This is a genomic window from Allobosea sp. CS1GBMeth4 (assembly GCF_900185715.1).
Lineage (GTDB): Bacteria > Pseudomonadota > Alphaproteobacteria > Rhizobiales > Beijerinckiaceae > Allobosea.
Map to the genome: position 1 here is coordinate 1 of NZ_FYAS01000013.1, position 55267 is coordinate 55267.

52 protein-coding genes (1 of these 52 cut by a window edge) are annotated in these 55267 nt (G+C 69.3%); 23 read left to right on the forward strand and 29 right to left on the reverse strand.

What is annotated here, in order from left to right:
* Positions 1-474, forward strand: a 474-nt coding sequence (locus tag CS1GBM4_RS06460) for a DUF2076 family protein (RefSeq protein ID WP_186417883.1), incomplete at its 5' end; no start/stop codon positions are given.
* A gap of 80 nt (positions 475-554) precedes the next feature.
* Here CS1GBM4_RS06460 and CS1GBM4_RS06465 read toward each other — a convergent pair.
* The gene (locus CS1GBM4_RS06465) at positions 555-1271 is read right to left on the reverse strand and encodes a L,D-transpeptidase (RefSeq protein WP_186418044.1); all 717 of its coding nucleotides are present in this window, start codon (positions 1269-1271) and stop codon (positions 555-557) included.
* Between the two features lie 273 nt (positions 1272-1544).
* On the reverse strand, positions 1545-2972 hold the full coding sequence (locus CS1GBM4_RS06470) for a lipopolysaccharide biosynthesis protein (protein ID WP_186417884.1): 1428 nt from the start codon (positions 2970-2972) through the stop codon (positions 1545-1547).
* 137 nt (positions 2973-3109) lie between these two features.
* On the opposite strand from CS1GBM4_RS06470, the gene CS1GBM4_RS06475 reads away from it, so the two are divergent.
* From CS1GBM4_RS06475 to CS1GBM4_RS06490, 4 genes are all read left to right on the forward strand, one after another.
* On the forward strand, positions 3110-3874 hold the full coding sequence (locus CS1GBM4_RS06475; protein ID WP_186417885.1) for a sulfite exporter TauE/SafE family protein: 765 nt from the start codon (positions 3110-3112) through the stop codon (positions 3872-3874).
* 65 nt (positions 3875-3939) lie between these two features.
* Positions 3940-4440 (forward strand): GNAT family N-acetyltransferase, encoded by a 501-nt coding sequence (locus CS1GBM4_RS06480; protein ID WP_186417886.1) that lies wholly within the window; start codon positions 3940-3942, stop codon positions 4438-4440.
* Complete coding sequence (locus CS1GBM4_RS06485; protein ID WP_186417887.1) at positions 4437-5279, forward strand: DMT family transporter; 843 nt, start codon at positions 4437-4439, stop codon at positions 5277-5279. Before CS1GBM4_RS06480 ends, CS1GBM4_RS06485 begins: the two co-directional genes overlap by 4 nt.
* A gap of 424 nt (positions 5280-5703) precedes the next feature.
* Positions 5704-6084 (forward strand): DUF930 domain-containing protein, encoded by a 381-nt coding sequence (locus CS1GBM4_RS06490; protein ID WP_186417888.1) that lies wholly within the window; start codon positions 5704-5706, stop codon positions 6082-6084.
* A 16-nt stretch (positions 6085-6100) separates the two neighbouring features.
* Here the strand turns inward: CS1GBM4_RS06490 and CS1GBM4_RS06495 are convergent, their stop codons facing one another.
* A complete protein-coding gene (locus tag CS1GBM4_RS06495) occupies positions 6101-6478 on the reverse strand; it encodes a VOC family protein (RefSeq protein WP_186417889.1) in 378 nt (125 codons plus the stop codon).
* 18 nt (positions 6479-6496) lie between these two features.
* Entirely contained in the window at positions 6497-6997 is a 501-nt protein-coding gene (locus tag CS1GBM4_RS06500; RefSeq protein WP_186417890.1) for a hypothetical protein, read from the reverse strand.
* An 86-nt stretch (positions 6998-7083) separates the two neighbouring features.
* On the opposite strand from CS1GBM4_RS06500, the gene CS1GBM4_RS06505 reads away from it, so the two are divergent.
* Entirely contained in the window at positions 7084-7893 is an 810-nt protein-coding gene (locus tag CS1GBM4_RS06505; protein WP_186417891.1) for an AraC family transcriptional regulator, read from the forward strand.
* Between the two features lie 7 nt (positions 7894-7900).
* On the opposite strand, the gene CS1GBM4_RS06510 is transcribed toward CS1GBM4_RS06505, so the two are convergent.
* Both CS1GBM4_RS06510 and CS1GBM4_RS06515 read right to left on the reverse strand, forming a co-directional pair.
* Complete coding sequence (locus tag CS1GBM4_RS06510; RefSeq protein ID WP_244607090.1) at positions 7901-8374, reverse strand: PaaI family thioesterase; 474 nt, start codon at positions 8372-8374, stop codon at positions 7901-7903.
* A gap of 168 nt (positions 8375-8542) precedes the next feature.
* Positions 8543-8998, reverse strand: a complete 456-nt coding sequence (locus tag CS1GBM4_RS06515) for a MarR family winged helix-turn-helix transcriptional regulator (protein ID WP_186417893.1) — start codon at positions 8996-8998, stop codon at positions 8543-8545.
* A gap of 217 nt (positions 8999-9215) precedes the next feature.
* Here CS1GBM4_RS06515 and groES point away from each other — a divergent pair, with 217 nt between their 5' ends.
* The 5 genes from groES to CS1GBM4_RS06540 all read left to right on the forward strand — a co-directional run bounded on the left by groES (position 9216) and on the right by CS1GBM4_RS06540 (position 15078).
* A complete protein-coding gene (groES, locus tag CS1GBM4_RS06520; RefSeq protein WP_186417894.1) occupies positions 9216-9503 on the forward strand; it encodes a co-chaperone GroES in 288 nt (95 codons plus the stop codon).
* Positions 9504-9550: 47 nt separating this feature from the next.
* Complete coding sequence (gene groL, locus CS1GBM4_RS06525) at positions 9551-11188, forward strand: chaperonin GroEL (RefSeq protein WP_186417895.1); 1638 nt, start codon at positions 9551-9553, stop codon at positions 11186-11188.
* Between the two features lie 183 nt (positions 11189-11371).
* Positions 11372-12286 carry a phosphate/phosphite/phosphonate ABC transporter substrate-binding protein gene (gene phnD, locus CS1GBM4_RS06530; RefSeq protein WP_186417896.1) on the forward strand — a complete coding sequence of 305 codons (915 nt, stop codon included), beginning with the start codon at positions 11372-11374 and terminating at the stop codon, positions 12284-12286.
* A gap of 130 nt (positions 12287-12416) precedes the next feature.
* A complete protein-coding gene (locus CS1GBM4_RS06535) occupies positions 12417-12800 on the forward strand; it encodes a DoxX family protein (RefSeq protein WP_186417897.1) in 384 nt (127 codons plus the stop codon).
* A gap of 178 nt (positions 12801-12978) precedes the next feature.
* Positions 12979-15078: an ABC transporter ATP-binding protein/permease gene (locus CS1GBM4_RS06540; protein WP_186417898.1), complete on the forward strand. Its 2100-nt coding sequence runs from the start codon at positions 12979-12981 to the stop codon at positions 15076-15078.
* 213 nt (positions 15079-15291) lie between these two features.
* On the opposite strand, the gene CS1GBM4_RS06545 is transcribed toward CS1GBM4_RS06540, so the two are convergent.
* From CS1GBM4_RS06545 to CS1GBM4_RS06585, 9 genes are all read right to left on the reverse strand, one after another.
* Positions 15292-15771: an META domain-containing protein gene (locus CS1GBM4_RS06545; RefSeq protein WP_244607091.1), complete on the reverse strand. Its 480-nt coding sequence runs from the start codon at positions 15769-15771 to the stop codon at positions 15292-15294.
* Between the two features lie 175 nt (positions 15772-15946).
* Positions 15947-16921 (reverse strand): ATP phosphoribosyltransferase, encoded by a 975-nt coding sequence (hisG, locus tag CS1GBM4_RS06550; RefSeq protein ID WP_186418046.1) that lies wholly within the window; start codon positions 16919-16921, stop codon positions 15947-15949.
* Between the two features lie 49 nt (positions 16922-16970).
* A complete protein-coding gene (locus CS1GBM4_RS06555) occupies positions 16971-18074 on the reverse strand; it encodes an ATP phosphoribosyltransferase regulatory subunit (protein WP_186417899.1) in 1104 nt (367 codons plus the stop codon).
* A gap of 134 nt (positions 18075-18208) precedes the next feature.
* Positions 18209-19825, reverse strand: a complete 1617-nt coding sequence (gene hisS, locus CS1GBM4_RS06560; protein WP_186417900.1) for a histidine--tRNA ligase — start codon at positions 19823-19825, stop codon at positions 18209-18211.
* 200 nt (positions 19826-20025) lie between these two features.
* Complete coding sequence (glcF, locus tag CS1GBM4_RS06565) at positions 20026-21393, reverse strand: glycolate oxidase subunit GlcF (protein ID WP_186417901.1); 1368 nt, start codon at positions 21391-21393, stop codon at positions 20026-20028.
* Positions 21394-21396: 3 nt separating this feature from the next.
* On the reverse strand, positions 21397-22029 hold the full coding sequence (locus CS1GBM4_RS06570; RefSeq protein WP_186418047.1) for a DUF2585 domain-containing protein: 633 nt from the start codon (positions 22027-22029) through the stop codon (positions 21397-21399).
* Entirely contained in the window at positions 22029-23216 is a 1188-nt protein-coding gene (locus tag CS1GBM4_RS06575; protein WP_186417902.1) for an FAD-binding protein, read from the reverse strand. Before CS1GBM4_RS06575 ends, CS1GBM4_RS06570 begins: the two co-directional genes overlap by 1 nt.
* A 166-nt stretch (positions 23217-23382) precedes the next feature.
* Positions 23383-23670, reverse strand: coding sequence for a GIY-YIG nuclease family protein (locus CS1GBM4_RS06580; protein WP_186418048.1), 288 nt, complete (start codon positions 23668-23670; stop codon positions 23383-23385).
* A 171-nt stretch (positions 23671-23841) separates the two neighbouring features.
* Complete coding sequence (locus tag CS1GBM4_RS06585) at positions 23842-25278, reverse strand: FAD-linked oxidase C-terminal domain-containing protein (RefSeq protein ID WP_186417903.1); 1437 nt, start codon at positions 25276-25278, stop codon at positions 23842-23844.
* A gap of 159 nt (positions 25279-25437) precedes the next feature.
* On the opposite strand from CS1GBM4_RS06585, the gene CS1GBM4_RS06590 reads away from it, so the two are divergent.
* Both CS1GBM4_RS06590 and CS1GBM4_RS06595 read left to right on the forward strand, forming a co-directional pair.
* On the forward strand, positions 25438-26343 hold the full coding sequence (locus CS1GBM4_RS06590) for a LysR family transcriptional regulator (RefSeq protein WP_186417904.1): 906 nt from the start codon (positions 25438-25440) through the stop codon (positions 26341-26343).
* A 172-nt stretch (positions 26344-26515) separates the two neighbouring features.
* On the forward strand, positions 26516-27445 hold the full coding sequence (locus CS1GBM4_RS06595) for an SMP-30/gluconolactonase/LRE family protein (RefSeq protein ID WP_186417905.1): 930 nt from the start codon (positions 26516-26518) through the stop codon (positions 27443-27445).
* A gap of 3 nt (positions 27446-27448) precedes the next feature.
* Here the strand turns inward: CS1GBM4_RS06595 and CS1GBM4_RS06600 are convergent, their stop codons facing one another.
* From CS1GBM4_RS06600 to mscL, 3 genes are all read right to left on the reverse strand, one after another.
* Entirely contained in the window at positions 27449-28519 is a 1071-nt protein-coding gene (locus CS1GBM4_RS06600; protein ID WP_186417906.1) for an AbrB family transcriptional regulator, read from the reverse strand.
* A 117-nt stretch (positions 28520-28636) separates the two neighbouring features.
* Positions 28637-29827 (reverse strand): pyridoxal phosphate-dependent aminotransferase, encoded by a 1191-nt coding sequence (locus CS1GBM4_RS06605; RefSeq protein ID WP_186417907.1) that lies wholly within the window; start codon positions 29825-29827, stop codon positions 28637-28639.
* 208 nt (positions 29828-30035) lie between these two features.
* A complete protein-coding gene (gene mscL / locus CS1GBM4_RS06610; protein WP_186417908.1) occupies positions 30036-30452 on the reverse strand; it encodes a large conductance mechanosensitive channel protein MscL in 417 nt (138 codons plus the stop codon).
* A gap of 259 nt (positions 30453-30711) precedes the next feature.
* On the opposite strand from mscL, the gene CS1GBM4_RS06615 reads away from it, so the two are divergent.
* A complete protein-coding gene (locus tag CS1GBM4_RS06615) occupies positions 30712-34287 on the forward strand; it encodes a PAS domain-containing hybrid sensor histidine kinase/response regulator (RefSeq protein WP_186417909.1) in 3576 nt (1191 codons plus the stop codon).
* 16 nt (positions 34288-34303) lie between these two features.
* Here CS1GBM4_RS06615 and CS1GBM4_RS06620 read toward each other — a convergent pair whose 3' ends face one another.
* Positions 34304-34891, reverse strand: coding sequence for a thioesterase family protein (locus CS1GBM4_RS06620; RefSeq protein ID WP_186417910.1), 588 nt, complete (start codon positions 34889-34891; stop codon positions 34304-34306).
* A gap of 383 nt (positions 34892-35274) precedes the next feature.
* On the opposite strand from CS1GBM4_RS06620, the gene CS1GBM4_RS06625 reads away from it, so the two are divergent.
* Both CS1GBM4_RS06625 and CS1GBM4_RS06630 read left to right on the forward strand, forming a co-directional pair.
* Positions 35275-35739: an Lrp/AsnC family transcriptional regulator gene (locus CS1GBM4_RS06625; RefSeq protein ID WP_186417911.1), complete on the forward strand. Its 465-nt coding sequence runs from the start codon at positions 35275-35277 to the stop codon at positions 35737-35739.
* A 233-nt stretch (positions 35740-35972) separates the two neighbouring features.
* Entirely contained in the window at positions 35973-36230 is a 258-nt protein-coding gene (locus CS1GBM4_RS06630; protein ID WP_186417912.1) for an exodeoxyribonuclease VII small subunit, read from the forward strand.
* A 15-nt stretch (positions 36231-36245) separates the two neighbouring features.
* Here the strand turns inward: CS1GBM4_RS06630 and CS1GBM4_RS06635 are convergent, their stop codons facing one another.
* Entirely contained in the window at positions 36246-37169 is a 924-nt protein-coding gene (locus CS1GBM4_RS06635; protein ID WP_186417913.1) for a LysR family transcriptional regulator, read from the reverse strand.
* Positions 37170-37254: 85 nt separating this feature from the next.
* On the opposite strand from CS1GBM4_RS06635, the gene CS1GBM4_RS06640 reads away from it, so the two are divergent.
* Positions 37255-37803: an NAD(P)H-dependent oxidoreductase gene (locus CS1GBM4_RS06640; protein WP_186417914.1), complete on the forward strand. Its 549-nt coding sequence runs from the start codon at positions 37255-37257 to the stop codon at positions 37801-37803.
* A 46-nt stretch (positions 37804-37849) separates the two neighbouring features.
* Here the strand turns inward: CS1GBM4_RS06640 and CS1GBM4_RS06645 are convergent, their stop codons facing one another.
* Together CS1GBM4_RS06645 and CS1GBM4_RS06650 are read right to left on the reverse strand one after the other, a co-directional pair.
* The gene (locus CS1GBM4_RS06645) at positions 37850-38440 is read right to left on the reverse strand and encodes a biotin transporter BioY (RefSeq protein WP_186417915.1); all 591 of its coding nucleotides are present in this window, start codon (positions 38438-38440) and stop codon (positions 37850-37852) included.
* 159 nt (positions 38441-38599) lie between these two features.
* Entirely contained in the window at positions 38600-39268 is a 669-nt protein-coding gene (locus tag CS1GBM4_RS06650) for a GntR family transcriptional regulator (RefSeq protein ID WP_186417916.1), read from the reverse strand.
* A 110-nt stretch (positions 39269-39378) separates the two neighbouring features.
* Between CS1GBM4_RS06650 and CS1GBM4_RS06655 the strand changes: the two genes are divergently transcribed.
* Positions 39379-40299, forward strand: a complete 921-nt coding sequence (locus CS1GBM4_RS06655) for a pirin family protein (RefSeq protein WP_186417917.1) — start codon at positions 39379-39381, stop codon at positions 40297-40299.
* Here the strand turns inward: CS1GBM4_RS06655 and CS1GBM4_RS06660 are convergent.
* Positions 40277-41500, reverse strand: coding sequence for an MFS transporter (locus tag CS1GBM4_RS06660; RefSeq protein WP_186417918.1), 1224 nt, complete (start codon positions 41498-41500; stop codon positions 40277-40279). The genes CS1GBM4_RS06655 and CS1GBM4_RS06660 overlap by 23 nt on opposite strands.
* 152 nt (positions 41501-41652) lie before the next feature.
* Between CS1GBM4_RS06660 and dxs the strand changes: the two genes are divergently transcribed.
* Together dxs and CS1GBM4_RS06670 are read left to right on the forward strand one after the other, a co-directional pair.
* Positions 41653-43563: a 1-deoxy-D-xylulose-5-phosphate synthase gene (gene dxs / locus CS1GBM4_RS06665; protein ID WP_186417919.1), complete on the forward strand. Its 1911-nt coding sequence runs from the start codon at positions 41653-41655 to the stop codon at positions 43561-43563.
* Positions 43564-43568: 5 nt separating this feature from the next.
* On the forward strand, positions 43569-44345 hold the full coding sequence (locus CS1GBM4_RS06670) for a TlyA family RNA methyltransferase (RefSeq protein WP_186417920.1): 777 nt from the start codon (positions 43569-43571) through the stop codon (positions 44343-44345).
* Here CS1GBM4_RS06670 and CS1GBM4_RS06675 read toward each other — a convergent pair.
* Positions 44312-44797 (reverse strand): hypothetical protein, encoded by a 486-nt coding sequence (locus CS1GBM4_RS06675; RefSeq protein WP_186417921.1) that lies wholly within the window; start codon positions 44795-44797, stop codon positions 44312-44314. The two genes, CS1GBM4_RS06670 and CS1GBM4_RS06675, sit on opposite strands and share 34 nt — an antisense overlap.
* A gap of 88 nt (positions 44798-44885) precedes the next feature.
* On the opposite strand from CS1GBM4_RS06675, the gene CS1GBM4_RS06680 reads away from it, so the two are divergent.
* Positions 44886-45644: an SOS response-associated peptidase gene (locus CS1GBM4_RS06680; RefSeq protein ID WP_186417922.1), complete on the forward strand. Its 759-nt coding sequence runs from the start codon at positions 44886-44888 to the stop codon at positions 45642-45644.
* 61 nt (positions 45645-45705) lie between these two features.
* Positions 45706-47313, forward strand: coding sequence for a gamma-glutamyltransferase (locus CS1GBM4_RS06685; protein WP_186417923.1), 1608 nt, complete (start codon positions 45706-45708; stop codon positions 47311-47313).
* Positions 47314-47343: 30 nt separating this feature from the next.
* On the opposite strand, the gene CS1GBM4_RS24725 is transcribed toward CS1GBM4_RS06685, so the two are convergent.
* The 3 genes from CS1GBM4_RS24725 to CS1GBM4_RS06700 all read right to left on the reverse strand — a co-directional run bounded on the left by CS1GBM4_RS24725 (position 47344) and on the right by CS1GBM4_RS06700 (position 51664).
* Positions 47344-48885 carry a methyl-accepting chemotaxis protein gene (locus CS1GBM4_RS24725; RefSeq protein WP_186417924.1) on the reverse strand — a complete coding sequence of 514 codons (1542 nt, stop codon included), beginning with the start codon at positions 48883-48885 and terminating at the stop codon, positions 47344-47346.
* Positions 48886-48996: 111 nt separating this feature from the next.
* Positions 48997-50403 (reverse strand): FAD-binding oxidoreductase, encoded by a 1407-nt coding sequence (locus tag CS1GBM4_RS06695; protein ID WP_186417925.1) that lies wholly within the window; start codon positions 50401-50403, stop codon positions 48997-48999.
* Positions 50404-50422: 19 nt separating this feature from the next.
* Positions 50423-51664, reverse strand: a complete 1242-nt coding sequence (locus CS1GBM4_RS06700; protein ID WP_244607092.1) for a methyltransferase — start codon at positions 51662-51664, stop codon at positions 50423-50425.
* A gap of 94 nt (positions 51665-51758) precedes the next feature.
* On the opposite strand from CS1GBM4_RS06700, the gene CS1GBM4_RS06705 reads away from it, so the two are divergent.
* Positions 51759-52802, forward strand: a complete 1044-nt coding sequence (locus tag CS1GBM4_RS06705; protein ID WP_186417926.1) for a cysteine synthase A — start codon at positions 51759-51761, stop codon at positions 52800-52802.
* 49 nt (positions 52803-52851) lie between these two features.
* Here the strand turns inward: CS1GBM4_RS06705 and CS1GBM4_RS06710 are convergent, their stop codons facing one another.
* Together CS1GBM4_RS06710 and CS1GBM4_RS06715 are read right to left on the reverse strand one after the other, a co-directional pair.
* Entirely contained in the window at positions 52852-54630 is a 1779-nt protein-coding gene (locus CS1GBM4_RS06710) for an SLC13 family permease (protein ID WP_186417927.1), read from the reverse strand.
* A 37-nt stretch (positions 54631-54667) separates the two neighbouring features.
* Positions 54668-55267, reverse strand: the 3' portion of a protein-coding gene (locus CS1GBM4_RS06715) for a magnesium transporter CorA family protein (RefSeq protein ID WP_186417928.1). 390 nt of this gene lie beyond the right edge of the window; the window shows 600 of its 990 coding nt (coding positions 391-990); its start codon lies off the right edge, out of view; the stop codon is at positions 54668-54670.

Here is a 55267-nt window from a genome sequence, read left to right on the forward strand (position 1 = left end):
ACCCAGCCGCCCCGCCCGGGCTCGGTGCCGTCCTTCCCGCAGCGCGCCGCGCCGCAGCCGGCCTCCCCGCCCTGGGGCAGCCAGGCAGCCGCGCCGCAGCAGGGCATGGCCCCCGCGCCCGGCCCCTGGCAGAACCAGGCGGCGCAGGCACCGGCACGCGGCGGCGGCTTCCTGGCGAGCGCGCTGACCACGGCGGCCGGCGTCGCCGGCGGCATGGTCGCCGGCAACATGCTGATGAACGCGCTCGGCGGCGGCAAGAGCGCAACCGGCGAAGCCAAGGCGGCCGAAGCGCATACGGCGGAGAACAAGGACGCCTCGCAGGCCAGCGATGCGGCGAAGGACACGCAGACGGCGGCCGACCAGCAGCCCGCCGTCGAGCCGCAGCAGGACTATCAGGAGCCGAGCTATCAGGACGCCAGCTACGACGATGCCGGCTACGATGATGGCCTGGGCGGCGACGACGACTGGGTCTGAGCGCCGCACGGCTCGCTGAAAAGGACGAGGCCCGCCTGGCGACAGGCGGGCCTTTTCCGTCCGGTGGCGCGTCGCCGGTCTCAGATCACGACGACCTTCGCCCCGACGCGCACCCGCTCGTAGAGGTCGATCACATCCTCGTTGTTCATGCGGATGCAGCCGGAGGAGACCGCCTGGCCGATCGTGTTCGGCTCGTTGGTGCCGTGGATGCGGTAGAGCGAGGAGCCGAGATAGAGGGCGCGCGCGCCGAGCGGGTTCTCCGGGCCGCCGGCCATGAAGCGCGGCAGGTCGGGCCGGCGCTTGAGCATCTCGGCCGGCGGGGTCCAGCTCGGCCATTCGGCCTTGCGGGTGATGCTCTTCATCCCGGCCCATTCGAAGCCGGGACGGCCGACGCCGATGCCGTAGCGCAGGGCCCGGCCGCCGGGCTGGACCAGGAAGAGGAAGCGCCGCGGCGTGTCGATGATGATGGTGCCCGGCCTGTGCGGCCCGTCATAGGCGACCTCCTGCTTCTGGAAGCGCGGATCGAGCGTGCGCGCGATCGGCCGCTCGGCCGGCAGCGGCTCGCCGAGCGCCGCCGAGCGACGCTCGCGGCGCGGCTCCATCGGATCGCCCTGGACCGGAACCGGCGGCTCGTAGTCGGAGAGGCGACGCATCGCCGGCTGCTGGCCGTAGGCTCCGCGCGGCGGGCGGTTGTACACCGCCCCGCCCCGGCCATAATCGGTCGGGTCCCGCCCGGTCATCAGCATCTCGATGAAGCCGCCGCCATATTGGCCACGCGCCGTGGCGCTCGTGACCATCGGATCGGCCGGGCGCCAATAGGTCTGGGCGCTGGCCTGGACTGAGAGCTGGAGGGCGCCGCCGAGCACGGCGAGAGGAACGAGATAGAGCGGACGCATGACGCAACTCTCTGGACGCAACGTGCCGAAAGCGTGCGGCGAGGCATTGAAATGAATGGTGAATCGTTGACTCTGGCGGGCCGGGAATGGCCCGGATCGTGCGAATTCCGGCGGTTAACCTTAGCGATCGGCGAGCAAACGCGGTAAACGCGCGGTTTCCCGTGATCGCTCGGCCTATCGCGTCCGGCTCCTGCGCATGGCGAGCCAGAGCCGCAGCAGCGTCCGGCACCGCGCCACGTCGAAAGCCAGCATCAGCCCGCCATAGACGGTGGCGCCGAGCGCGGCCTGAAGCAGCAGCTCGACCGGGGGCTGAAAACGACCGGAGAGCGGCCAGACGGCCGCCGTCATCAGCGCCACCGCAGCGATGACGAGGCCGACATCGCGCAGCCTCGGCAGGGTCGGCAGGGCTCGCAACGCGAGCCAGCCGGTGACGAGGAGAACCACGAGGAAGCTCACGGTCTGGCCGATGGCGAAGCGCTGCGGCCCAGCCGCCGCAAATCCGAAGACGAGCGCGAGATTGGCGGCGAGGCCGACGCAGGCGGCCAGCGTCACCGTTCCCGTGCGCTTGCCGAGCAGGAAGACGGGATAGAGCCCGGCGACGAACACCGTGAGCGCGACGAAGCCGGGCAGCAGCAGCCGCAGATAGGGCGCGAAGCGCCCCCGAAACTCCGCCGGCACCAGCAGCGCTTCGAAGGCCGGCAACACCAGGAAAAGGCCGGCCGCCACCGGCAGTGCCACCATCAGCACGACCACCAGATTGTCGGCGATGCGCGCCTCCGCCGCGCGCCGGCCCCGGGTCTCGTCGAGCCGGAGGACCGCGCGCAGCATGACGATCTCGAGCGTCGCGGCGAGCGTGCCGAACAGGCGCAGGCCCATATCGGCCGCGAGCGAGAAATAGCCCGCCTCGGCAAAGCCATAGGCATCGGCGAGCAGCGACCGGTTGAGCAGCGGGATCAGCGAGTAGATCGCGTTGGCTCCGACGAGCGGCAGCGCATAGCGGGCGAAGTCGAGCGCCAAGTCGCGCCGTGCCGCCGACCAGGACAGCGGCGCGTCGGCGAGCGAGCGGCGCACCGTCAGGAGGGCCGCCATCACGCTGAGCACGCCGCCGAACATCACGACCGTCGCGTCGCGCGTCCACCAGGCGCCGCCAACCATCAGCAGCAGCGCCAGCACGTTCTTGACGATGATCAGCCGGGCATAGGCCGCGTCGAGGAAACGGGCGCGGGCGATGGCGCCGTGATAATCGAAAAGGCCGGCGCAGATGCCGCCGAGCACCGAGGCCACGACCAGCATCGCCGGCAGGCCGAAATCGACCCCGGCGGCGACGGCTGCGACCAGGAGACCGGTGAGCGCAATGGTGATGCCGGCGCTCAGAACGTCGAGCGTCGCCCTGATCTGCGGCTGTTCCTCCCGGCTCTTCTGCGAGTAGAAGCGGATGGCCGACAGCTTGATCCAGTCGAGCAGCGCCGTGTTGACGAGGACGATGATCGCGGCGCCGATGGCATAGCGGCCGAACTCGGCCGGGCCGAGGAAAAAGGCGATGAGCAGCCCGAGGGCGAAATTCAGCCCGGCATTGATCACGAAGGGCAGGAGAACGGTCATGACGCCATCGCGAAAGGGCCCGCCGGCGCGACGCCGGTCCCGCATGACTGCGCTGATTCCGCCCAACCGCCAAACCGTCCATGTCCCGGCCCGCGCCGCCCGGGCCCGGCGCCATGCCGTCGCGGCGGATTGAAGCGATGCCGGGCGACCCGCTGTTCTATCTCGTGGGCTGGGCGACGACATTGCTCGTCGGCATCGGCAAGGGCGCCTTCGGCGGCGGGCTCGCCATCCTCGGCGTGCCGCTGCTGGCGCTCGTCGTCGATCCCTTGCAGGCTGCGATCATGGTGGCGCTGCTGGTCGCGGCGATGGACATCGTCGCCATCGGCAGCTTCGGCGCCTCGACCTGGTCGAAGCCCGACCTCGCCTGGCTGATCCCCGGCCTGATCGCCGGCATCGCCATCGGCTATGCGATATTTCTCGTCGTCGACGCCCGCATCGTGACGCTGATCATCGGGCTCGTCACCCTCGCCTTCACGGCGCACTGGTTCCTGCGCGGCCGGGCGGCGCCCGCGGGCCACCTGCCGGTGTCGCCGCCGCTGGCGCTGCTCGCCGGCACTGCCTCGGGTTTCACCACCTTCGTCGCCCATGCCGGCGGCCCGCCCGTGGCGATGTACCTGCTGGCGCGCGGGCTGACCAAGAGCAGATTCGTCGGCACGACCATCGCCTTCTTCATGCTCGGCAACCTGCTGAAGCTGCCGCCCTATGTCGCGCTGGGCCTGAAGCAGCCGCAGGCGCTCTGGGCCGCGCTCGCGCTGCTGCCGGCCGCGCCAGTCGGCGTTTGGCTGGGGCGCTGGCTGCATGAGCGGCTCGACCAGAAGCGGCTGTTCTTCGCCTGCTACCTGCTGCTCGCCGCGGCCGCGCTGAAGCTGACGGCCGACGCCGCGCTGGCATTGCTGCGATAACGGCATGGCAGGAGCGCGGGCCGCCCATCTTTGCAGCGCGGCGCATTGGCCCTAAGCGATCCGTCATGACCGCTCTGCCTCCCCTTCGCGACGCGACCGACGCCGATTCGGAGCCGCTCGCCGCCCTGATCGCCGCGACCTTCGCCGAGTATCCGAACTGCCTGTTCGACTGGTCCGAGTTCCCGGAACTGCGCCGCCCCGCCAGCCATTATGCCGAAAGGGGCGGCAGGCTCTGGGTCGCGGACGGGACGGAGGGCCGCATCGTCGGCTCGATCGCCGTGGTGCCGGTGCCCGACCAGAACGCGGTCGAGCTGTTCAAGGTCTATGCCGATCCGAGCCAGCGCGGCGGCGGTCTGGCGCAGGCGCTGTTCGCGCGCACGCTCGCCTTCGCGGAAGCGGGCGGCTATGGCGAGATGATGCTGTGGTCGGACAGCCGCTTCGCGCGCGGCCACCGCTTCTACGAGAAGCTCGGCTTCGTGCGCTGGCCGGGCGAGCGCTATCTCGCCGACATCTCGTCCAGCTGGGAATACCATTTCCGCAAGCCGCTCGCCCCGGCGACGCCATGACCCTCGGCACGGCGCTGCGAGCGGTCCTCGGCATCGCGCTGCTCACCGCGATGGACGCGGTGATCAAGGCGCAGATGCTGCAGCATCCGTTCCTGCTGGCGCTGTTCATGCGCTTCGCCATGGGCGCGGTCTGCGCACTCGCCGTCGTCGCGGTCCTGCGCCCGCCGGCGCCGACGCGGGCGAGCGTGATCGGCAACAGCGCCCGTATCCCGATCGTCATCCTGACCGCCGGCAGCTTCTTCTATTCGGTCTCGGTGCTGCCGCTCGCCGAGGCGCTGACGCTGTCCTTCCTGGCGCCGGTCTTCGTCGCCCTGCTCGGGGCGCTGATCCTGAAGGAGCGGCTCGACGGGCGCATTCTGCATGCGCTCGGCTTCGGCCTCGCCGGCATGCTGGTGATGGTCTGGCCGCGCCTGCACGGCGGCGTCACCGGCGCCGAGCTCGGCGTCGCCGCCGCGCTGTTCTCGGCGCTCTCCTATGCCTTCAACCTGATCCTGCTGCGCAGGATCGCGGTGAAGGAGCACCCGGCGATCATCGTCCTGTTCCAGAATGCCGGGCCGGCGCTGTGCCTCGCCTGGCCGGCCTCCCGCGCCCTCCAGCCGATGAGCGGCGGCGACCTGCTCGCCTATCTCGGAGCCGGCGCGCTCGGCGTCGCCGGGCATTTCGCGCTGACCTCGGCCTTCGCCCGCGCCCCCGCCTCGCGGCTGGCGCCGATCGAATACACGGCGCTGGTCTGGGCGAGCCTGCTCGGCTGGTTCGTCTTCGGCGAGGCGCCGCTCTGGACCACCTATGCCGGTGCGCTGCTGATCATCGCCGGCGCCTTCGCCGTCAGCCGGCGCTGAGGACCGCCGCAAAATCGCCGGTTTGCTCGGCGTTGTGCACGGGGCGATGCGAGGGGAGAAACCGGCCGCCATGTTTGCCTTCCGCTCCAACCGCGATTGACCCGGCATGCGGCGCGCCGGCATCGCTGCTCGCGTCCTGCGCGAGCCCGGCCTTCCCGCCGCGCTCTGCTTCCACCTCCTGCTCGGCATCCTGGTCGCGATCCGAACGATCGACAGCTTCGTGCCGGCACAGGAAACCAGCGTCGAGGTCGAGTTGGTCTCCCCAGAGACCTTGACGCCACCGGCACCGCCTCCCGTCCCCGCGCAGGCGCCCACTCCCCCACCGGCGGCCGAGATCACGCAGTCTCCACCATCAGCGCCGCCTCCCGTGCGGCCGGACAAATCCACCGCCCCGCCTGTCCCTCCGCCCGCCGAACCATCGGCAATGATCACGGCCCGGACGCTGCATTCCGAGAGCGTGCTGGCCAATCCGCGCAGCCGCGGGACGCGGGAGGCGCTGAAGACGCTCGACGCGGCCGAGCGCATCGAGCAGCTCTGCAATCTCGAGGCGATGAGCCAGATCCATGCCTGGAAGGCGGAGTTCGAGCCGGATCGCGTCGTCGCCTACGCCATGGCCGGCACCAAGCTGTCAAAGACCATCCTGGAAGCCGAGGGCGCCGCCTTCCGCAGCCGTAAGCAATGGTACGGCTTGCGCTTCCGCTGCGAGATGGCGGCGGACGGCAAGGTCACCGGCTTCCAGTTCCGCGTCGGCGAGGCGATTCCGCGCAGCGAATGGGCGGCGCATGACCTGCCGCCCGAACATTGACGTGGCCGCAGCCGCCTCAGGCCGGCTTGCCGCAATAGGCCTCCAGCCGGTAGCCGTCGGGATCGACGACGAAGGCGGCGTAATAGTCTGGGCCATAGGCTTCACGCAGGCCGGGCCGGCCGTTGTCGGTGCCACCGGCGGCCAGCGCCGCCGCATGGAAGGCGTCGACGCTCGCGCGCGTCGGAGCGACGAAGCAGAAATGCAGGTTGGAGTCGCGATCCGGCGGCACCGGCGCCGAAACGGCCCCGATCCAGAGCCCGACACTGCCCTTGCCATAGCCGAGCGAGCTCTCCTCGGCGCTCAGGCAGTCATAGCCGAGCGCGCCGAGCGCCGCGTCGTAGAAGCGCTTCGCGCGGGCGATCTCGCGAACGCCGATCGAGACGTGATCGAACATGATGGTCCTCCCGGATGCTCAGGGTGCGACGCGCCTGGCGCGGAAATCCGCCTGGATCTGCCAGCTCGCGCCGTCGTCGCGCGATCGGTCGCCGATCCAGTGGAACGAATCCGGCGTGATCTCGGTGAAGCGCCAGCGGATCGCGGTGCCGTCCTCGAGCCGGCCGTGCTGGACGATGTCCCTGCCCTCGGCGCGGCCGATCTGATGCGTGTAGTACTGCTTGACCGGGTCGTTCCAGCGGATGTGCCAGGCGTCCCGGCCGGGGTCGTAGACGCGCAGCGTCGTGCCGTGGAAGAAGCCGGGCAAGGTCCAGACATCCTGCACGGCGCGCCCGCCCAGCACCCAACCGAAATGGATCTCGCCCCTGGCCTCGTGACGCTGGCCGTCATCGGTGTGCATCACCGCATCCATGGTCCAGGCGCCGACGAACTGGCCGTAGAGGGCGAGCTTGTGCGCGTATTCGGGCGCCGGCCCGGCGGCGACGAGGGCATCGGCCAGCACCGATGGCGCTGCTGTCATGATCGGGCTCCGTTCCTGTTCAGATGGCGCCCACCTAGACCCGGAGCCTCGGGCCCCGCTTGGGAAAAACTGCTAAACTTTCACTCATGACCACCACAGCGCATCGTCTGGCGTCGGGCCCCGGCTGGCGGGTCAGCGACATCGTCTGCACCGCCGGTCCGGACGACAGGCCTTTCGAGGAAGAGCATCCGCATCACTGCATCGCCATCGTCCGCAGCGGCACGTTCCGCTATCGATCGGCGCAAGGCAGCGCCGTCCTGGCGCCAGGTTCGCTGCTGCTCGGCAACCGCGGCGCCTGCTTCGAATGCGGCCATGAGCACGCGGCCGGCGACCGCTGCCTCGCCTTCCAGTTCGAACCGGCCTATCTCGAGGGCATCGTCGCATCGGTGCCGGGCGCCCGGAGGATCGGCTTCGCGCAGGCGCAGCTGCCGCCCCTGCCCCGGCTCGCCGGCCTGACGGCAGCGGCGGAGCTCGCCGCCGACGATCGCGACGGGCTCGAAGAGATCGCGCTGCGCCTCGCCGGCGCAGTGACCGGCCTGCTCTCCGACGCCGGGCCCGGGGCCAGGACGCCGAGCGCACGCGATCAGCGCCGGATCACGCGGGCGCTGCGCCATATCGAGGCACATTGCGAGGAGGCGCTGTCGCTCGGCGCGCTGGCGCGACAGGCGGCGATGAGCCCCTATCACTTCCTGCGGACATTCCGCGCCATAGTCGGGATGACGCCGCATCAATACGTGCTGCGCAGCCGCCTGCATCGTGCGGCATTGCTGCTGCGGCGCACGGAGCGGCCGGTCGCCGGCATCGCCTTCGACTGCGGCTTCGGCGATCTCTCGACCTTCAACCGGCGCTTCAAGCGGGTGATGGGCAAGAGCCCGAACGCGTATCGCGGCGCCTGAGCGGCACTCAGCGCCTCGCGCCGAAGATCATGCAGGTCTCCGTCCCGTGCGCCAGCAGCTTGCCCAGGGCGTCGACCAGCCTGCCCTCGCTGGTCGCGACCGAGCCGCCGCGGTGGATCAGCCTGCCTTCGCAACGCACCGGGCCGTTTGCCGGCATGACGGGGCGGACATAGTTCAGCTTCATCTCCAGCGTGGTATAGCCCTCGCCGGCCCGCAGCGCTGAATGCACGGCGCAGGCCATGGCGGAATCGAGGATGGTCGCGGTCCAGCCGCCATGGATCGTCCCGAGCGGATTGAAGAAGCGCGGCGAAGGCCTGCCGACGAAGACCGCCCTGCCTTCCTCGGCCTCGGCCAGGTCGAAATCCATCGCGTCGGCGAAGGGCGGGCCGGGATGGCGCCCCTCGATCATGCCGCGCAGGAAGGCCGCGCCGTCCTCCGCAAGCAGGACATCACGGCTGACGACACCGATCTGGCGGGACATGCGGAAGCTCCATCTCAATAGTGTAGATACACGATAGAGATGGAGCTCAGCTCGGGTCAAGCGCTCGCACCGTCATTGCGAGCGGAGCAAAGCAATCCAGGACGACTTGCCATTGCGCCCGCCCCACCCCTGGATTGCTTCGTCGCTTTGCTCCTCGCAATGACGGTACTAGCCGACGGCCCGAGCCGCCCGCCGGATCGCTCTGAGGCTGTCGCGCGTCTCGCTCCAGCGTTCCTGGCCGAGCCCGCTCTCAATCCTGTCCTGCGCCGCGCGCCAATAGGGGATCGCCGCCTCGATCGCGGCGCGGCCCTTGTCGGTCACCGCATAGGTGAGCGCCCTGCCCTTGCAGTCGACGGGCTCGATCAGCTTCTCGGCGGCGAGCAGTTGCAGGTTGCGCGTCAGCGACGTCCGCTCCAGCGCGAAACGGTCGGCGAGTTCGGTGACCGAGCGCCAGGCGCCGGTCGAGAGCGCCGAGAGCAGCACGAACTGGGTGATCTTCAGCCCGCTCGGCCGCATCGCCTCGTCATAGGCACGTGTCACCGCGCGCGCCGTCATGCGCACATGCAGCACCACGCAGGAACGGGCGATGTCGTCGAGGCGAGGGTCGATGGCTGGCGTCGTCATCTCGCCACGATAGCGGGTTTAACGTGCGCCCGCAGCAGGGCTGATCGGCCACCGGAGGGGGCGTTCACCTTTTGCGTGGCGGATTCCTTGACTCGCGCAGGCCTCGGGCCTATCTCCGCGACGTCGGTTAGCACTCACTTGGTGAGACTGCTAACAGATCCCTTTCGCGGGCCGATCTCGCGCCCGTCCAGAATGCCACCGAGAGGAAGACAGAACCATGAAGTTCCGTCCGCTGCATGACCGCGTTGTGGTCCGTCGCCTTGATAGCGAGGAGAAGACCAAGGGCGGGATCATCATCCCCGACACCGCCAAGGAAAAGCCCCAGGAGGGCGAGGTCGTCGCCGTCGGCCCCGGCGCCCGCGACGAGGCCGGCAAGCTGGTCGCACTCGACGTCAAGAAGGGCGATCGCGTCCTCTTCGGCAAGTGGAGCGGCACCGAGGTCAAGATCGACGGCCAGGATCTCCTGATCATGAAGGAATCCGACATCATGGGCGTCGTCGGCTGAGCAGCCTGTCGATAGCCCTTCCGTAGAGTTCAATCAGGAGTAGTCTCATGGCTGCCAAAGAAGTTCGCTTCTCCACCGATGCCCGCGACAAGATGCTGCGCGGTGTCGAAATCCTGAACAACGCCGTCAAGGTCACGCTGGGTCCGAAGGGCCGCAACGTCGTGATCGAGAAGTCGTTCGGCGCGCCGCGCATCACCAAGGACGGCGTCACCGTCGCCAAGGAGATCGAGCTCGGCGACAAGTTCGAGAACATGGGCGCCCAGATGGTGCGCGAAGTGGCCTCGAAGCAGAACGACGCCGCCGGTGACGGCACCACCACCGCGACCGTGCTCGCCGCCGCCATCATGCGCGAAGGCCTGAAGTCGGTTGCCGCCGGCATGAACCCGATGGACCTGAAGCGCGGCATCGACCTCGCCGTCGAGGCCATCGTCGCCGATCTCAAGAAGAACTCGAAGAAGGTAACCTCGAACGCGGAAGTCGCGCAGGTCGGCACCATCTCGGCGAACGGCGACGAGTCGGTCGGCAAGATGATCTCGACCGCGATGCAGAAGGTCGGCAACGAGGGCGTCATCACCGTCGAGGAGGCCAAGACCGCCGAGACCGAGCTCGACGTCGTCGAGGGCATGCAGTTCGACCGCGGCTACCTCTCGCCCTATTTCATCACCAACGCCGAGAAGATGGTGGCCGAGCTCGAGGACCCCTACATCCTCGTCTTCGAGAAGAAGCTGTCGTCGCTCCAGGCGATGCTGCCGATCCTCGAGGCGGTGGTGCAGACCGGCAAGCCGCTGCTGATCATCGCCGAGGACGTGGAGGGTGAGGCGCTCGCCACCCTCGTCGTCAACAAGCTCCGTGGCGGCCTCAAGGTCGCGGCCGTCAAGGCTCCGGGCTTCGGCGACCGCCGCAAGGCCATGCTCGAGGACATCTCGATCCTGACCGCCGGCCAGATGATCTCGGAAGACCTCGGCATCAAGCTCGAGACCGTGACGCTCAACATGCTCGGCCGCGCCAAGAAGGTGCGGATCGAGAAGGAGAACACCACGATCATCGACGGCGCCGGCAAGAAGAAGGACATCGAGGGCCGCGTTTCGCAGATCAAGGCGCAGATCGAGGAGACCACCTCGGACTACGACCGCGAGAAGCTCCAGGAGCGACTGGCCAAGCTCGCCGGCGGCGTCGCGGTCATCCGCGTCGGCGGCGCGACCGAGGTCGAGGTCAAGGAGAAGAAGGACCGCGTCGACGATGCCCTGAACGCCACCCGCGCCGCGGTGGAAGAAGGCATCCTGCCGGGTGGCGGCGTCGCCCTGCTGCGCGCCCTGTCGACCGTCAAGTCGATCAAGACCCAGAACGACGACCAGAAGACCGGCGTCGAGATCGTGCGCCGCGCGATCATGGCCCCGGCCAAGCAGATCGTCGACAATGCCGGCGACGACGGCGCGGTCGTGGTCGGCAAGCTGCTGGAATCGAAGGAGTACGCCTACGGCTACAACGCCCAGACCGGCGAGTATGGCGATCTGGTCAAGGCCGGCATCATCGACCCGACCAAGGTCGTGCGCACGGCGATCCAGGACGCGGCTTCGGTCGCCGGCCTGCTGATCACCACCGAGGCGATGATCGCCGAGCTGCCGAAGAAGGAGGCCCCGATGCCTCCGATGGGCGGCGGCGGCATGGGCGGCATGGACTTCTGAGGACGTCCACACACCCAAGACCTCAGCGCCGAAACCGGGCAGGCCCGGTTTCGGTGGCGGTATGGAGGCCCGGCTCGCGCCGGGCCTTCTTTCGTTTTGCCGGCGTGTCGCGCAAACGACATCGCTTCGTAACGGCACTGACGCCGGCGGATGGTCAGATCGGGCGTCTTCGGAGCCCCAGCCATGATCGACCGCCGCCTGCTGCTCGCCGGCTCAGCCTCGAGCCTCGTATTGCCCGCCTTCGCCCAGCAGGACTGGCGCGCGACGGTCACGGAGATCCGCTTCGGCGTCTCCTCAGCGGAGAACGAGGCGGCCGCCATCGCGCGCAACCAGCCCGTAGTCGACCATCTCGCGAAAAAACTGGGCGTGCCGGTGAAGCTCTACCGGGTCAGCGACTATGCCGGGCTGGTCGAGGCGATGCGTGCCGACCAGCTCGAATTCGCCCGCTTCGGACCGGCGGTCTACTCGCTCGGCCGGCGCGTGCTCGGCGACAAGCTGCAGCCGCTGTTCCGCGACGTCGATAACAACGGCCAGGAAGGCTATTACTCGGTCGTGGTGGTACGCGCCGACAGCCCCTACAAGTCGGTCGCCGACCTCAAGGGCAGGAGCTTCGCCTTCGCCGATCCGAACTCGACCTCCGGCTTCGCCTTTCCCGCCTATTTCCTGCGCAAGCAGGGCTTCGATCCGCAGGCGCATTTCGGCGGGACGGTGTTCTCCGGCGGGCACGACAATTCGGTCCTGGCGCTGGTCCGGGGCCAGTTCGACGGCGTCGCGACCTATCAGGTCAACGAGAACTCCGGCGTGGTGCAGCGGCTGACGCTGCGCGGCATGATTCCCGCCGGAGCGACGCGCGTGATCTGGACCTCGCCGCTCATTCCGGCGAGTCCGTTCTCGACGCGGGCGAACCTGCCGCAGGCACTCAAGGACGAATTCGTCGCGGCGATGCTGGCGATGAAGGACGAGGCTCCGGAGGTGTTCAGGACCTTCACCGACGGGCAGGTGTCACGCTATGCGCCGGCGAAGCACGAGGACTACCTCGACGTCATCGCCGTGACGGAGGAGCTGGAAGCGCGCCGCAAGCAGAAGCCCGGCGGCTGAGCGCCATGCTGCTGGAGGCACACAGCTTTTCACAGGCTCGAGCGGTCACCCGCTTGCATCGACTTTCGTTGTAAGCCCTAAATCGCGCAGGTGCGGCATCCTGCCGCGCTCCGCTCCCGGGGGCCCCTCCATGAACAATCCTGCCCTGGCCGACGCCGCCAAGCTCGTCGGCCGGATTCTGCTCGCCCTGATGTTCGTGCTCGCAGGCTGGTCGAAGATCACCGGCTATGCCGGCACGCAGCAATATATGGGTTCGGCCGGCGTGCCCGGTATCCTGCTGCCGCTCGTCATCATCGTCGAACTGCTCGGCGGCCTGATGATCATCGTCGGCTTCAAGACCCGGCTCGTCGCGCTCGTGCTCTGCGCCTTCACCATCGCGGCCTCGTTGCTGTTCCATCTCAACTGGGCACAGCCGATGCAGCAATTGCTGTTCCTGAAGAACCTCGCCGTCGCCGGCGGCTTCCTCCTGCTCTTCGCCGCCGGGCCCGGCACCTATTCGGTCGACAAGGGATGAGCACGAGGCAGGCCGCATCCGTCGGCGTTCGGCCGGCGGGCGAAGGAACCTCCATCACAAAACCCTGAAAAAGCGCGGCCCGGCCTTGAGTCGGGCCTTTTTTGTGCGCAGGGCTGCTCTACAACGCTCTCTTCCGGCAGCGCGGCTCCCGCGCTGATTCCCCGACAAGGACGATGCCATGCGCCTGTTGAGTTTCGCCGTCGCTGCGCTCGCCGTGATCGCGCTCGTGGTCGGCCAGCAGAGCGGCAGCGCCGGCCTGCTCGGCCTCGGCGCCGTCGGCCTGCTGCTGGCATTCGCGACCTTCCGCGCCGCCGCGATCAGCACCTTCCTCAGGATCTTCTCGACCATCTTCGCGGTGGAATACGCCGTCACCGGCGCCGGCGTGGTCCTGACGCAGACCGGCCTCTGGCCGTCCGGCTGGGAGGCGATCGCGCCGCCGGCGAGCCTGCCGACGACGATCGCGGTCTTCGGCATTCTCGTCTACGCGATCTCGTTCATCCCGGCGATCCAGCGCATCGCACGGCTGGCCTCGCCCTATTTCGAGGCGCCCGAACCGACCACCGCGCAGCTCTGGCCGGTGAAGCGCTTCCGGATCGGTACCGGCCGCCTCGGGGTCGTGCTGCTGACCTTTCTCGTGGTGCTCAACCAGATCCAGGTCGGCATCTCGCTGCGCCTGTCCTTCTTCAACCGCGACTTCTACAATGCGATCCAGGAAAAGGACGCGGCGGGCTTCTGGTATCAGCTGATCTACGTCTTCAGCGTCTGGGCGGCGATCTCGGTCGTCTCGAACCTGATCGAGCTGTTCGCCAACTATACCCTGCTGATCCGCTGGCGCCGCTGGATGGCGGAGAAATTCAGCTCCGCCTGGCTGCGCAATGCCAATCACTACCGGGTTTCGCTCGCCGGCACCGCCGACAACCCCGACCAGCGCATCGCCGAAGACACGCGCGCCTTCGTCAACCAGACTTATAATTTTGCCTTACCGCTGCTGACGCAGATTTCCACCCTTGTTTCGTTCTCGATTATCCTCTGGTCGATACCTGTCGCAAGTGTAGTTCCCGGCACCGATATCAGCATTCCTGGCTTCATGTTCTGGATGGCGCTGATCTATTCAATCGCCGCAACCTGGATCGCCCATATGATTGGTCGGTCGATGATTTCTCTTGAATTCGAACAAGAGCGGCGCGAGGCAAATTTCCGCTTTGCCATGGCGCGGCTGCGTGAATACTCCGAACAGATCGCGCTGATGCGCGGCGAAGGCGCGGAGCAGCGCCATATCAGCGAGCGCTTCGGCGATATCGTCTGGAACTTCTATCGGCTGGTCTGGGCGCGTCTCCGGCTGAGGACCTTTACGCTCTCCTTCGCCCAGGCCAATGTCGTCGTGCCCTACATCCTGCTCGCGCCGCACTATTTCTCCAGCAAGATCACTTTGGGCATCATGACCCAGGTCGCGTCCGCCTTCGACCGGGTGCAGACGGCCATGTCGTTCTTCATCGACAGCTACCAGACGATCGCCGCCTACGTCGCCTCGATCAACCGCCTGACCACCTTCGAGGCCGCGATCGCCCAGGCGGAGGCGCAGGGGGCGGGGGGCGCCGGCGCTGCGATCGACCTCGCCGAGAAGCCCGGCAGGGACACGACGATCGAGACGCTGTCGCTCGCCCTGCCGACCGGCAAGCCGATCGTCCAGGTGTCCGGGCTGACATTGTCGGCAGGTCGGTCGACCCTGGTCATCGGCCCGTCCGGCTCGGGCAAGTCGACCCTGTTCCGGGCGCTCGCCGGCATCTGGCCCTTCGGCGAAGGCAAGATCGCGACGCCGGCCGGCCAGCGCATGCTGCTCCTGCCGCAACGGCCCTACCTGCCGCAAGGCAGCCTCAGGACCGCCCTCGCCTATCCGGCCGGGCCCGACACGTTCAGCGACGTGGAGATCCAGGCGGCGATGGAGAAGGTCAAGCTCGGCCATCTCGCCGACCGGCTCGACGAGGTCGACCTCTGGGGCCAGCGCCTCTCCGGCGGCGAGCAGCAGCGCCTCGCCGTCGCGCGCGCCCTGCTGGCGAAACCGGACTGGCTCTTCCTCGACGAGGCGACGGCTTCGCTCGACGAGCAGCTCGAAGGCGAGATCTACGAGGTGATCCGGCGCGAGCTGCCGGGAACCAGCATCGTCTCGATCGGGCACCGCTCGACGCTGCGCGCCATGCACGACGATCTGATCGTGATGGAGAAGAATGCCGACGGCACATTCAGCCCCAGGGCGAAGGCCATGACGGCTGCGGGGTGACAGGGCCGCTCAGGCCCCAGCAAAGGCGCGAGCCCGCCAGCCAGAACGTCATGGTCGGGCTTGTCCCGACCATCCACGTCTTCACTTCACGGATCGAACGCGGTGTTCAAGACGTGGATGCTCGCCACAAGGGCGAGCATGGCGAGTGGGAACGGCGCAGCGGCCAATGAACCTCAGGCTCAGGCTGCCAGCCGGCCCGGGACATCGTGCCCGTCAGATGCCGCGGTCGAAGCGGATCTCGCCGGAGCCGGTCTTGATCACGAGGCGCCCCTCGACCAGGTCCCATTGCCGGGCGGTGCGCAGCGCCATCAGATAGCCGCGCTCGAAATCCGAGGCGCCCTTGTCGCAGGCCATCTTGGTCACGGCGATCGGGCCGACGGCGAAGCCCTGCTGCCGCAGCGGGTAGGCCGAGGCCGAGAAAGTATTGCAGCCGCCGAAGCCGGTGCCACGCAGATTGGAATCGACCTTCAGCGTCGCGCGAAAGCCGTTGATGGGTTTCCCGTTCATCTGAATCGCACTCCAGGAGGCGTCGAACGGAAAGTTCTTCTCCTGTTTCTGCGGCGGAGCCTGCTGCGGCTGCTCGCCGCGCGGAGGCATCTGCTGGCGACGCTGGGCGAGCGCGTCGCTCACCAGGACAGGCGACAGGGAGAGAACGAGAGCGGCCAGCAGGCCGAGGCGCGACTGCGTATTCAACTGGTCCAGACCCCGATTGGAAAGAGCGCTCCGGCTCTCGAAGAACCCGACGCTTTCCACTGCACCGATCACGGTGGCGAGCGCAAGCCTCGATCGCACCGCTCTTGGCGCCGCCTGCAGGAAAATCGCCTCGCCGATGCGAATTACCCGGACATTGCGTCGGGAATCCGGCGGCTCAGATGCGCGCCATCAGCCGTTCGAGCAGCGGATTGGAGCGGCGGAAGACGTAGTCGAGCGTCCGCACCGTGATGTCGTCGGCACCGGCCTTGCCCAGTTCCTCGACCAGCGGGAACACCGCCTTGCGCGGGCAATGCAGCGTGACGACGCCGTCCCCACCGGCCGCGCCGAAGGGCAGGCGCGCGCCGAGCCGGTGCGCGATCTCGCCGAGTCGCTGCGGCGAGACGGCGTTCAAAACGGCGCGGACCTCGCGCAGCGAGCGCGCCTCCTCCTCGGCCGCGATGCGCGACAGGATGGCTCCGGCGGCCTGACGGGCCTCGTCGCTCCAGGGTGCGCGCACGGACGCGACGAGATTGGCCTCGGAGGCCAGGATCACGCCGTCGTCGAGCACTTTCAGCGCATTCGCCGCCAGCGTCGCGCCCGTCGTGGTGATGTCGACGATGATCTCGGCCGTGCCGGCGGCCGGAGCGCCCTCGGTCGCTCCCAGACTCTCGACGATGCGGTAATCGGCGAGGCCGTGGCTGGCGAAGAAACGCCGGGTCAGGTTCACATATTTGGTGGCGACGCGCAGCTTGCGGCCGGTGCGGGCGCGCATTGTCGCGGCGACGTCGTCGAGATCGGCCATGGTGCGGACGTCGATCCAGGCCTGCGGCACGGCGACGACGACATTGGCCTGGCCGAAGCCGAGCGGCGCCAGCAGCACCATGCTGGCATCGGCATCCGCCACCTGCTCGCGCACCAGGTCCTCGCCGGTGATACCGAGATGGGCGGCACCGGAGGACAATTGCGCGACGATCTCGGAGGCCGAGAGATAGGCGACCTCGGCGCCGCCGAGCCCGGCGATCTGCCCGCGATATTCGCGCTGCCCGCGCGCCTGCACGAAGGAGAGGCCGGCGCGGCCGAAGAAGGCGGTGGCGTTCTCCTGAAGCCGGCCCTTGGAGGGCACCGCCAGCACCAGCGGCGTGTCGTTGATCGACTTCTGCGTCATCGTCCCGCTCATCGTTTGCTTCTCGCCCGCCGGCTCATGCCTTGCCTCCCGCGAGACGATCGAGCCAGAGCGAGGCGCCGACGGCCGGCACGGAAGCCGGCGCGCCGAGGCGCTGCAGCACGCCGTCATAGCGGCCGCCGCCCGCGATCGGCTTCAGGTCCGGCCGGGCCGGGTCGTGCAGCTCGAAGATGAAGCCGGTGTAGTAGTCGAGATTGCGGGCGAAGCCGGCCGAGAAGGAGATGTTGGCGACATCGACCCCGCGCGCCGCGAGGAAGCCGGTGCGCTCGTCGAAGGCGTCGAGCACGGCCGCGAGGTCGAGCCCCGCCTCGTCGGCGAGCTTGCGCCAGGCGGCGGAGGCGCCGTCCGGATCGCCGCCGATCGCAAGCGCATGCGCGATCACCCCGCTCGCCTCGCCATTGACCGGATTGTCGCGCTCGGCCGCCCGCGCCAGGAAGCGCTCGGCGATGTCGTGCGCCGAGCGGCCGCCGACGGTCGAGATGCCGGCGATCGAGAGCACGTCCTCGACGAAGGCGCGCGCCGCTCTCGGGTCCTGGCCCTCGAGCGCCTTGAGCAGGCCGGCATGGGCATGCTCGACCTCGTTCACCGGCGGCTCGAGCGCGGCGACGGCGTCGGCCCCCTTGCCCTGGGCGACGGCGCGCATCAGCCGGCGGCGGGCCGCCTGCGGCACGCCGAGCCGGTCGAGCAGCGCGGTCAGGAGCGCGACGTCGCCCATCAGCAGGCGCGGCCGGCTCAGGCCGAGCGCGGAGGCCGCCTCGACGGTCAGCGCCATGATCTCGGCGTCGGCGGCGGCGAAATCGCTGCGGCCGAAGGATTCCAGGCCCGCCTGGGCGAATTCGTTGGGCTCGCCGACGCGCATGCGGAAGACCGGGCCGGCATAGGCATAGGAGGCCGGCTCGGTGGCGTGGGCGGCGATGTGCGCGAGCGCGACGGGGATGGTGTATTCGGGACGCAGGCACCATTCGCGCCCGTCATCGTCCTGGGTCAGGAAGATGCGGCGGCGGATATCCTCGCCCGAGAGATCGAGGAAGGGCTCGACCGGCTGCAGGATCGCCGGCTCCGCGCGCCGGTAGCCCTCGCGCTCGAACGGCGCGATCACGGTCTCGAGCTTTGAGCGCATGGCCGGCACTTCACAAACACCCTGTTGCGGCGCCGTCCTAGCAGGGCGGCGCGCGATTTTCGACGGTTTTCAGGGAATTGGGTGAACGGGAATTTGGAGCGCCCCTTCCCTTCTCCCCTTGCGGGAGAAGGGCGCTAGCGATGACGCTCTACGACCCGCCTCACCCCTGCGACCAGCTCCGCCACCGGCACGGAGAACTGAGCCTGCGCCTGCCTTTCCTTGTGCTCGGCGGAATCCTTGACGTCGCGGCTGGCGGCGGCGAGCTCGGCGCCGAGGATCAGGTCCTTGATCACGACGGTGCCGGCCTCGCGCTCCGAAGAACCTTGAATGACAGCACAGACCGCGCCGCGCCGGTCGGCATATTTCATCTGGGCGTTGAAGCCGGAGGAGCCGAGATAGAGATCGGCCCGGCAGAGCGCCCGGCCCTCCTCGTCCTTCGCCTGGCGCAGCTGCGCGACGAAGGCCTGATAGGCCGGCATGAACTCCGGCGACTTGTTGTCCATCGCGGTGACGACGACGAGCGGCAGCTCGTTCTTCTGGTCGACGATCGGCGACTTCACCGCCTTCAGCGCCGAATAGAGCCGGGAGACGCCGATCGAGAAGCCGGTCGCCGGCACGGGTTCAGGCCGGAAGCGGCCGACCAGCCCGTCATAGCGGCCGCCGCCGGCGACCGAGCCGAAGCGGACGACCTGCCCATCCTCATTGGTGACCGGGAAGGTCAGCTCCACCTCGTAGACCGGGCCGGTGTAGTATTCGAGGCCGCGGACGACGGAGGGGTCGATGCGGATGCGGCCCGGTCCGTAATCTGAAGCGCGAAGAAGCTGCGCGATCTGCGCCAGTTCCTCGACACCCTCCAGCCCGCTCGTAGAACCTGCAACGGCGTCGCGCGCAAACGAGAGAGTCATGTCATCTGAGGGCCAGGTCTCCTCGCCCAGCGGATCTCCCGCCGGCGCCGGCTCCCCTCTACGCTTGGACGCCTCAACTAAATCTGGGGTATTCTCGCGAAAACCGACCTGCCCGGTTAGAAGAAGGATGCGACTGGCCTGCTCCTCGCTCAGCCCCGCGCCCTTCGTGAAATCCCCGCTCTCGTCCTTGCGGCCTTCGCCGAGCAGCAAGCGCACGCCTTCCGGGCCGAACTTGTCGAGCTTGTCGATCGCACGCAGCACCGTCAGCCGGCGGCCGGCGTTCTCGTCGCCGCCGAGGCCGATCGCCTCCATCACCCCGTCGAGCACCTTGCGGTTGTTGACCTTCACCACATAGTCGCCGCGCCGGATGCCGAGCTTCTCCATGGTGTCGGCGGCGAGCATGCAGATCTCGGCATCGGCCGCGACGGAGCCCGAGCCGACGATGTCGGCGTCGAACTGCATGAACTGGCGGAAACGCCCCGGCCCCGGCTTCTCGTTGCGGAAGACATAGCCAGCGCGGTAGCTGCGATAGGGCTTGGGCAGCGCGTCGAAATTCTCGGCGACATAGCGGGCGAGCGGCGCGGTCAGATCATAGCGCAGCGAGAGCCATTGCTCGTCATCGTCCTGGAAGGAGAAGACGCCCTCGTTCGGCCGGTCCTGGTCCGGCAGGAACTTGCCGAGCGCGTCGGTGTATTCGACGAAGGGGGTCTCGACCGGATCGAAACCGTAGAGCGAGAAGCTGTCGCGGATCACGGCGAGCATGCGCTCGGTGGCGGCGACATCGGCCGGGCCGCGATCGACGAAACCGCGCGGCTGGCGGGCCTTCAGCTTGGCAGGGGCGGACATGGGGCGTTCGAAGCTCGAAACTTGGACAATCGACAAGGAGTTGACTGGCGGGTTAGCCCGCTGCGGCGCCAGGGGCAAGGCGCAGCACGTCATTCTCGGGCGGAGCGAAGCGCAGACCCGAGAATCTCGTGACGAGGAGGCGCCAGCCAGCACCTCTCCGGCCTGAGATGCTCGGGTCAAGCCCGAGCATGACGGGAAGGTCACTCCGCCGCGACGAGCTCCGGGCTCGCCGCCTCCCCGATCCCCGCCTTCGCCAGCTTCTCCGGCAGGGGGCCGCCGGTCGCCCAGTCGAGCAGTTCGGCGGTGTGCAGGATCGGCGTCGGCGCGCCGCGATCGGCGAAGCCCTTGGCGATCTGGGTGATGCAGCCGATATTGCCGGTGGCGACGAGGTCGGGCTTCGTGCGCTGGATGTTGCCGACCTTGCGCTCGCGCAGCTGCCCGGCGATCTCCGGCTGAAGGATGTTGTAGACGCCGGCCGAGCCGCAGCAGATGTGGCCCTCCGGCACCTCCTTGACGCGGAAGCCGGCGCGCGCCAGCAGCCGCTTCGGCCCGTCCCTGAGCTGCTGGCCGTGCTGCATCGAGCAGGCGGAGTGATAGGCGACGGTGAGGTCGACGCTGCGGACCGGTGCGATCTCCAGCGTCTCGACGAATTCGGTCACGTCCTTCGCCAGCGCCGAGACCCTCGCCGCCTTTTCGGCATAAGCCTCGTCATTGCGGAACATGAAGCCGTAATCCTTGATCGTGGTGCCGCAGCCCGAGGCCGTGATCAGGATGGCGTCCAGCCCATCGCCCTCGATCTCCGCCATCCAGGCGTCGATATTGGCGCGGGCGAAGGCGAGCGCGTCGTGCTCGCGGCCCATGTGGTGGACCAGCGCGCCGCAGCAGCCCTCGCCCTTCGGCAGCACCACCTCGACGCCATGGCGGGTGAGCAGGCGGATCGTCGCCTCGTTGATGCCGGGGTCGAGCACCGGCTGGGCGCAGCCGGAGAGAATGGCGACGCGCCTGCGCCGCTCGCCCTGCGCCGCGAAGGAGGCGGGCCCCTCCATCGCCGAGCGGCCGGGCAGGCTCCAGGGCGCGAGCGCCAGCATCGCCTTCAGCCGCGCGCCGACGACCGGCAGCGCGCCGAACGCCCCGGCGAGCGGCTTGCCGAGGCGCGCCGCCAGCATGGCGAGGCGGAAGCGGCCGGGATAGGGCAGGATCGCCGAGAGGATGGCCCGCAGCGCCCGGTCGGCGGCCGGGCGCTGATAGGTCTCCTCGATATGGGCGCGGGCATGGTCGACGAGGTGCATGTAGTGCACGCCCGAGGGACAGGTCGTCATGCAGGACAGGCAGGAGAGGCAGCGGTCGACATGCTTGACCACGTCCGGCGTCGCCGGCCGGCCGCTCTCGAGCATGTCCTTGATCTGGTAGATGCGCCCGCGCGGGGAATCGAGCTCGTCGCCGAGCAGGAGGTAGGTCGGGCAGGTCGCGGTGCAGAAGCCGCAATGCACGCAGGTGCGCAGGATCTTCTCCGACGCCGGCAGGCGCGGATCGGAGGCGAGGAGCTCGGGCGTGAAGTTGGTCTGCATGGATCAGGCTCCACCCTGCCAGGCTTTGATCCAGTCCATGGGCCAGAGCAGCATGATGACATTGAGGGTGAGGTTGTCGCGGATCAGCCAGCCGACGAGCAGTTCCATCGCCAGCGCGCTCGCCAGCGTGATCCAGACCGGCGCGAACCGGGCAAACAGGAAGCCCAGCGCCATGGCGAGGATGTCACTGACCGAGTTCAGGACGCTGTCGCCGTAATAGTCGAGCGAGATCGTGACCGAGCGATAGTGATTGATCACCGCGTCGGTGTTCTCGGCGACCTCCCAGGCGCTCTCCAGCACGATGGCGAGCAATAAAGCGAGGCCGACGCTGATCGGCAGGCCGGTCACGCGCCGGATCAGCCAAAACAAGCCGTAGAACAGGAAGCCGTGGATGATATGCGAGAACGTGTACCAGTCCGCGATGTGCTGGGAGTTCTCGGAGGACATCACCGTGCCCTGCCAGAGCTTGATGCTTCCACATTTGCAGATCGGCTCACGGTCCATCCAGAGCAGGATCGCCGCAGCGCAGGCGATCAACAGGGCCGCCAGCGCCGCAGCGGTCACGGGGCCGAGGCGGCTTGGGGCCCAGCCTGGACGCTGTATCGATGCCGAGGAAAGCGTTTCAGCGAGCGCCATCACACCCCCGCATACATCCGGCCGGGCTCGAACACGCCCGCCGGATCGAAACTCTTCTTGATGCCGGCCGACACCCGCATCAGCGGCTCGGCCAGCGGCTCGAAGACGGGGACCGACGCGCGCACCGCGTCGGGCGCCCGCACCAGCGTCGCATGGCCGCCGAGCGGCTTCAGCGCCGCGCGGATCGCCGCCGCGCCGGCATCGCCCTCCGCCGGTACGGCGAGCCAGATGAGACCGCCGCCCCAGTCGTAGAACCAGCGCGCCCCCGGGACGGCGCGCGCGATCGCGGCTGTCGCCCTCGGCCCATGGCTCGGGGCGAGCGAGAGCCGCCAGACGGCCTCCTGCGTGCCGGCGAAGACGGCCGCGTCGCGCACCTCGCGCCAGAGCGTCTCGGAGGCACGGCCCTCGACCAGTTCGGGCCGGCCATGGCGTTTCAGCAGGCGGGCGAGCTCGGCGGCGCGATAGCCGACCGAGGCCGTGAAATTCTCCAGCCTGAGCAGGGTGCGCGCCTCGTCCGCGCCGATCCCGCCCGGCAGATGCGCCGCCGCCATCGGCTCGAAGGGCGAGCCGAGCGCGGCCGAGAGCAGCGTCACCGCCGCCTCGTCTGAGAGGCCTTCCCAGATCAGCGTGACGACGCGCTCCGGCCGCGGCAGGACGCGGAAGGTCACCTCCGTGAGGAAGCCGAGCGTGCCGAAGCTGCCGGCGACGAGCTTGACCAGATCGAGGCCGGTGACGTTCTTCATCACCCGCCCGCCGGACTTCACCAATTCGCCGCGGCCGTTGATCAGCCTGACGCCGATCAGGGAGTCGCGGGCAGCGCCGGCATTGATCCGGCGCGGGCCGGAGATGTTGCCGGCCGCGACGGCGCCGATGGTCGGCTCGCCCTCGGTGCCGAGCACGGCGCGATGATCCATCGGCTCGAAGGGCAGCATCTGGCCGCGTTCGGCGAGCGTCTCCTCGATCAGCTTCAGCGGCGTGCCGGCCCTGGCGCCGATCACCATCTCGGCCGGCTCGTAGAGCGTGATGCCGGTGAGCCCGGCGCTCGACAGGGTGCTGACGGCGTTGTCGGGACGGCCGAGGCCGGTGCGGGTGCCGCCGCCGCGAATGGCGAGCGGAACGCGCGCCGCGACGATCGAGGCGACGACGGCACAGGCCTGCGCCTCGGTGCTGGGCGTGTGGAGCATCAAAGCCCTCCGCCGTCTTGCAGGAGCGAGCCGAGGGTCCGAGCCTGGTATCCCGAGCCGATGCCGCTGATCAAAAGGCCTCCGGGGGGGCCGAGCCCGACCGAGATCCGCCATCGGTTCTGGGTTCCGGGCTCTTCGCTACGCGAAGCCCCGGAATGACGGTTCAGGTTCACAGCGCCAGCAGCGGATAGAGATCGGCCCAAAGCGGGTTCTGTTCCTCGATCAGTCTGACCTTCCAGTCCCGACGCCACTTCTTCATATCCTTTTCGCGCTCGATCGCCTCTACAGCCGTCGGATACTCCTCGTACCAAACCAGTCGATCGACGCCATGCTTCCGCGAAAATCCCGGCAAAGCCTTGCTTTTGTGCTCGTAAACGCGGCGAGCAAGATCGCGTGTCACGCCGAGATAGAGCGTCCCATGCTGCCCGCTCGCAAGCAGATAAACGTGGAACGCCAAGGTCATCCTCCGCCGTCTTTCCGGGGCTTCGCGCAGCGAAGAGCCCGGAACCCAGAACCGATGCCATTGAACGGGATGAGCGCCGCAGCGTCGAGCCTCTCCCATGCCTTTCATCGGTTCTGGGCCTCGGGCTCGAGGCTTTCCATCGCCTGGAAACAGCAGGAAGGCTCATCACGCCGCGATCCGGCCTTCCAGGGGGAACACCTTGGCCGGGTTGAGCAGCCAGCGCGGATCGAACACCGCCCTCACCCGCATCTGCTGGTGCAGGTCGGCCTCGTTGAACTGAACGGTCATCAGGTCGCGCTTCTCGATGCCGACGCCGTGCTCGCCGGTCAGGCAACCGCCGACCTCGACGCAGAGCTTGAGGATGTCGTTGCCGGCCTGCTCGGCCTTCTGCGCCTCGTCGGGGTCGTTGCAGTTGTAGAGGATCAGCGGGTGGAGATTGCCGTCGCCGGCATGGAAGACATTGGCGACGCGCAGGCCGTAGCCCTTGACGATCTCATCCATGCGCTCGAGCACGAAGGGCAGCTGGCCGGTCGGGATGGTGCCGTCCATGCAGATATAGTCGGCGATGCGGCCAGTGGCGCCGAAGGCCGATTTGCGCCCCTTCCAGATCGCCGCCGTCTCCATCGCCGACCTGCTCTCCTTCACCGTGCCGACGCCATGCTCGCGGGCGATGGCGACGATGCGGGCGAGCTGGGCGTCCATCTCGGCCTCGGAGCCCTCGACCTCGATGATCAGCAGCGCGCCGCAATCCATCGGATAGCCGGCATGGGCGAAGGCCTCGCAGATCTCGATCGCCGGCTTGTCCATGAACTCCATCGCGACCGGGATGATGCCGGCGCCGATGATGGCGGCGACGGCGGCGCCGGCCTCGACGCTGGTCGGGAAGCCGAACAGGACAGGGCGCGCGCCCTCCGCCTGGCGCAGGATGCGCACCGTCGCCTCGGTGACGATGCCGAGCTGGCCCTCCGAGCCGACGATCAGGCCGAGCAGATCGTAGCCGGGCGCGTCGAGATGGCCGCCGCCGATGTCCACAATACTCCCATCGAGCATGACCAATGTGACGCCGAGCACGTTGTTGGTGGTGACGCCGTATTTCAGGCAGTGGGCGCCGCCGGAGTTCATGCCGATATTGCCGCCGATCGAGCAGGCGAGCTGGGAGGACGGGTCAGGCGCGTAGAAGAAGCCGTCGGCCGAGACGGCGCCGGTGACGGCGAGGTTGGTGACGCCGGCCTGCACCCTGGCGATGCGGTTGGCGTAGTCGATCTCGAGGATGCGGTTCATCTTCGAAACGCCGATCACCACCGCGTCCTCCTGCGGGATCGCCCCGCCGGCGAGCGAGGTTCCGGCGCCGCGCGGCACCACGGGCACGCCCGCTTCGGCGCAATAGCGCAGCACCGCCGCCACTTCCTGGGTGGTCGAAGGCAGCACGACGGCGAGCGGCATGCGGCGATAGGCCGTCAGCGCGTCGGTCTCATAGGGCCGCCGCTCGTCCTCGGAGGTGATCAGCGCATCGGGCGCGACCAGCGCCGAGAGGCCGGCGAGGATGGCGTCACGACGGGCGAGGATGCCGGCATCGGGCGCCGGAAAGGCGATCGCACTCATGGCCAATCCTCCACTGACCTCTTCGCCGGAGCGCCGCCGGGCGGCGACGCTGAAGACGCGCTTACACCGGTATCCACCACGACTCTAGAATACTTCCACGGCCGGCGCAGCGCGAGTAACGTGGATGATTATTTCCAAATCGGAAAAGATGGAGGGCGGATGGACCGGTTCGGCGACCTCGACGTCTTCGCCCATGTCGTCACGGCGAGGAGCATGTCCGCGGCTGCCCGCGAGCTCAACCTCTCGCCGGCGGTGATCTCCAAGCGCATCCGCCGCCTCGAGGACAGGCTCGGCGTGCGCCTGCTCCAGCGCACCACGCGCCAGCTCTCGCTGACCGAGGCCGGCCAGGGCTTCTACGAGCGGGTGGTCTCGATCCTCGGCTCGATCGAGGAGGCGGAGGCCTGGGTCGCAAGCGGCGCCGGCCAGGCGCGCGGGACGCTGCGGGTCTCGGCGCCGACCTCGTTCGGCCGGATGCACGTCGCCCCGCATCTGAAGCCCTTCCTGGACGCCAACCCGGCGGTGAATGTCGAGCTGATCCTGAGCGACGCCTTCGTCGACATCGTCGCGGAAGGGTTCGACCTCGCGATCCGCATCGCCGACCTGCGCGATTCGAGCCTGGTGGCGAAGCGGCTGGCGCCCAACCATCGCGTGCTCTGCGCGACGCCCGGCTATCTCGCCGCGCACGGGACGCCAGCGAGCATCGCCGAATTGTCGCGTCACACCCTCATCGCCCATAATACCGACCAATGGCGCCTCGACGGGCCGGAGGGCCAGGTCGCGGTCCGGATCAACGGGCCCTTGCGGACGAATTCCAGCGAGGTGGTGCGCGAGGCCCTGCTGGCGGGCGTCGGCATCGCCCTGCGCTCGACCTGGGATGTCGGGCCGGAGCTGAAATCCGGCGCCCTGGTCAGGGTGCTGCCGGCCTATTCGGTCGGCAAGCGCGTCGCGGTCTACGCGGTCTATCCCAGCCGCCGGCACATGGAGCAGAAGGTGCGCGCCTTCGTCGACTACCTCGCCGAGCTCTACGGGGCGACGCCGTATTGGGACGAGGGGCTGGCGCTGTAGATCCGAGCTGGCGTCATGCTCGGGCGCAGACCCGCGCATCTCTTCCAGGAAATTCTGAAGTCTGCGCTTCGCTCCGCCCCAGAATGACGCCTGGACATGCAGCCCTTGTGCCTCGCGCGATTGCCTCGGCCCCTCCAATCGCCGATCTTGCCGCTCCCCAGGGAGGACAGGCATGACGTTCGGCTTCATCGAGGGTTTTCGCGTCGAGGTGCTCGACCCGCGCTTCCATCGGATCATTCCCGGCTCGGCCCGGATGGAGAGGCTCTGGACCGGGGCGCGCTGGGCTGAAGGTCCGGCCTGGTTCCCGGCGCATCAGACGCTGGTCTGGTCCGACATCCCGAACGACCGGATACTGCGCTATGACGCGCTCACCGGGCATGTCGGCGTCTTCCGCCAGCCGGCGCGCAACTCCAACGGCAACACCGTCGACCGCCAGGGCCGGCTCGTCACCTGCGAGCATGGCGGCCGGCAGGTGACGCGCACGGAGCATGACGGCTCCGTCACCGTGCTGGCGAGCCATTACCAGGGCAAGCGGCTGAACTCCCCCAACGACGTGGTGGTGAAGTCCGACGGCTCGATCTGGTTCACCGATCCCGATTACGGCATCCTCACCGATTATGAAGGGGACATGGCCGAGAGCGAGATCGGCCGCTGCAATGTCTACCGCATCGATCCGCAGAGCGGCGCGGTGACCATCGTCGCCGACGATTTCGTCAAGCCGAACGGACTCGCCTTCTCGCCCGACGAGAGCGCGCTCTACATCGCCGACACCGGTGCGAGCCATGATCCGGAGAACGGGCCGCGCCACATCCGCAAGTTCGCCGTCACCGGGGACGGCGCGAAGCTCGGCGCCTCCTCCGTCTTCGCCACCTGCACGAACGGACTGTTCGACGGCTTCCGCTTCGACGTCACCGGGCGGCTCTGGAGCAGCGCCGCCGACGGCATCCATGTCTACGCCCCGGACGGCACGCTGATCGGCAAGGTGCTGGTGCCGGAGGTGGTCGCCAATCTCTGCTTCGGCGGGCGCAAGCGCAACCGGCTGTTCATCTGCGGCACGACCTCGCTCTACGCGCTGATGACCCATACCAACGGCGCGGTCTGATCGTCAGCTCGCATCCTCGCGCTTTTCCGGCTTCACCCAGCCGACGAGGACAGGCATCAGCAGCCCGAGCAGCATGAAGCGCGTCAGATGGTGCGCGCCGACATAGAGCGGGTCGAGCCCCATGGCGAAGGCGAGCATCGCCATCGCCTCGAGCCCGCCGGGCGCGAAGGCCGCCATGGCGCTGGCATAGGGCACGCCGGCGAGCCAGGCCGCCGGCCAGGCGAAGGCGAAGGCGACCGCCATCGAGACGATGAAGCCGCCGATGGCGAGCGGGAACAGCGCCGCGATCTCGTTGCGCTTCAGGTTCGAGACGCGCCCGCCCATGGCCGCGCCGAGCATGACCATCACCGCGATCGCGATCTCGGGCGGCATCGTGCCGTGAACCAAGCCGGCGCCGTGCAGAACGGCACTCGCCAGGGTCGCCCCGAGGATGAAGGGCGCGGTGACGCCGACGCGCTCGAAGACGAGCCCGGTGGCGAGGCCGCTGCCGAGCAGCAGCGCCATGTCGCCGAGGCTCGCGACCACGGCCGGAGGCGGCAGGGCGAGCGGGCCGTCGCCGCTCAGCTTCATGATGCTGGGCAGGACCGCGACCAGGACGAGAATGCGAAAGAGCTGGATCGCGGCGATGCGCCCGATATTGGCGCCCTTGTCCTGCGCCACCGAGATCACCGCCGAGAGCGCGCCGGGCGCGGCCGCGAGCAGCGAGTCGATCCAGCTCCAGCGCGCGACGAAGCGCAGATAGGCGCCCGTCGCCAGCATGATCGCGACGAGACCGACCACCAGCACCAGCAGCGAGCCGGGATAGCGCGCCGTCGCGGCGAGCGCCTCCGGCGTTGCAGCCGAGCCGATCAGCACGCCGGACATCACCATGGTCGAATCGAACCAGGGGCGGCGCAGATCCGGCAGCGGCCGGGTGACGCCGAGGATGGAGACCAGCAGCATCGAGCCGGAGAGCCAGGCGGCCGGCACGTCGAGCAGGGCGAAGAGCGCGCCGCCCGCCGCCGCGCAGGCGATCACCGCCGCTTCGCGCGAGAGGGTGCGCAGATGATAGGGGACGTGGCTCGGTATCGGCATGACGCTCGCGATGCGCCATGCGAGCGCAACGCCGCATCAATGGCCGTCGCGGGGGCTCAGGTCAAACGCCCGGAGCGCAGGCGGGCCATGACCACCCGCCATGCCCCGCCCGCGGGCTCAATCGGCCAGCGCCCTCTGCAGACGCGCCACTGCTTCGACGAGGTCGGAGGCCTTGCGGGCGAAGCAGAATCTGAGACCGGTCTCGCCGCCGGGGCCGAAGGCGGTGCCCGGCGCCAGGCCGACATTGGCCTTGTCGACCAGATCGAGCGCCAGCCTGCGGGAATCCGTCCAGCCGTCGACGCTGAAGAACTGGTAGAAGGCGCCGTCCGGCGCCTGCAGCGCGACGCGGTTGGTCGCCTTCAGCCCCTCGGCGACGATGCGGCGCCCTTCCGTTGCGCGCGCGATCTGCTCCGCGACGAAGGGCTCGCCCTCCTCCAGCGCCGCCACGGCGGCACGCTGGACGAAAACCGGGGAGCCGGAGGTCGAGTACTGGATCAGGTTCTCGACGATCTGGCCGAAAGCAGGCGGCGCCTCGATCCAGCCGACGCGCCAGCCGGTCATCGCCCAGTTCTTCGAGAAGGTCTGGACGAAGAGCACGCGGTCTTCCTGCTCCATCACGTCGTGGAACGAGGCGGCGCGAGCCGAACCGTCATAGACGAAGCGGGCATAGATCTCGTCGGCGATGATCCAGATTCCGTGCCTGCGGGCGATCGCGAGGATGGCGGCGAGTTCGTCGCGCGTCGCGGTCCAGCCGGTCGGATTGGCCGGCGAATTGATGACGAAGGCGCGCGTGCGCGGCGAGATCGCCGCTTCCAGCCGCTCGAGGTCGAGCGTGAAGCGCCCGTCCCGGAACTCCATGGGCACGCAGACGGGATTGGCGCCGGCGACGCCCATGGCGGCGGCGAAGTTCGGCCAGGCCGGGGTCGGGACGATCAGCTCGTCGCCGACGCCCGCGATCAGGCGCACCGCGATCTGGACCGACTGCATGCCCGAGCCGGTGACGTAGAAGCGATCCGCCGCGAAGGGGCGGCCGTAGAGCGCGGTGTGATAGCGCGCCAGCGCCTCGCGCAGCTCGGGGATGCCGCGCTGCCAGGTGTAGAAGGTCTCGCCGTCGGCGAGCGACTTGTTCGCGGCGCGGACGATGAACTCAGGCGTCGGCAGATCGCCCTCGCCGACCCAGAGCGGGATCAGCCCCGGCTTGAGCCGGCCGTGATTGACGACCTCGACGATGCCGCTCTCCGGCGCGTTGCGCGCCTCGGGGCGCAGATCGGCGATCAGGCTGGTGCCGGCCGGTGCGTGCATGTTCATGGGCGATCCTTCGCGGGAAACATGCACGCCAATCTAGCCGATCTTGCGCCGCCGCGGCATGAAATGACGAAATCGACCCGATCGGTCGCGGTGATGGATCGCGGGCTGGCCGCTCCGCCATTTCGAGGAGCGCGGCGACGACGCCGCCGACATGACGCAGGCTCTGCGACACCGGCCAGCCTCGCCGCCGGCGACGACGCGGCGCAGCTCAGGATTTCTGCTTCAGCAGGTCACGGATTTCGGTGAGCAGGGCGATGTCCTGCGGCGGGGCCACCGGCTCGACCGGCTTGGCCGCTTCCTTGCGGCGAAGCGTATTGATGCCCTTGACGACGAGGAAGAGTACGAAGGCGATGATCAGGAAGTTGACGGCGATGGTGATGAAATTGCCGTAGGCCAGGACCGCACCCTGCTTCTTCGCATCGGCGAGGACCGGGGAGGTGACGGTGCTGTTGAGACCGAAGAAGTAGTTGGAGAAGTCGACGCTGCCGATCGCGCCGATCAGCGGCATGATGATGTCGCCGACCAGCGACTCGACGATCCGTCCGAAAGCCGCGCCGATGATCACGCCGATGGCGAGATCGACGACGTTGCCCTTCAGTGCGAATTCCCTGAATTCCTTGAGCATGGCGCGTCCTTCCGAATGCGTGGCCAGCCTGCGGCATCGCGCCGCGCAATGCCGCCGCCGGCGCAGGCTAGATCATCCCCGGCCGCCGAGGGAGTCGGTTTCTGGCCTTGTACCCGGCTCGCACCGGAGCGACGGACGTCCGGGCCGGACGCCGGCCGGATGACGAAACGGCGGCGGCGGGTGCGCGCCAAAAGGCCGATGGCGAAGACAGTTCAACGGCGATAGATTTGCCGGCGATCGCCGTTGCCAAGGAGGCGCGATGCTCCCGGCCTGGTCCGTCGTCCTGAGCGCACTCGGCTATCTCTGCGCCCTGTTCGCGATCGCCCATCTCGCGGACACGGCCGGACGGCGGCTGATGAGCGGGCGGACGCGCACGACGATCTATGCGCTGGCGCTCGGGGTCTACTGCACCTCCTGGACCTTCTACGGCTCGGTCGGCTTCGCCAGCCGGGCGGGCTTCGACTTTCTCGGCATCTATGTCGGCCCGGCCCTGGTGATCGGGCTCGGGCATCGCTTCGTCGCCCGCATCGTCAGCATCGCCAAGTCGCAGAACATCACCTCTGTCGCCGACTTCGTCGGCGCGCGCTACGGCAAGAGCGAGCGCGTCGCGGCGCTGGTCTGCATCGTCGCGGTGATCGGCGCCCTGCCCTATATCGCCCTGCAATTGAAGGCGGTGGCGAACTCCCTCTCGGTGTTCTTCGCCGCCGCCGGCGGGCCGCCGCCGATGACCAACATGCCGGTGCTGAGCGATCTCGCCTTCCTGGTTGCGCTGGTCCTGGCCGGCTTCGCCTGCGCCTTCGGCACGCGCCATATCGACGCCACCGAGCACCAGGACGGGCTGGTTCTGGCGATCGCGGCCGAGTCGCTGGTCAAGCTCGTCGCCTTCCTGGCGCTCGGGGTCTTCGTCGTCTACGGCCTGTTCGACGGCGCGGGCGACCTCTTCGCCCAGGCGGCGCGGGCCGCCGCTGACGGGCCACCGATCTGGGAACGGACATCGAGCTGGCCGATGTTCCTCACGCTGACGGCCCTGTCCTCCTGCGCCGCGCTGCTGCTGGCGCGACAGTTCCACATGGCGATCGTCGAGAACCGCGACGTCCGCGACGTGCGCCGCGCCGCCTGGATGTTCCCGCTCTATCTCGTGCTCATCAACCTCTTCGTCCTGCCGCTCGCCGCGGCCGGCGAGGTTCTCCTGCCGGGCGCCGCGGTGGATCGCGACATGACCGTGCTGCTGCTGCCGCTGGAGAAGCAGGCCGGGGTGATCGCCCTCCTCGTCTTCATCGGCGGGCTCTCGGCCGGCACGGCGATGGTCATCGTGGCGTCGGTCGCGCTGGCGATCATGATCTCGAACCATCTGGTCACGCCGCTGCTGCTGCGCGGGCGCGGCGTCAGCGTCGACCCGGAGCAGGCGGCCGCGCTGCTGCAGGGCGGCCGGCGGCGCAACAGCTCGACCGGTGGCGATCTCGGCTCGCAGGTGGTGCATATCAGGCGGCTCGCCATCGTCGCCGTGATCCTGCTCGGCTACGCCTATTACCGTGCGGCCGGCGAGGCGGCGCTGGTGTCGATCGGCCTGCTGTCCTTCGCCGCCACGGCCCAGATCGCGCCAGCCTTCTTCGGCGGGCTGATCTGGCGCCGCGGCACCGCGCTCGGCGCGGCGGCGGGGCTGTCCGCCGGCCTGCTGACCTGGCTCTACACCCTGCTGATGCCGAGCCTCGCCTTGCCCGGCGGCGATTGGGCGCAGATCGTCGAGCACGGGCCGCTCGGCATCGCCGCCCTGCGGCCGGAGGCGCTGTTCGGCCTGTCGCTGCCGGCCCTGCCCCATGGCGTGCTCTGGAGCCTCGGCATCAACATCGTCTGCTATGTCGGCTTCTCGCTGGTGCGGCCGGCGAGCGCGATGGAGCGGCTGCAGGCCAACGCCTTCGTGGAGTCGGACCGGGCGACCATGGCCCAGTCCTTCTCGCTCTGGCGCTCCAGCGTCACCGAGGCGGAGCTGCAGTCGACCATCGGGCGCTATCTCGGCCAGGAGCGGACGCAGCGCGCCTTCGAAGGGTTCGCCCATTCGCGCGGAGAGGTGCTCAACGGGACGCGCGAGGCCGACATCCACATGCTGCGCTTCGGCGAGCACCTGCTCTCCTCCGCGATCGGGGCCGCCTCCTCACGCCTCGTGCTGTCGCTGCTGCTGAAGCGGCGCAACCTCTCGACCGAAGCCGCCTTCAAGCTGCTCGACGACGCCTCCGCCGCGCTGCAGTACAATCGCGACATCCTGCAGAACGGCCTCGACCATGCCGGCCAGGGCATTACCGTGCTCGACCGCGATCTTCGCCTGCTCGCCTGGAACAAGGCCTTCATCCAGCTCTACGACCTGCCGCCCTCGCTGGTGCGCTTCGGGACCGGCCTCGACGAGATCGTGCGCTACAACGCGCAGCGCGGCGCCTATGGCGCCGGTCCGCAGGACGAGCTGATGGCGGCGCGGCTGGAGAGCTTCGTCAACGATCGCGAGCCGGTCCGGCTCAAGCTCTACCCATCCAAGAAGGTCATCGAAATCCGCTCCAACCCGCTGCCCGACGGCGGCATCGTCACCACCTACACCGACATCACCGAGACGGTCGCGGCCGAGGAGGAGCTGGCGCGCACCAACGAGACGCTGGAGAAGCGCGTCGCCGAGCGCACCGAGGAGATCCGGCGCGTCAACACCGAACTGCAGCGCGCCAAGGCCGAGGCCGACGAGGCCAACGCCTCGAAGACGCGCTTCCTCGCCGCCGCCAGCCACGACATCCTACAACCGCTCAACGCCGCCCGGCTCTACGCCTCCGCCCTGGTCGAACGCGACCGCGCCGGCGCGCAGCCCGACCTCGCCGAGAACATCGACGCCTCGCTCGACGCGGTCGAGGAGATCCTGACCGCGCTGCTCGAGATCTCGCGGCTCGACGGCGGCGCGCTCAAGCCCGAGATCGGCGCCTTCCGCCTCGACGAGCTGATGCGCCAGCTGCAGCGCGAATTCGAGCCGAGCGCCCAGGAGAAGGGCCTGAAGCTCGTCTTCGCGCCGACTTCGGCCACCATCCGCTCCGATCGGCGCCTGTTGCGCCGGCTCCTCCAGAACCTGATCTCGAACGCGATCAAGTACACGCCCAATGGCAAGGTTCTGGTCGGCTGCCGCCATCGAGGCGGACAGATCGCGATCGAGGTGCTCGATACCGGGCTCGGCATCCCGGCCAGCAAGCAGAAGACGGTGTTCCGCGAGTTCCAGCGCCTCGACCAGGGCGCCAAGGTGGCGCGCGGCCTCGGCCTCGGCCTCTCGATCGTCGAGCGGATCGCGCGCACGCTCGACCACAAGCTCTCCCTCGCCTCGACGCCGGGCCGCGGGACGCGCTTCTCGATCCTGGTGCCGCGGGCGGCGCCGCTGCCGGCGATGGCGACGACCGCAGCCACGCGCGGCACCCCGCCCAGCAGCCAGCTCGCCGGCCTGAAGCTGCTCGCCATCGACAACGAGCCGGCGATCCTCGACGGCATGCGCCTTCTGCTCGGCGGCTGGGGCTGCGAGGTCGAGACCGCCCGAGACCTCGACGAAGCCGCCGCCGCGATCGCCGCGGGCGGGGCTCCGGACGTGCTGATCGCCGACTACCATCTCGATCATGGCGAGAACGGCATCGCCCTGATCTCGGCTTTGCGGCACCGCGTCGGCGGGCTGCCGGCGATCCTGCTGACGGCGGACCGCTCGCCCGAAGTGCGCGAGGAGGCGGCCGCGCTCGACATCCACGTGCTGAACAAGCCGCTGAAGCCCGGCGCCTTACGGGCGCTCCTGGCGCAATGGCGCGCGACTCGGCTGGCTGCCGAATAGGCCGATTGCGGCCTCGCTACTCCGGCGCAGGCTCCGCCGCTGCCTGGCCGGCCACCGCGCCGGCCTGCCGCAACGCCTCCTCGGCCGCGAGGAAAGCCGCGACCTCGCGGCTCGGCGCCGGGCTCTCCGCTGCGACGCCCATCTCGCCGAACAGGCGCGCGGCCGGCACATAGGCCCTGGCCTTGCGGTCATAGAGCGCGGCGCGGACGAGCGCGACCGCGGCGACGATCTCGTTGCCGTCGCGCCCCGCCGCCAGGATCCGGTGCTGGATCACGACCCAGCTCTCGCTCCAGCAGAGCAGGCGCGTCTCCAGCCTGATCGCCCGGAACAGGCGCAGCTCGCGGCGGAAGCGGATGGTGCCGCAATTGACGACGGGCACCCAGCCATGGCGCAGGACCGCGCGCCAGAGGCCGCTGCGCAGCATCAGGTCGGCGCGGCCGAGATCCATCAGCCCCCAATAGCGGGCATTGTTCATGTGCAGGCTGGTGTCGAGATCGTGGAGCCAGACCCGGAAGGGCAGGATCGAGGCCTCGAAAGGCGGCTTCAGCCTGGGCTGGAAAGGCCGGCTGAGCAGCAGCCAGACGAGGCGGAACCAGAGATTCATGACAGCGTCCCGGGAAAGATAGTTCAGTTGTAAACATTTTTGCGCCTGCGGCCAGCGCCACCGGATTCTTCCGCTTCGATTCCAACCAAGCTGGATCGTCATTGCGAGCGCAGCGAAGCAATCCAGAAGGACGTAAAGCTCTCCCGCTCCTGGATTGCTTCGTCGCTACGCTCCTCGCAATGACGACCGGGCGTCTGGGTAAAGTCGCGATCGAATGCTGCACCGCACGATCGTGCGACGCGGGACGCCACGGCGGCGCCTGCGCGCGGATAATTCGGGATGGCGCGCAAGATCATGCTTGCCAAGCGCGCTTTTTGCGCAGAAGCATCTGCGCTTTCCGGCGGCCGCCGAGGCGCCACCGGTCATGGGACGACGCACCGGCGATGCAGATCGAACTCGATTCCCGCGACAGGACGATCCTGCGCATCCTCCAGAAGGATGGCCGGATCACCAATTCTGACCTCGCCGAGAAGGTGCACCTCTCGCCCTCGGCCTGCCTGCGGCGGGTGCGCCAGCTCGAGGAGAGCGGGCTGATCCGCGGCTATGTGATGATGCTCGACGAACGCATCGCCGGTTTCCCCGGCACCGCCTTCGTCTTCGTCACCCTCGACCAGCAGGGCCGCGCCTCGCTGGAGAGCTTCGAGAAGGCGGTGCAGGACCTGCCCGAGATCCTCGAGTGCCACCTGCTCGCCGGCGCGCATGACTACCTGATGCGGGTGATCTATCGCGACAGCGCCGATTTCGAGCGCATCCACACCGACATCATCACGCAATTGCCGGGCGTCACCCGGGTGCAGTCGACGCTGACGCTGCGCACGATCAAGAAGACCTCGGCGCTGCCGATGTGATGTGAGGCGGGGTTCCCCTTTCGAGCCACGCCCCACGAGCGCTCCTCGGAACGAGGCTCGGAGGTCGCTGCCTGAAGAGGGTTGCGAGAGCGGGCATCAAAGTCGATAACGGCCGCCCGCTGAAGCTGCCCGCTTCGATCGAATCGCCGACTTGCCTCACCCCTTTGTTTTGACGCAATTCCGGACGCAAACCGCTACGCACTCTTGCTGGAATTGCTTTGGGAACCGCGCCCGTGACCGACGCCAACACCAATGCCGATGTCGCCGGCCTGCCCTTCGAGGCGGCCCTGAAGGAGCTCGAAGGCATCGTCGCCCGGCTCGAGCGCGGCGATGTCGCGCTGGAGGAATCGATCGACATCTACACCCGTGGCGAGGCGCTGAAGGCGCGCTGCGACGCGCTGCTGAAGCAGGCCGAAGCCCGCATCGAGAAGATCACGCTCGGCGCCGACGGCAAGCCGACGGGCACCCAGCCGCTCGACGTCGGCAACTGACGGGCGCTCCGGCCATCATCGGGCCGGCGGGCTGACCACAGCCGCTTCGCCGAGCACAGCCTCGACCAGTCGCGCGACGTGCTGGACCGCAGGATCGCGTTCGCTGCGCCGGTGCCAGGCGAGATGCAGCGGAAAGCCCTCGACCGCCACCGGTGGCTCGAAGGTGACGAAGCGCTCGGCCTCGCCCGGCGGCAAGGTCCGACTCGGCAGGAGCGCGATCAGCTCCGACGCCAGCAGCAAGGGCGGCACGCCGAGGAAGCTCGGCACGACAAGGCCGATATGACGCTCGCGGCCGAGCCGCGCGAGCGCCTCGTCGAGCGGGCCATGGGTCTCGCCGCGGCCGGAAACCAGCACATGCGGGAAAGCGAGCCAGCGATCGAGATCGAAGCCGTTTGCCGCTGGATGATCCCGGCGCATCGTGACGACATAGCGCTCGCGCAGCAGCTCCCGGCGGGTGAAATCGGCGTCGATCGTCGGAAAGACCGAGATGGCGAGGTCGGCCCGCCCCTGCGCCAGCGCCTCCAGCGTCGCCTGCGCGCCTTGCCAGGGCAGGATGGCGAGGGTCAGGCCGGGCGCGGTCTGCATCAGCTGCGCATAGATCCGGCCGGTCAGCAGCGCCGGCGGCAGCTCCGCCGTCATCACCCGGATCGTCTGCTTCAAGCTCGTGAGCTCCGGCTCCGGCGCGTCGAGCAGCGCGGCGATCCCGGCGAGGATATCGCGCAGCGGCTGCCGTAGCGCCTGCGCCTTGGCGGTCAGGCGCATCCGCCCCCTGCCCCGCAGCAGCAGCGGATCTCCGAACAGGTGGCGGCAGCGTTCGAGCGCACTGGAGGCCGCCGGCTGCGACAGGCCGATCCGTTCGGCGGCGCGCGAGACATGCGCCTCGTCGAGCAGGGCGTCGAGGATGACGAGCAGGTTGAGGTCGATCGCGCGTAAATTCACGCGATCGATAATACGCTATATCGATCATCCATTGGAGCAATTTATTGGGCGACCGCATCCTCCTCCCGAACCGAAGGAGGTCGCCATGACGCAGACGCTGATCCTGCTCTTCCACCCCGATTACCGGAATTCGCGCGCCAATCGGACGCTGGCGGAGGCGGCAGGACGCCGGCCCGGCGCCAGCGTCGTCGACATGCAGGGGCTTTATCCGGATGGGCGTATCGACGCAGAGGCGGAGGCCGCGAGGCTGCTCGGCGCCGAGCGGATCGTCCTGCAGTTTCCGGTGCAATGGTATTCGACCCCGCCGCTGCTGAAGGCCTGGCAGGACGCGGTGCTGACCCGGATGTTCTACATCAACTACGAGGCGGAGGGGGCGAAGCTCGCGGGCCGGCCTTTCATGATCGCCGCGACCGCCGGCAACGTTCCGGAAGCCTATGCGCCGGGCGGCGCCAATCTGTTCTCGTTGCGCGACCTGCTGAAGCCGCTTCAGGCGAGCGCGCATCGCTGCGCCCTCGCCTGGCAGGAGCCATTCCTGATCTACGATGCGCGCCGGGCCGATGCCGAGGCGCTGGAGGCGGTCGCCGAGCACTATGTCGCACGGCTCGCCAGGCTCGAAACCCGGCAAGCCGCCTGACCGGCCGGCGGGGGGGGCCGGCGCCGAGACGGCGGCCCGCTTCAGCTCAAACCCGTCCGGCGCTGTTCCCGCCGCGTGCGAGCGCCGTCAGGATCGCGGTACCCAGCCCAGACTTCACCAGCGAGCCGAGCAGGAAGGGCACGACACCGGCCAGCATGGCCTTCTCAGCACCGATCAGCGTCGCGAGCCAGAGGCCGCCGAGCAGCAGGCAGAGCGCGTGGCCGAGCAGCATCGCCGCGAGGGCGAGAGCGGGGCGGCTGCCGTTCCAGCCGCGTTCGGCCAGCCAGCCGACAAGCGCGCCGGCGAGCGGGAAGGAGGCCAGATAGCCGGCGGTCGGCCCCATGAAAGGCGCGATGCCGCCGCTGCCATTGGCGAGCACGGGCAGGCCAAGCGCCGCCTCGCCGAGCCAGGCGAGGATGGTGAGCGCGCCGAGCCGCCAGCCATAGAGCGCGCCGATCAGCGTCACCGCCAGCGTCTGCATGGTCATCGGCACGGGCAGCATCGGCACGCTGATCTGCGAGGCGGTCGCCAGGACGAGTGTGCCGAGGAGGACGGCCGCCGCCCGGACGGGCACCGGGCGCCCCCGCAGATCGAGCGGGCTGAAACGAGCCCGCGCGGCGTAGCTGAGATCGGTCATGACTGGTCTCCGTTGAACTATATTATAGATAATTCTTCGATTTCATCTATCTTAAAGTCCACAGCCGCCGACAGAATGCAAGCGCGTACCGCATGCCGCCATGGGCACGCCGGCGCTGGCCTGCCCGGCGGCCCCCAAGCGGCCGCTCGAACTTCGGATTCAGCCCTGGATCGCGAAGACGTCGCGCGTCCCGCCGGCGGCCGTGCGTACGGGCTTCGAGCCGATCCACTGGACGTGACGGGCGAGGATGGCCGCCGCCTCGTCGATCTGGCCGGCGCGCAGCCCGGCGAGGATGGCGCGGTGGTCGTGGTCGGTGCGCGCCTCCCAGTCCGAGCGCCAGGCCGAGAACAGGAAGCGGGCGCTGGCGGCGTGGAGATCGTCGATCGCGGCCAGCAGGCGCGGCATGGCGCAGGGCGTCACGATCAGCCGGTGGAAACGCCGATTCGATTCCTCCCAGGCGCGGACATCGGGAGAGTGGTCACCGGCGCGCGTCGCATCCTCGGCTTCGTCGAGGATGGCGCGGGTGAGATGTGGGCCGGCATGGCGCAGCGCCAGCACCTCCAGCGCCGCACGCATCTCGGCGACCTCGCGAACCTCGCGCAGGTCGAAGGCGGCGACGCGCACGCCACGGCGCGGCTCGCTGACGGCGAGCCCCTGCGCCTCCAGCCGCTGGAAGGCCTCGCGCACCGGGACATGGCTGGCGCCGAACTCGGCCGCGACATGATCCTGCCGCAGCCGCGCGCCCGGCTCGAGCTCTCCGGAAATGATCCGTTCGGCGAGGACGCGGCTGATGCGGACCGGCAGCGTCTCTGAAGTCTGTTTGCCCATGGAATTATCGATAATTTCTCCCGTGGGCCGCGTCGAGCCCGGCCTCCGAGTTGCAGCTTGCCGCGCTCGGCGTCCAGGGCCAGTGTTCGACGCCCACAGGAGGACACTGCATGTCGCAACTGCCCGACCATGATCCGATCGCCGGCGACACCCGCTCCTGCGAGGCGCTCGAGCAGGTGATCGTGCCGCGCGCCCATGATCTCGGCGGCTTCTCGGTCCGCCGGGCCCTGCCCTCGATCGGGCGCAAGATGGTCGGCCCCTTCATCTTCTTCGATCAGATGGGCCCGGCCGAGTTCCTGCTCGGCGAGGGCATCGACGTGCGCCCGCATCCGCATATCGGGCTCGCCACCGTGACCTATCTCTTCGACGGCGAGATCATGCACCGCGATTCGCTCGGCACGGCGCTGCCGATCCGCCCCGGCGCGGTCAACCTGATGACGGCCGGGCGCGGCATCGTCCATTCCGAGCGCACCGCGCCGGAAGAGCGGCTGAAAGCGCCGAAGCTCTACGGCATTCAGACCTGGCTCGCCTTGCCGAGGACGCATGAGGAGGTCGCGCCCGAATTCGTCCACCATGCCGCGCCGGAGCTGCCGCGCATCGTCGGCGAAGGCAAGCGCGTCAGCCTGATCATGGGCTCGGCCTTCGGCCAGAGCTCGCCGGTGAAATTCCCCTGGGACACGCTTTATGCCGAGGCCGTGCTGGCCCCGGGCGCGATCCTGCCGCTCGACGCCGATTACGAGGAGCGCGCCGTCTACATCGTCGCCGGCAAGATCGACATCGCGGGCGATGAATTCGGCGCCGGCCAATTGCTGATCTTCAAGCCGGGCGACCGGATCTCGATCCTCGCCGTCGACCAGAGCCGGCTGATGCTGATCGGCGGCGAGCCGATGGACGGCCCGCGCCATATCTGGTGGAACTTCGTCTCCTCGTCGAAGGAGCGCATCGACCAAGCCAAGCAGGAATGGAAGACCGGCCGCTTCGACACCGTCCCCGGCGACGAGGAGGAGTTCATCCCGCTGCCGGAGCGGTGAGCTCGCCCGTCGGCATCGCCCGCAGCCGCGGCATCTGCGAGGCCAGGATCGCCAGCGTCGACAGGGCGAACAGGCCGACCGGCAGCCACATCGCCGCCTCGACGCCGAGCCATTCGCCGGCGAGGCCGCCGGCGACCGCGCCGAGCGGGCGCATGCCGTACATGGCCGTGGTGATCGTCGCGCTGACGCGGCCGAGCAGCGGCTGCGGCGTCACCGCCTGGCGCAAGGTCGTCTGGGTGATGAACCAGAGGATCGGGCCGAAGCCGAGCAGGAAGAAGGCGAGCGCCAATGCCGGCCAGCCCAGCGCCGGGGGAGCGAGCGCGATGGCCGCAGCGCCGAGGAGCGAGACGGCCGGACCGAAGACGAGCAGCGCCCCGGTCGGCAGGCGCGCGATCAGCCGGGCGCCGCTGAGAGCGGCCGCGATCGCGCCGGCGCCATAGACCGAAGAGGCCAGGCCGACGGTCGCCGGATCGAGCGCCAGCACGCGCAGCGCATAGGGCGCGAGCAGCGCCATGAACGCGAAGAAGGCGAGGTTCCAGCCGATGGCGCAGAGCGCGATCGGCCTGAGATAGGGATGGCGCGCGACGAAGGCGCCGCCTTCGGCGATGGCGCGGTGGAGGGGCTGGCGCGGCTGCGCCGGCGGCTTCTCGGACGGCAGGCGGAGCGCGGCCATGACCACGACGACGCCGCAGGCGGCGCAGAGGCCGAGCCCGAGCCATCCCGAGGCGCGGGCCACCGCCCAGCCGGCGATCAGCGGCGCGACGAGATTGAAGGCGGCCCGGCCGAGCTCGAGGCGGCTGTTGGCACGCGGCAGTTCGGCGAGCGCCACCGCCTGCGGCATCAGCACGAAGATCGAGAGCGCGATGGTGACCGGCCCGGCCGCGGCGATGAAGGTCGAGAGCGCCAGGGCCGGCCCGATCGCACCGCCTGCGAGCAGGAGCGCGCCGAGGCCGGAGCCGAGCGCCATCAGAGCGCCGCCGGCGAGGATCAACGTGCGCGGCGCCATCCGGTCGGCGAGCACGCCGGCCGGCAGCGAGATCAGCAGCCAGGCGGCCGATTGCGCCGCGACGAGCAGGCCGATCAGGCGCGGGCTCGCCCCGGCTTGCGCCGCCGCGAGCGTGATCGTGTCGAGCGCGAGCTTGTCGGCGAACTGCGCCGTGACGCCGGCGATCAGCAGGGCGGCGAAAAAGCGGGAGGTCATGGCAGATGTCCAAACGGCGATCGGAAGCCGATTGTCATGACGGCCGCGCCGCTCCCACCCGTTTCCTGCGCCGACGCCGCGAGGGACCGGTTTGCCAGCGTCGCCGCGAAGGACTATTTCGGAGGCACGATCCAGCAAGCTTCGGCCAGCCCTTGCCTCGCCCCCACACCCCTCTCCTCGACCAGGTGCCAGATCCAGCCGCATTGCGCCGGCTCGACGACGCGCAGCTGCACCAGCTCGCCGACGAGCTCCGGGCCGAGACGATCGACGCGGTCTCGGTCACCGGCGGCCATCTCGGCGCCGGGCTCGGCGTCGTCGAACTCACCGTCGCGCTCCACCATGTCTTCGATACGCCGCGCGACCGACTGATCTGGGATGTCGGCCACCAGGCCTATCCGCACAAGATCCTGACCGGCCGCCGCGACGCGATCCGCACGCTGCGCCAGCCGGGCGGGCTCTCGGGCTTCACCAGGCGCGCCGAGAGCGAATACGACCCGTTCGGCGCCGCCCATTCCTCGACCTCGATCTCGGCCGGGCTCGGCATGGCGGTCGGGCGCGACCTGGCCGGCCGGCGCAACAACGTCATCGCCGTGATCGGGGACGGCGCCATGTCGGCGGGCATGGCCTACGAGGCGATGAACAATGCCGGGGCGCTCGGCTCGCGGCTGATCGTCATCCTCAACGACAACGACATGTCGATCGCCCCGCCGGTCGGGGCGATGTCGGCCTATCTCGCCCGCCTCGTCTCGGGCCCGACCTACCGTTCGTTGCGCGAAGTGGCGAAGTACCTGGCCGAGAAGCTGCCGCGCTTCTTCCACGAGAAGGCGAAGCGCACCGAGGAGTACGCGCGCGGCTTCTGGACCGGCGGCACGCTCTTCGAGGAGCTCGGCTTCTACTATGTCGGCCCGATCGACGGCCACAATCTCGACCATCTGCTGCCGGTGCTGCGCAATGTCCGCGACGCCGAGACCGGGCCGATCCTGGTCCATGTCGTGACGCAGAAGGGCAAGGGCTACGCGCCGGCCGAGGCGAGCGCCGACAAATACCACGGCGTCGTCAGGTTCGACCCCGTCACCGGCCAGCAGGCGAAGGCGCCGGCGAACGCACCGAGCTACACCAATATCTTCGCCAACGCGCTGATCAAGGCCGCGCGCGAGGACGACAGAATCGTCGCCGTCACCGCCGCCATGCCGTCCGGCACCGGGCTCGACGCCTTCGGCAAGGAGTTTCCGGGCCGCACCTTCGATGTCGGCATCGCCGAGCAGCACGCCGTGACCTTCGCGGCCGGGCTGGCCACCGAAGGCTTCAAGCCGTTCTGCGCGATCTACTCGACCTTCCTGCAGCGGGCCTACGACCAGGTCGTGCACGACGTCGCGATCCAGAAGCTGCCGGTGCGCTTCGCGCTCGACCGGGCGGGGCTGGTCGGGGCCGACGGCGCGACCCATGCCGGCGCCTTCGACATCGCCTATCTCGCCTGCCTCCCCGACATGGTGGTGATGGCCGCCGCCGACGAGGCCGAGCTCACCCATATGGTCGCGACCGCCGCGGCCTACGATGCCGGGCCGATCGCCTTCCGCTATCCGCGCGGCGAAGGCGTCGGCGTCGAGCTGCCGCAGCACGGCGTCCCGCTGGCGATCGGCAAAGGCCGGATCGCCAGGGAAGGCACGCGGGTGGCGCTGCTCTCGCTCGGCACGCGGCTGGCCGAATGCCTCGCCGCCGCCGAGCTGCTCGGCCAGCGCGGGCTCTCGACCACCGTCGCCGATGCGCGCTTCGCCAAGCCGCTCGACGAGGCGCTGATCCTGCGTCTCGCCCGCGAGCACGAGGTGCTGGTCACGGTCGAGGAAGGCTCGGTCGGCGGCTTCGGCAGCCATGTCCTGCATCTGCTCGCACGCGAGGGCGCGCTCGACGGCGGGCTGAAGGTGCGCAGCCTGACGCTGCCCGACATCTTCCAGGAGCACGGCAAGCCGGAGGCCATGTATGCCGAGGCCGGGCTCGACGCCGCCGGGATCGTGCGCACCGTCGAGACCGCGCTCGGCCCCGCCAGCGCCATCCGCCGCGCCTGACCGCCATGGCCGCCGGCCTGCCGCGCCGGGTCCGGGCCGACCTGCTGCTGGTCGAGCGCGGCCTGTTCGAAAGCCGAGCGCGGGCGCAAGCCGCCATCGCCGCGGGCCTGGTCAGCGCCGACGGCGTCGTGCTGCGCAAGGCCTCGGAAACCATTCCCGTCACGGCGGCGATCGCAGCGCAGGCGGCACATCCTTACGTCTCGCGCGGCGGGGTCAAGCTCGCCGCGGCTCTCGACGCCTTCGGCTTCGATCCGGCCGGACTGACCTGCCTCGACGTCGGCGCCTCGACCGGCGGCTTCAGCGACGTGCTGCTCCGGCGCGGGGCGGAGCATGTCTACGCCGTCGATGTCGGCCAGGCGCAATTGCACCCGACCCTGCGCGGCCATCCCCGCCTGACCAGTCTGGAAAGCCAGGATATCCGCTCCCTCGATGCCGGCCTGTTCGCGCAGGCGCCGGCGCTCGCCGCGATCGATGTCAGCTTCATCTCGCTGAAGCTGGTGCTGCCGGCAGTGGCTACGCTGCTTGCGCCCCGGGCGCGGCTGGTCGCGCTGGTGAAGCCGCAATTCGAGACGAGGCGCTCGGCGCTGAAGAAGGGCGTGCTGCGAGACGAGGCGCTGCAGCAGCAGATCTGCGCGGAGATCGCAGCGGTCGCCGCCGGCCTCGGCTTCGCGGTCAGCGGGCCGATCACCTCCCCGATCGAGGGCGGCGACGGCAATCGCGAGTTCCTGCTCGGCGGCGAGCGGGCGGATCAGCTCGCCATCACGGCGTCGACTTCGGCCTGAACGGCGCCGGCATCGATGCGGGCCGCCTCGCCCCGGCCGTTCGCGTTGATGAAGGCGGTGGCGCGTGCGATCAGCCGGCGCAGCGACAGGCTGGCGACGTCGACGATCAGCGCCGGATCCTCCTCGGCCGGCATCTCATCGAGCAGGGCCGTCGCCGTGAGGATCAGCCGGTCCATGGCGGCGCAGAGCGCGTCGAAATTCTCGATCTCGCGCTGGCCGAGGGCGCGATAGGCGGCCAGGGCCTCGCCGGCGCAGCGCAGCGGAGACCCGGCGAAATGCTCGACGTAACCGACTGCGCGCCAGGCCTTGAGATCCTCCAGGATCTCGCGGTCCGCCGGCAGCATCTCCAGCAGCATCAGCGCCTCGCTGTGCCGGTTGAGATAGTCTGTCGAAAGCTGCGGAACCGCCCGGCCCGCCGCGGTCGGTGATGTCTCGGTCGCGGACGCAGACATTGAGAGGCCCCGGAAGCGCAGCGACTATGCTGCGCCAACCGCAAACAAAGTCTTGATCCGGTCGCGATAAGACGGAAGACGTCGAAGCATGTGTGGTCGCTATGCCGTAACCCTGCCGCCGGAGGCGATGCGCGCGGCCTTCGCCTATCGCGAGCAGCCGAATTTCCCGCCGCGCTACAATATCGCGCCGACGCAGCCGGTCCCGGTGGTGCGCCGCGACGAGGGCCGGCGCCAGTTCATCCTGATGCGCTGGGGCTTCATCCCGGGCTGGGTCAAGGATCCGAAGACCTTTCCCCTGGTCGTCAATGTCCGCAGCGAGAGCGCCGGCGAAAAGCCTTCCTTCCGCGCCGCCCTCTCCCGCCGGCGCTGCCTGATGCCGGCGGACGGGTTCTATGAATGGCACCGGCTCGGCGAGGGCCGCCAGCAGGAGAACCGCCCCTATCTCTTCCGGAGGCCGGATCGCGGCTTCTTCGCCCTCGCGGCGCTGTGGGAGACCTGGCACAGTCCCGACGGATCCGAGATCGACACGGTCGCGATCGTCACCGGCCCCGCGAACGGGCAGATGGCGGCGATCCATCACCGCTCCCCCGTCATCGTGCCGCCCGAGCACTTCGACGCCTGGCTCGACCCGTCGGCCGAGCCCGCCAAGGTGCAGGCGCTGCTGCGCCCACCGCCGGACGATCTGCTCGAGATGGTCAGGCTCGGCCCGGCGGTGAACAAGGTCGCCAATGACGGGCCGCAGGTGCAGGAGCCGTTCGATCCCGCATCCGAGCCGGCGCCTGCGGCAAGAGCCGTCATGCGTTCCCGGCGGGGCGGGGCCGACGGTGCACAGGGCAGCCTGTTCTAGCGCAGGCGACGACGGCGCGCTTACTCTGCTCCCGACGAGACGAGCACAGGATACGCCCGCGATGGATGGCCGCCGCCCGACGATGAGCTCCCTGCACGGCATGGTCGCCGCCGCGCACCCGCTGGCGGCGCAGGCCGGCGCACGCATTCTCGCCCAGGGCGGCAACGTCTTCGACGCGGTCGGGGCGGTCGCGGCGGCGCTCAATGTGGTCGAGCCGTTCATGTCGAGCCTCGCCGGAATGGGGTCGGCGACGATGTGGGTCGCGGCCGAAAAGCGCGTGCGCGTGCTCGATTTCGTGCCGTCCGTGCCGGAGAGCTTCCCGCATGAGCGCTTCAGCCAGCGCGCCGATCTCGAGCGCGGCGCGCTTTCGGTTGCCCCGCCCGGCAATCTCGCCGGCTGGTGCGAGCTCAACCGGAGCTATGGCCGCCTGCCGCTTGAGCAGATCTTCGCGCCGGCGATCGCGCTCGCGGAGGATGGCTTCCCGATCGCCGAGTTCGGCGTCGCGGAATTCAACGAGCAGGCGCCGCTGCTGCGCGAGCGGCCGGAGCTCTACGAACACTGGGCGCGCAACTATCTGCGCGAAGGCGGCGACAGCGTCGCACTCGGCCAGATCCTGCGCCAGCCGGAGCTGGCGGCGACCCTGCGCGGCATCGCCGCCAAGGGGCCGGGCCATCTCTATCAGGGCGCGCTCGGCGAGGCGGTCACCGCCCATCTCGCGGCACAGGGCGGCACGCTGACCATGGCCGATCTCGGCAGGGTCGCCCCGCAATGGCGCGAGCCGCTCAGTGTCGCCTATCGCGACCGGCTCGTGCATGTGCCGCCCCCGGCCTGCGAGGGTTTCCAGTTCCTGCTGACCTTGCGCATCCTCGACGGCTTCGATCTCGGCAAGCTCGAACGCAACGGCGTCGAGCATCTCGACATCGTCTACCGCGCCGTCCGCCTCGCCGCCGGCGTCCGCATCGCGCACAACAATCCGGCGCCGGAGAAGCTCGCCGAGATCCTGTCCGAGCCCTTCGTCGCCCGGCTGCGGGCACGGGTGGGCGATGGCGAGCCGATCGAGGGACCGACCGAACAATGGATGCCGCAGGCGCCCGCGGGCGAAGATCCCGCGCACACGACGTCCTTCTCGATCGCCGACCGCGAGGGCAATCTGATCTGCGTGACGCAGAGCATCGGCAGCCCGTTCGGCAGCGGCGTCGTGGTGCCCGGCACCGGCCTGTGCCTCAACAACTTCCTGTACTGGGCGGACGTCCAGCCCGGCAGCCCCAATCGTTCCCTGCCCGGCTCGGAGCTGCCGATGTGCATGTCGCCGAGCCTCTCGACCCGGGACGGCGCGCCGGTGCTGGCGCTCGGCACGCCCGGCAGCTACGGCATCCTGCAGACGCAGGCGCAGGCCATGGTCCAGCATGTCGATTTTGCCCTTCCACTGCAGGACGTGATCGAGGCGCCGCGCGCGCGGCTCTGGGACGGCCGCGCCATCGAGGTCGAGAACCGGCTCGCGGCCGAGACCATCGCCGCGCTCGCCCGGCGCGGCCACGCGATCACGCCCTTTGATACCGGCTGGACGATGCGCGTCGGCGGCATGCAGGCCGTATCGCGCGATCCGGCCACGGGCCGGCTCACAGGCGCCTGCGATCCGCGCCGTGACGGCTATGTCGCGACGCCCTGATGCGGCGGGGTGGAGCGAGATCCGGCGAGTTCACGCGGCCCTGACATCGCCCAGGAAGCTGCCGACGGCGCGCTCGAGCTCTTCGGCATCGGCCCGCAGGGCGACCGCCAGCCGCTGGGCATTGCCGCCTACCGCGCCCGCGCCGGCGGCCTCCTGCATCGCCTGGCCGATATCCTGAACCGCACGCCGGACACCGTCGGCCGCCGAGCCGGCGCCATCGGCGATCTCGCCGACCATGACGGCCTGGGCATTGACGGCGCCGGCGATATCCTTCGCCGCCGACGACATCGCCTCGACGATGCCGCGCAGGTCCTCGACCGTGCCCGCCGCGAACAGGGCGGCGTCGTCGATCTGCCGGATCTGTGCAGCGATGTCCTGCGTCGCGCGCGCGGTCTGTTCGGCCAGCTGCTTGACCTCGCCCGCGACCACCGCGAAGCCCCGGCCGGCCGCTCCTGCGCGCGCCGCCTCGATGGTGGCGTTGAGCGCCAGCATGTTGGTCTGCGCCGCGATCCTCTGGATCAGCGCGATCACGCTCTCGATCCGGGAGGTCGCCACCGTGACGGACCCCACCGCCTCGACCGTCACCGCAGTCCTCGCCAGCGCGCTCTCTCCGACATCGACCGAATGATTGGTCCTGTGCGCGATCTCCTGGATCGAAACGCGCAACCGGCCGGCCGCCTCGGCCGAATGGTCGACGGCGACCTCGGCCTCCCGCACCTCGCTCGTCGCCGAACGCGACGCGTCCTCGACATGCGCAGCGGCCCGCCCGAGCGCCTGGGACGAGGCCGAGAGCTCGGCCGAAACCTCGGCCATCCGGGCGAGGACGCGCTCGATCGCCGTCGCGAAGATGCCGATCTGCTGCTCGGTCCGGCGGTTGCGGTCCTGCCCCGCGCGCATCGTCTCGATCTCGGCCTCGGCGAGGCGCTCCTTTTCGACCTCGGCGAGGAAGTGCGAGATGAAGGTCCTGAAGGAGGCGTTGATGATGGCGATGACCACCACGCAATAATTCGCATAGACCGCGATCAGGCTGAGCAGGCCCGCATCCCATCTGGCGACGAGACTGGCGAAGCCGCTGGCGCCGACGATGCCGACATAGAGGATCGCCGCGGACGGAATGCTCGCCAGCGCAAAACCGCCGGCGCACGCCATGCCGCCCATCACCATCGCCGCGAGCAGGCTGCGCTGCGGATCATAGTCGAGCGCGAACAGGATCGCCGGCGCGACCCAGATCAGGCCTAGGAGCGCGGCATTCAGCGTCGCGGCCCGGATGACGCGCGCGGACGCCGTCGGCTTGCGCGGGCGCAAGTGCGCCTGCCGCCATTTCCGGACCGCCAGCAGCGCGAATCCGGCCGCCGCCACGGTCCAGGCGAGCAGGAGCGCGCCGTTGGCCACCGGCAGGAAGGTCGCGGCGAGGATGACCGCGTTGAGGATATTGGCGCCCATCATCACCGGCGTCAGCCGGCGCACCGTGTCGAGCTGGCGTGCCCGAACACGCGCGATCAGGGCCTCGTCGAGGCCGGTCGGCAGGCCGATCCGGCAAAAGCGGTCCAGGCGCTGAGCAGTCGGCTCCATCACATGCTGACGTATTGTTCTTGTTGGCCCCCGGACCAGGATCGGCGAGAAAGGATAACTATTTACGAAGGCCGAAGCTCGGCTTGAGGAAATCCCGCCGTCGGAGCCTGCCTACAGCACCGAGCCGGGGTTCAGCACACCCTTGGGATCGAGCGCGGCCTTGACCGTCCGCATCAGATCGAGCTCGACCGGGTCCTTCACGCCGGGCAGGAGCGAACGCTTCAGCCGGCCGATGCCGTGCTCGGCCGAGATCGAGCCCTCGAGTTCCGTGACGATGGCGTGGACCGCCTCGTTCATCGCGCCCCAGCCGGCAAGGAAGGCCTGCTTGTCGGCCCCGACCGGCTGGCTGACGTTGAAATGGATGTTGCCGTCGCCGAGATGGCCGAAGGGCACGGGCCGGCAGCCGGGTACCATCTCCTCGACCCTGGCGATGGCGCGCTTCAGGAACTCCGGCGTCGCATGGATCGGCACGGAGATGTCGTGCTTGATCGAGCCGCCCTCATGGGTCTGCACCTCGGAGAGCATCTCGCGCAGCTTCCAGAGGTCGGCGCGCTGTCCGAGCGAGCCGGCGAGCACGGCGTCGGTGACGAGCCCCTCCTCCAGTGCCTCGCCGAGGAAGGCCTCGACCGCGTCGGAAAGTCCGGCCTCGGCCTGGGCCGAGACCTCCATCAGCACATACCAGGGCGACGGCGCGGACAGAGGGTCGCGCGCGCCGCTGGCGTGGCGGACGACGAAGTCGAGCCCGATGCGCGGCATGATCTCGAAGGTGGTAAGCGTGCCGCCGGCGCTGGCCTTGGCCTTGTTCAGAAGCGCGAGCGCGGCCTCCGGATCGGGCACGGCGAGGAAGGCGGTGGCGCGCGCCGCCGGCAGCGGGAAGAGCTTCAGCACGGCGGCGGTGATGATGCCGAGCGTGCCTTCCGAGCCGATGAACAGGTTCTTGAGGTCGTAGCCGGTGTTGTCCTTGCGCAGCTGGCGCAGGCCGTTCCAGACGCGGCCATCGGCCAACACCACCTCGAGGCCGAGGCAGAGCTCGCGGGCATTGCCATAGGCGATCACCGCCGTGCCGCCGGCATTGGACGAGAGATTGCCACCGACCGTGCAGGAGCCCTCCGAGGCGAGCGAGAGCGGAAAGAGCCGCCCGGCGGCCTCGGCCGCCTCCTGCGCCTTCTGCAGGATGACGCCGGCCTCCACGATCATCGTGTCGCCATCGACATCAACCGAGCGGATCCTGTCCAGCCGCTGCAGCGACAGGATGATCTCCCTGCCCTCGGCGACCGGGACCTGGCCGCCGACCATGCCGGTATTGCCGCCTTGCGGCACGATCGTCGCGCCGGTCTCGCTCGCGCACTCCATCAAGGCCGAGACCTCGGCGACGGAGCCCGGCCGCACCACGGCCTGCGCCTTGCCATGGAAGAGACCGCGCGGCTCCTTGAGATAGGGCACCATCGCATCGGCGTCGGTGATGACGTTCCTGGCGCCGACGATGCCGGCCAGAGCTTCGATAACGGGCGCGCTCATCCTGCCTCCGGAAAGCTGATCACTTGCGGCCGACCGTCTTGCGGAAGACGCCGACGAGTTCGATGTGGGCGGAATAGCGGAACTGGTCGACCGGCGTCACGCGCTCCAGCGCATAGCCGCCTGCGACCAAAAGCGCCGCGTCGCGGGCGAAGCTGCCGACATCGCAGGAGACATAGGCCACCAGCGGCACCTTCGAAGCCGCGAGCCGCTTCGCCTGCGCTTCGGCTCCGGCGCGCGGCGGATCGAGCACGACGGCATCGAACGCATCGAGCTCGTGTTCCAGCAGCGGGCGGCGGAAGAGGTCGCGGGCCTCGGCCGCGACCGGCTTGAGGCCTTGCGCATGCTTGGTGGCGCGGCTCAGCGCCTGGATCGCGGCGGCATCGCTCTCGAAGGCGGAGACCTGCGCCTTCTCCGCCAGACGGAGGCTGAACGGCCCGCAACCGGCGAACAGATCGGCGACGCGCTTCGCCTTGGGGATCGCGGCGAGCACGAGGCGCGACAGCGCCGCCTCGCCCTCGGCGGTCGCCTGGAGGAAGCCGCCGGGCGCCGGCGTCACCGCCGCCCTGCCCATCAGCTGGAACGGCGCGCGCCGCTCGACGATGATCTGGCCATGCATGGAGAGACGGGCGAGGTCGAGCCGCTCGGCCGCCTCGGTCAAGGCGCGCCGCAGGGCATCGCCGGCCGGGCCGTGGCCACGGATGTCGACGTCGAGGCCGGCCTGCGAGGCGGTCAGCTGGATGTCGAGCGGCTTGTTCGAGGCCCGCAGACGGTTGGCGAGGTGCTGCGCCACGGCCGGCGCCCGCGCCAGCCCCGGGACCAGCACCGGACAGGCCTCGACCTCGATCAGCTCGTGGCTCTTCGCCGCCATGAAGCCGACGCGCATGCCGCTCTCGTCGCGGCGGGCATGGAAGGTGACGCGCCTGCGACCGGCGCCATGGGCCCCGACCAGCGGCGCCACCTCTGTCGCGAGCCCGGCGCGGGAGAGCGCCGTCGCCACCTGCCCGCGCTTCCAATCGGCATAGAGCTCCTCCGCCATGTGCTGCGCCGCGCAGCCGCCGCAGCGGGTGAAGAGCGGGCAGATAGCGGCGATGCGCGAGGCGGAGGGTGCGAGGATTTCGACGAGCTGCGCCCGCTCGCCGTCGCGCACGGCCCGCACGCGCTCGCCCGGGAGCGCGAAGGGCACGAAGACCTGGCCCTCGGTCGTTTCGGCGACGCCGTCGCCGCGCTGGCCGAGCCGCGCGATCGTGAGCGTTTCATTCATGGCGAGGACGGACATGTTTCCGGTATTGGTGATCTGCACGAAGCTTTCGCCTATCAGGTGACGGCAGGCAGGGAAATGGCTGGAGTTGCCTAACATGACCATCCGCAACGGCGTCGTCGAAGCGATCGGCAATACGCCCCTGATCAGGCTGAAGCGCGCCTCGCAGGAAACCGGCTGCGAGATCCTGGGCAAGGCCGAGTTCATGAATCCCGGCCAATCGGTCAAGGACCGCGCCGCGCTCGCCATCATCCGCGACGCAGAACGGCGTGGTGCACTCCGGCCCGGCGGCGTCATCGTCGAGGGCACGGCCGGCAATACCGGCATCGGCCTCGCGCTGGTCGGCAACGCGCTCGGCTATCGCAGCGTGATCGTCATCCCGGAGACGCAGAGCCAGGAAAAGAAGGACATGCTGCGGCTCGCCGGCGCGACGCTGGTCGAGGTGCCGGCGGTCGGCTACGCCAATCCCAACAATTACGTGAAGGTTTCCGGCCGCCTCGCCGAAGAGCTGGCGAAGAGCGAGCCGAACGGCGCGATCTGGGCCAACCAGTTCGACAATACCGCCAACCGCCAGGGCCATATCGAGACCACCGGGCCGGAGATCTGGCAGCAGACCGAGGGCAAGGTCGACGGCTTCATCTGCGCGGTCGGCACCGGCGGCACGCTCGCCGGCGTCGCGATGGCACTGAAGGGCTTCGATCCCGAGATCAGGATCGGCCTCGCCGACCCGATGGGCGCGGCGCTCTACGCCTACTACACCACCGGCGAGCTCAAGGCCGAAGGCTCCTCGATCACCGAGGGCATCGGCCAGGGCCGGATCACCAAGAATATCGAAGGCGCTCCGATCGACGTCGCCTTCCAGATCCCTGACGAGGAGGCGATCCCGCTCTGCTTCCAGCTGCTGGAGGAGGAGGGCCTGTGCCTCGGCGGCTCCTCCGGCGTCAACGTCGCCGGCGCGATCCGGCTGGCGAGGGAGATGGGCCCCGGCCACACGATCGTGACCATCCTGTGCGACTACGGCACGCGCTACCAGTCGAAGCTGTTCAATCCTGCCTTCCTGCGCTCCAAGAACCTGCCGGTGCCGGGCTGGCTCGAACGCGATGCCGGGCTGAAGGAGGTGATGGCGAGGGTGATGGCCTGAGCGGAATGGCCTGACAGATGACGGCGGAGGCCCGTGGCGGCGGCTCCGCTCAGCGCAGCGGCCAGACCCAGAGGATGAGCGGCACGGCGAGCAGGATGACGAGCGCGGACAAGGGCGCGCCGAGCCTGGCGTAATCGCCGAAGCGGTAGCCGCCGGGGCCCATCACCAGCGTGTTGCACTGGTGGCCGATCGGCGTGAGGAAGTCGCAGGCCGCGCCGATCGCCACGGCCATCAGGAAGGCGTCGGGATTGTAGCCCAGCGTCCTGGCGAAGCCGGCGCCGATCGGCGCCATCACCAGCACGGTCGCGGCATTGTTGAGGAACGGCGTCACCGCCATGGCGGCGACCAGCATCAGCCCGACGGCGCCCCAGCCCGGCAGGCCGGAGCCGACCTGCGCCAGCAATCCGGCGAAGACATCGGTCGTGCCCGTCGCACGCAGGCTGTCGCTGACCGGGATCAATGCCGCCAGCATGACGAGAATCGGCGCCTCGACCGAGTCGTATGCGTCGCGCAGCGTCAGGGCGCGGGTCACCAGCAGCAGCACTGCGGCGGCGAAGAAGGCGATCGCCACCGGCAGCAGGCCGAGCGCGACGACGATGACGGTCAACGCGACGATCGTTCCGGTGACGAAGCGGCGGCGCGTGCTGCCCAGCGCGAGGCTGCGCGCCGCCAGCGGCAGCAGGCCGAGCTCGCGCAGCCGCTCGGGCAGCAGGTCCTCGTCGCCCTGCAGCAGCACGACGTCGCCCGCGCGCAGGCGGATATCGCGCAGGCGCTCGGTGAAGCGCTCGCCGGCGCGGCTGATGCCGAGCAGGTTGATGTGGAACCGGGCGTGCAGATCCACCTGCGCCGCGCTGAACCCCTCCAGCAGCGAGCCCTGCGTGACGATGGCCTCGCCGGTGCGGGCCGGATCGAGCGAGCCTTCGCGCTGCGTCGGCCGGTGCTGGCCGACGAGCTCGAGCTCGCCCTCGGCGACGACGCGCTCCAGCGCCTTGGGCTCGCCGCGCAGGAGCAGGATGTCGCCGGCGCGCAGGCTGGCATCGGGCAGCGGCGCGGGGCGGCGCTCGCCGTCGCGCAGGATCGCCGCGATCTCGACCTCGCCGTCGCCCGGCTTCCTGAGGTCGGCGACGGTCTTGCCGACAAGCCCCCCCTTCTCGGCCAGGCGGGCCTCGGTGACGTAGTCCTTGATGTCGAGCGCCTGGTCGAGGGAGCGCGAGCCCTGGCGGTCCTTCGGCAGCAGGCGATAGGCGACGCTGAGAAAGGCGCAGCCGGCGAGCGCGATGCCGATGCCGACCGGCGTGAAGTCGAACATGCCGAAGGGCTCGCCGCCGAGCTCCTGGCGCACGCGCGCGACGATGACGTTCGGCGAGGTGCCGACCAGGGTGACGATGCCGCCGAGCAGCGAGGCGAAGGCCATCGGCATCAGGAAGACCGAGGGCGATTTCCCGTCCTTGCGGGCGAGCTGATAGGCGATCGGCAGCATCATCGCCAGCGCGCCGATGTTCTTGATGATGGCGGACATGGCGGCGACGACGAAGACCAGCACCACGACCTGCATCTGGGTGGTGCGCAACGCCGGCGCGATGCGCGCGAGCGCCGTCTCGACGAGCCCCGAGCGCGCCACGGCGGCGCTGACGATGAGCGCGCTGGCGACGATGACGACGATGTCGTCGGAAAAGCCCTTGAACGCCTCCCTGGCCGGCACGAGGCCGAGTGCGACGGCGGCCAGCAGCGCCAGGAGGGCGACCACGTCGTAACGCAGCCTGCCCCAGACGAAGGCCGCCATCATCGCGGCGACCAGGGAGCAGGACAGAATCTGCGGCAGGGTCATCATGCGCCCTTATGCGAGGCGCCAGGCGCCGGCCAGGTCAGAGCCACTTCTTCCAGCGGAAGAACATGTAGGGCAGCACCGCGAAAAGCGCCATCATGGCGATCGCCATCGGATACCCCCACTGCCACTCCAACTCGGGCATGGTCTTGAAGTTCATGCCGTAGATCGAGGCGATCAAAGTCGGCGGCATCAGCGCCACCGAAACCACCGAAAACAGCTTGATGATCTTGTTCTGCTCGATGCTGACGAGGCCGAGCGTCGCCTCCAGCATGAACTGCAGCTTGTTCGACAGGAAGGTCGCATGCTGCTCGATCGCCTGGACGTCGCGGATCGCCGAGCGCCACTCCGCCGTGAAGGTCGCATGCGCCTTCTGCGGCCGGGCGTAGCTGGCCGAGAGGAAGAGCAGCACGCGCTCGACCGCGACCATGCTCTCGCGCACATTCGAGATGATGTGCTCGTGCTGGCCGATCCGCTGGATCACGGACTCGTAGGCGCCGCCCTGCTCGACGTCCTGGGCACGCCCCGCGAAGATCCGGCGCGAAGCCTGGTCGACCTCGTCGCCGACGCCGCGCAGCACCTCGGCGGCGCGGTCGACGATCGCCTCGATCAGGCCGTCCAGCACCGCCTCCGGCTGGAG

Bases quoted from the DNA above. Each gene is read 5' to 3' on its own strand.
- CS1GBM4_RS06490 (WP_186417888.1), top strand. From the start codon at position 5,704: ATGATCACGGCCCGGACGCTGCATTCCGAGAGCGTGCTGGCCAATCCG.
- hisS (WP_186417900.1), bottom strand. From the start codon at position 19,825: ATGTCCGCCCCTGCCAAGCTGAAGGCCCGCCAGCCGCGCGGTTTCGTC.
- CS1GBM4_RS06615 (WP_186417909.1), top strand. From the start codon at position 30,712: ATGCTCCCGGCCTGGTCCGTCGTCCTGAGCGCACTCGGCTATCTCTGC.
- CS1GBM4_RS06655 (WP_186417917.1), top strand. From the start codon at position 39,379: ATGTCGCAACTGCCCGACCATGATCCGATCGCCGGCGACACCCGCTCC.
- CS1GBM4_RS06585 (WP_186417903.1), bottom strand. From the start codon at position 25,278: ATGAGTGCGATCGCCTTTCCGGCGCCCGATGCCGGCATCCTCGCCCGT.
- CS1GBM4_RS24725 (WP_186417924.1), bottom strand. From the start codon at position 48,885: ATGGAGCCGACTGCTCAGCGCCTGGACCGCTTTTGCCGGATCGGCCTG.
- CS1GBM4_RS06535 (WP_186417897.1), top strand. From the start codon at position 12,417: ATGAACAATCCTGCCCTGGCCGACGCCGCCAAGCTCGTCGGCCGGATT.
- CS1GBM4_RS06595 (WP_186417905.1), top strand. From the start codon at position 26,516: ATGACGTTCGGCTTCATCGAGGGTTTTCGCGTCGAGGTGCTCGACCCG.
- CS1GBM4_RS06605 (WP_186417907.1), bottom strand. From the start codon at position 29,827: ATGAACATGCACGCACCGGCCGGCACCAGCCTGATCGCCGATCTGCGC.
- CS1GBM4_RS06590 (WP_186417904.1), top strand. From the start codon at position 25,438: ATGGACCGGTTCGGCGACCTCGACGTCTTCGCCCATGTCGTCACGGCG.
- mscL (WP_186417908.1), bottom strand. From the start codon at position 30,452: ATGCTCAAGGAATTCAGGGAATTCGCACTGAAGGGCAACGTCGTCGAT.
- CS1GBM4_RS06680 (WP_186417922.1), top strand. From the start codon at position 44,886: ATGTGTGGTCGCTATGCCGTAACCCTGCCGCCGGAGGCGATGCGCGCG.
- CS1GBM4_RS06515 (WP_186417893.1), bottom strand. From the start codon at position 8,998: ATGACGACGCCAGCCATCGACCCTCGCCTCGACGACATCGCCCGTTCC.
- CS1GBM4_RS06540 (WP_186417898.1), top strand. From the start codon at position 12,979: ATGCGCCTGTTGAGTTTCGCCGTCGCTGCGCTCGCCGTGATCGCGCTC.
- CS1GBM4_RS06640 (WP_186417914.1), top strand. From the start codon at position 37,255: ATGACGCAGACGCTGATCCTGCTCTTCCACCCCGATTACCGGAATTCG.
- CS1GBM4_RS06500 (WP_186417890.1), bottom strand. From the start codon at position 6,997: ATGACAGCAGCGCCATCGGTGCTGGCCGATGCCCTCGTCGCCGCCGGG.
- CS1GBM4_RS06620 (WP_186417910.1), bottom strand. From the start codon at position 34,891: ATGAATCTCTGGTTCCGCCTCGTCTGGCTGCTGCTCAGCCGGCCTTTC.
- CS1GBM4_RS06495 (WP_186417889.1), bottom strand. From the start codon at position 6,478: ATGTTCGATCACGTCTCGATCGGCGTTCGCGAGATCGCCCGCGCGAAG.
- glcF (WP_186417901.1), bottom strand. From the start codon at position 21,393: ATGCAGACCAACTTCACGCCCGAGCTCCTCGCCTCCGATCCGCGCCTG.
- CS1GBM4_RS06475 (WP_186417885.1), top strand. From the start codon at position 3,110: ATGCCGGGCGACCCGCTGTTCTATCTCGTGGGCTGGGCGACGACATTG.
- CS1GBM4_RS06555 (WP_186417899.1), bottom strand. From the start codon at position 18,074: ATGCGCTCAAAGCTCGAGACCGTGATCGCGCCGTTCGAGCGCGAGGGC.
- CS1GBM4_RS06505 (WP_186417891.1), top strand. From the start codon at position 7,084: ATGACCACCACAGCGCATCGTCTGGCGTCGGGCCCCGGCTGGCGGGTC.
- CS1GBM4_RS06465 (WP_186418044.1), bottom strand. From the start codon at position 1,271: ATGGTCACGAGCGCCACGGCGCGTGGCCAATATGGCGGCGGCTTCATC.
- CS1GBM4_RS06685 (WP_186417923.1), top strand. From the start codon at position 45,706: ATGGATGGCCGCCGCCCGACGATGAGCTCCCTGCACGGCATGGTCGCC.
- CS1GBM4_RS06695 (WP_186417925.1), bottom strand. From the start codon at position 50,403: ATGAGCGCGCCCGTTATCGAAGCTCTGGCCGGCATCGTCGGCGCCAGG.
- groL (WP_186417895.1), top strand. From the start codon at position 9,551: ATGGCTGCCAAAGAAGTTCGCTTCTCCACCGATGCCCGCGACAAGATG.
- CS1GBM4_RS06480 (WP_186417886.1), top strand. From the start codon at position 3,940: ATGACCGCTCTGCCTCCCCTTCGCGACGCGACCGACGCCGATTCGGAG.
- phnD (WP_186417896.1), top strand. From the start codon at position 11,372: ATGATCGACCGCCGCCTGCTGCTCGCCGGCTCAGCCTCGAGCCTCGTA.
- CS1GBM4_RS06700 (WP_244607092.1), bottom strand. From the start codon at position 51,664: ATGAATGAAACGCTCACGATCGCGCGGCTCGGCCAGCGCGGCGACGGC.
- CS1GBM4_RS06485 (WP_186417887.1), top strand. From the start codon at position 4,437: ATGACCCTCGGCACGGCGCTGCGAGCGGTCCTCGGCATCGCGCTGCTC.
- CS1GBM4_RS06570 (WP_186418047.1), bottom strand. From the start codon at position 22,029: ATGGCGCTCGCTGAAACGCTTTCCTCGGCATCGATACAGCGTCCAGGC.
- CS1GBM4_RS06600 (WP_186417906.1), bottom strand. From the start codon at position 28,519: ATGCCGATACCGAGCCACGTCCCCTATCATCTGCGCACCCTCTCGCGC.
- CS1GBM4_RS06675 (WP_186417921.1), bottom strand. From the start codon at position 44,797: ATGTCTGCGTCCGCGACCGAGACATCACCGACCGCGGCGGGCCGGGCG.
- CS1GBM4_RS06470 (WP_186417884.1), bottom strand. From the start codon at position 2,972: ATGACCGTTCTCCTGCCCTTCGTGATCAATGCCGGGCTGAATTTCGCC.
- CS1GBM4_RS06660 (WP_186417918.1), bottom strand. From the start codon at position 41,500: ATGACCTCCCGCTTTTTCGCCGCCCTGCTGATCGCCGGCGTCACGGCG.
- groES (WP_186417894.1), top strand. From the start codon at position 9,216: ATGAAGTTCCGTCCGCTGCATGACCGCGTTGTGGTCCGTCGCCTTGAT.
- CS1GBM4_RS06650 (WP_186417916.1), bottom strand. From the start codon at position 39,268: ATGGGCAAACAGACTTCAGAGACGCTGCCGGTCCGCATCAGCCGCGTC.
- CS1GBM4_RS06510 (WP_244607090.1), bottom strand. From the start codon at position 8,374: ATGTCCCGCCAGATCGGTGTCGTCAGCCGTGATGTCCTGCTTGCGGAG.
- CS1GBM4_RS06645 (WP_186417915.1), bottom strand. From the start codon at position 38,440: ATGACCGATCTCAGCTACGCCGCGCGGGCTCGTTTCAGCCCGCTCGAT.
- CS1GBM4_RS06670 (WP_186417920.1), top strand. From the start codon at position 43,569: ATGGCCGCCGGCCTGCCGCGCCGGGTCCGGGCCGACCTGCTGCTGGTC.
- CS1GBM4_RS06625 (WP_186417911.1), top strand. From the start codon at position 35,275: ATGCAGATCGAACTCGATTCCCGCGACAGGACGATCCTGCGCATCCTC.
- CS1GBM4_RS06705 (WP_186417926.1), top strand. From the start codon at position 51,759: ATGACCATCCGCAACGGCGTCGTCGAAGCGATCGGCAATACGCCCCTG.
- CS1GBM4_RS06710 (WP_186417927.1), bottom strand. From the start codon at position 54,630: ATGACCCTGCCGCAGATTCTGTCCTGCTCCCTGGTCGCCGCGATGATG.